A 47,569-nucleotide genomic window follows, 5' to 3' on the forward strand; every position below is an offset into this window, starting at 1 on the left:
CAGCCGAAGCCGCCTTTCAATCAAGAGCCATGCAGCTCTTGATATTATCCGGTATTAGCCCCGGTTTCCCGGAGTTATCCCAGTCTTACAGGCAGGTTACCCACGTGTTACTCACCCGTCCGCCGCTAACTTGAACAGAGCAAGCTCCATCAAGTCCGCTCGACTTGCATGTATTAGGCACGCCGCCAGCGTTCGTCCTGAGCCAGGATCAAACTCTCCAAAAAGTGTTTGATTGCTCATTTGTTTCCATTAAAACACGGGGTGTTTTAATGGAAGATAAAAATTTAAAACGTTGACGTTTTTATTGATTTTGTTCAGTTTTCAATGTTCAATGTGTCATTTGCGACTTTAATATCTTAACATTTCCCTCAAGTGATGTCAATCACTTTTTTGAAATATTTTTTAAGTTTGTTGTTCTATGTTGCTGACAACGAATATAAATATACCACCGTGATTCATCCGACGCAAGCTTTTTTTAAAAGTTTTTTTCAAAATAAAATCTCCGGTGTTTTCACCGGAGATTTGTTTATTAATCTTTATGTCTCATATGCGGGAATAGAAGAACGTCACGAATAGATGGAGCGTTCGTTAAAAGCATAACCAAACGGTCGATACCGATACCTAAACCGCCTGTTGGAGGCATACCGTATTCCAGTGCTTCGATGAAATCATCATCCATTTCATGCGCTTCATCATTTCCTTGCTCACGCTCTTTTAATTGCGCTTCAAACCGTTCACGCTGATCAATCGGATCATTGAGCTCTGTGAAAGCATTAGCGTGTTCACGACGAACGATAAACAGCTCAAAACGATCCGTGAAACGAGGATCTTCCGGATTCTTTTTCGCCAGTGGTGAAATCTCAACCGGATGTCCATAAATGAACGTAGGCTGAACAAGCTCTTCTTCTACTTTCTGCTCAAAGAACTCGTTGACAATATGTCCATATTGCATCGTTTCTTTGTAATCAATGCCGTGTTCTTTCGCAAGTGCCCGTGCTTCTTCATCGCTCATTTCTTTCCAGAAATCAACGCCTGTATATTCTTTTACTGCATCCACCATATGAAGACGGCGCCATTCTGGTTTTAATTCTACCGTATCTTCTCCATATTGAATCGTTGTCGTACCGAGTACTTCCTGCGCCACATGAGCAATTAAATTCTCAGTTAAGCTCATGATATCTTTATAATCTGCATATGCTTCATACAGCTCAATCATTGTAAATTCAGGATTGTGGCGTGTCGATACACCTTCGTTACGGAATACGCGGCCAATTTCATACACTTTTTCCATACCGCCTACGATTAGACGCTTTAAGTGCAGCTCAATCGCAATCCGCATATATAGTTCCATATCAAGTGCATTATGATGAGTGACGAACGGACGAGCTGCAGCTCCACCAGCAATCGCATGCATCATTGGTGTTTCCACTTCTAAATAACCGTTGTTATCAAGATAGCGGCGCATTGACTGAATAATACGGCTGCGTGTGATAAACGTTTTTTGGCTTTCTTGATTAGTGATCAAGTCCAAATAACGCTGACGGTAACGCTGTTCAACATCCTTCAGCCCATGGTGCTTGTCTGGAAGCGGACGAAGCGCTTTTGTTAAAAACACATATTCTGTTGCTTTAACAGACAGCTCACCTACGTTTGTTTTAAACACTTTCCCTCTCACGCCCACAATGTCGCCAAGGTCTGTTGAAGTAAACAAATCGTATTGTTCTTCACCTACTGCATCTTTTCGTACATAAATTTGAATTTGTCCAGTTAAGTCCTGTACGTGAGCGAATCCAGCTTTTCCTTTACCGCGTTTTGTCATAATACGGCCGGCAACGACTACTTCCGCCCCTTTTTCTTCAAGCTCTTCCTTCGAAAACGATTCGAATTCAGCAGCAACGCTTTCCGCTGTGTGGCTCCGCTCAAAACGGCCGCCAAACGGATCTAAGCCTTTTTCCTGCAATGCCCGCATTTTCTCTCTTCTTACTAACAACTGGTCGTTTAATTCTTCACTCATTCCGTTCACTCCTAATTAAACCGCCTGATTGGACGCTTCTTTTTCTTCTACTTCATTTACAAATGTGGTCAGCAGTGTTGCAAGCTGGTCACGTGTTTCACATTCATTAACTTCTTTACGCACTTTACCGTTTCCACGGATTCCTTTTAAGTACCAAGCCGCATGCTTTCTCATTTCACGTACAGCTACATTTTCATTTTTCAAGCCGATCAGGCGATCTAAATGAAGCAGGCATACGTCAATTTTTTCACGAGGTGTTGGTTCCCCAATTAGTTCACCTGTTTCAAGGTAATGAACTGTTTGATAAATCATCCATGGGTTTCCAAGCGCTGCCCGGCCGATCATAACGCCATCACAGCCTGTCTCCTCCAGCATACGTTTAGCATCCTGTGGCGTTTGAACATCACCATTTCCGATTAGCGGAATATTAATGGCCTGTTTTACTTCTTTAATAATATCCCAGTTCGCATGGCCTTCATACATTTGTACACGCGTACGACCATGAAGCGCAACAGCCTGGCCGCCGGCACGCTCTACTGCACGGGCATTTTCAACTGCATAAATATGATCTTCATCCCAGCCCATACGCATTTTTACTGTAACTGGCTTGTCTACCGCATCTACGACTGCAGAAACCATTTCGTAAATTTTATTTGGATCAAGCAGCCATTTAGCTCCAGCATCACATTTTGTGATTTTTGGAACTGGGCAGCCCATATTGATATCGATAATATCTGCGTTTGTATTTTTATCAACAAAGCTTGCCGCTTGAACGAGCGATTCTTTTTCGCCGCCAAAAATCTGCAGGCTAAGCGGGTTTTCACGCTCATCGATATAAAGCATATTCATTGTTTTCTCGTTTTGAAAAATAATCCCTTTGTCACTAACCATTTCAGCGCACACCATGCCGGCGCCAAATTCCTTAACTGTAAGACGGAAAGCAGAGTTACATATGCCAGCCATCGGCGCAAGCACTACCCGGTTTTGGATTTCAACCGGTCCGATATTGAACATGTACAATCACCTTTCTATTTTCACAAGCGGTAAAAGGCGTCTGCTGTTTTCCATAGCTTGACGCCTTCTTTCCCTTGCACATTTTTTACGTAATGCTCCAGCGGCAAACTTGTACCAGGAAGCGTTATTGCTGTATCTATTTCTGCCAGCGGAATGAGCACAAAAGCACGTTCTGTCATTCGCGGGTGAGGAATAATAAGACTATCTGATTTAATATTGTCGTGATTATACAGTAAAATGTCAAGGTCTATTGTACGTGGACCCCATCGAACGATCCGCTCACGACCTAGTTTATTTTCGATTTCCTGGCAGGCTGCAAGCAGTTCATCCGGTGTCATGGATGTTTTCAGCTTAACTACGATATTAAAAAAAGACGGCTGGTCCGTAAAGCCGACAGGATCTGTTTCATAAATGGAAGAGACCGCCATAAGCTGCAGGCTTTTTTGCTCCTCCAGCTGACGAACAGCTTCTCTCAACTGTTCTTCCCTGTTTCCCATATTGGTTCCGAGTGATAAATAGGCTTCGTGGATCATTCTTCGCGCCCCCGTGTAATTTCAACAGCAACAAAGTCGTAATGACCTGGAATAGGAGGATCCGGCTTTATAATTTTCACCGTGCAGGACTTCACCGCTGAAAAACCTCCTAAAATGCTGGAAGCGATTCGTTCCGCCAATGTTTCAACAAGTTTGACTGGCTCGCCTTCAATAACTTTTTTACATGCATGGTAGACGTCTGCATAATTAACGGAATACTCCAGGTTATCGGTTTGACCCGCTTTCTTTAAAGAAACGTGCAGGGTTACATCAGCCCTAAACCGCTGGCCAAGCTTGTTTTCTTCCGGGAATACACCGTGATAGCCCCAAAACTCCATTCCTGTAACGTATATCTTATCCACGATCCGGCTCCTTTCCGATTAAAGCATCCATCATCTTCATCATTCTGGCAATTGGCTTAACGTCATGTACCCGCATAATGCGGCAGCCTTTTTGCGCTCCAAAGCAGCAGGTAGCACCCGTTCCTTCCATCCGTTCTTCTACAGGCACATTCAAAACATAGTCGATTACCCGTTTACGCGAGGTGCCGAGCAAAACAGGATAACCAAGAGCAGCAATCTGATCAAGGTTTTGCATCATTTCAATGTTTTGCTCCATTGTTTTGGCAAACCCAATGCCCGGATCGACGATAATTTGGTCATCGGCTACTCCCGCTTTTTTGGCAATTGTAATACTTTCATCCAGGTCGTTTAAGCAGTCCTTCATAAAGCTGTTGTAATTCTTTTCTTCACGATTGTGCATTAAAATAATCGGCACCTGCTTTTGGGCCGCCACCGCGGCAATGTCCGGCTCCTTTTTCGCTCCCCAAATGTCATTAATAATGGACGCACCTGCTTCTACTGCTTTTTCGGCTGTACGCGCTTTAAATGTATCTATAGAAATAGGGACGTCCACTTCCCGAGATACAGCTTCAATAACAGGGACCGTTCTGCTGATTTCTTCTTCAACAGAAACCGGTGTATAGCCCGGACGTGTAGATTCACCGCCGATATCGATGATGTGTGCACCGTCTGCAACCATTTGTACGGCACGTTGTACGGCTGCTTCCTTCTCGTTGTAACGGCCGCCATCCGAAAACGAATCAGGTGTAATATTTAAAATTCCCATTACGTGAATCGCTTCTTCAAAATTAAGAATGAATTTTCCTGCCTTCATTTTTGCACCGCTCCTTTTCCATTTCTTATTTTAACACGAAAAAAAGCCAGACTGCGTTTAGCAGTCTGGCCGAAGTTCGATTAATCGAATTGATAAAGCGGTGTGCTCAAGTAGCGCTCTCCGTTTGATGGAAGAATCGCCAATACTTTTTTGCCTTTGCCAAGCTTTTCAGCGACTTGAATCGCAGCTGCAATAGCGGCACCAGATGAAATCCCGCCAAGAATTCCTTCTTCGCGCGCAACACGGCGCGCTGCTTCAAATGCTGTGTCGTTATCAATTTGAATGACTTCATCATAAATTTGTGTATCAAGGATCGCTGGTACAAAGCCTGCACCGATTCCTTGAATTTTATGAGGACCTGGTTTTCCGCCTGAAAGAACCGGTGAATCTTTCGGCTCTACTGCAAAAACCTTGGCATTTCCCCATTTTTCTTTGATCACTTGTCCTGCTCCTGTAATGGTACCGCCTGTACCGATACCCGCTACAAACGCATCAAGCTGATCAAATTGCTCTGTGATTTCTTTTCCTGTTGTTAAGCGGTGAACCTCAGGATTTGCTTCGTTTTCAAATTGCTGAGGCAGGAAGTAGCCGTGCTCTTCTGCAAGCTCTTTTGCTTTGCGGATCGCACCTCCCATGCCTTCAGGACCTGGTGTAAGCACAAGCTCTGCACCGTAAGCGCGAAGAAGGTTGCGGCGCTCCATGCTCATTGTTTCAGGCATAACTAAAATCGCTTTATAGCCCTTTGCAGCTGCGATCATTGCAAGACCGATTCCTGTGTTTCCGCTTGTCGGTTCAATAAGTGTACCGCCTGGCTGCAGGCTGCCTTTTTTCTCAGCTGATTCGATCATCGCAAGCGCGATACGATCTTTTACACTGCTGCCCGGGTTCATATATTCAAGTTTTACGTAAACATCTGCACTGTTTTCGCCCACCACATTGTTTAGTTTTACAACAGGTGTTTGACCAACTAAATCTGCTACTGAATTCGCCACACGTACCATGAATTTGTTACCTCCAGTTAAATGCCGAGTATTTTTATTGGTTATATAGAATTTACCAGCTTTTTAGCGAAAAGTCAATTACTTTAATTTAAGTTCGGGGCAGCTATAAAAAAACCTGCCTTTGCAGGCAGGTTTTTTTACTTTTATGCTTCTTGCTTTAATTGCTCCAGTTCTTCTTCAGAGAATTGGTATTTCTCATTACAGAAATGGCATTGCGCTTCTGCTCCATGGTCTTCATTGATCATTTCCTGGATTTCCTCGCGTCCCAGGCTGATGATTGCGTTTCCGAAGCGTTCTTTTGAACACTTGCAGTTAAACTGGACTGGCATCGTTTCTAAAAACTTAACGTTTTCTTCACCGAGGATATAAATCAAAATTTGCTCGGGCGTTAATCCACGTTCGATCAGCTTTGAGATCGGCTCCATCGTTGTGATGCGCTCCTCTAAAATCGTAACCGTTGCATCATCGGTATTCGGCATCAGCTGCAGGATAAATCCGCCGGCAGCTAAAATTGTATTATCTGGATTCACAAGCACACCTACCCCCACAGAGGAAGGAACCTGTTCAGAAACAGCGAAATAGTACGTAAAATCTTCGCCCAATTCTCCAGAGACGATTGGCGTCTGGCCGCTGAAATTTTCACGCAGGCCCAAGTCTTTGACGACAGTCAACATTCCTTCTGTGCCGACCGCCCGGCGCACATCCAGCTTCCCTTGTTCATTTAAATCAAAATGCGTTTGCGGGCGCGTAATATAGCCGCGCACATTGCCTTTCGCATCGCTGTCTACAAGAATGGGGCCAGCTTCACCATTCCCTTCAACTTTTAAGGTGATTTTCTCTTCACCTTTCATCATCGCACCCATCATGACGCCTGCTGTCATTGTACGTCCAAGCGCTGCAGAAGCAGTCGGCCATGAACCATGTCTTCTCTGCGCTTCCCCGACCGTTTTCGTTGTATCCACTGCATACGCACGAACCTGTCCATTAAAAGCTAATGCTTTTACTAAATAATCGCTCACAGTCCTCTTCCTCTCTTATTGGGTATTTCGCTTATAAATTAACCGAAGGCCCTTTAACGTTAAATCAGGATCCACTACATCAATCATGCTGCATTCCTTTGCAATCAGCCCAGCAAGACCGCCTGTGGCAATAACAGTAGGGTCCGCGTTATATTCCTTTTTAATTCGGCTGACAATTCCTTCAACCTGACCTACATATCCGTATAAAATGCCGGCCTGCATAGCCGAAACCGTATTTTTCCCGACTACAGTTTCCGGACGGGCAATTTCAATACGCGGCAGCTTAGAAGCTCTTGTATAAAGGGCTTCTGTAGAAATGCCAATGCCCGGTGCAATCAAACCGCCCATATAATGGCTGCTTTCGTCGATATAACAATAGGTCGTCGCTGTTCCAAAATCAACAATAATGATCGGCGTGCCATATTCATGGATGCCGGCCACTGCGTTTACAATCCGGTCGGCTCCAACTTCACGTGGATTTTCATATTTAATATTCAAACCGGTCTTCACACCTGGTCCGACGACAAGCGGCTTTGTGTGGAAATACTTTTCACACATGCGCTCGAGTGCTGCCATAATTGGCGGAACAACAGAAGAAATAATCACGCCCTCAATTTGTTCAAACTGCAGGCCATCATGCTGAAACAGGCTTTTAATCATCATGCCGTATTCATCTTCGGTTTTATTCCGGTTCGTTTCAATGCGCCAGTGATGTTTTAACGTTTCCCCTTTGTATACACCGAGCACAGTATTGGTATTCCCTACATCCAGTACAAAAATCACCTTCACCACACCTGTCCGTCTAATTTTCGTGTTTTATCATAACATACACTTCTCGAAAAGAAGAGAAAAGACGCCTGAAAGAAATGCTTTTCAGGCGTCTTTATGATTATGCTTTCGGTCCACCATTGTTCGGTGGATTTTGAAGATCGTCGCGCACTTCTGGTTGATCAGCTGGCTCAGCCGGCAGATTGGTTGTTTCAGTTGCCGGTGTTTGCGCTGTTTGCGCTGTTTCACCCGCTTGACCTGCATTGTCTTTCACGGTTTTGCTTTGGTTATCGCTGTAATTGCGATCCGGCAGCGTTCCGTGATCTGATAAATGCTTAATTTGTGCTGCATCAAGCGTTTCAACTTCTAAAAGTGTATTCGCAATAAGTTCGAGCTTATCACGGTTCTCTGTTAGAATTTGTTTCGCTCTCTCATAACACTCTTTAATGATCGTCTGGATTTCCGTATCAATCTCATAGGCAATCCGATCAGAATAATTTTGCTCACTGTTAAAGTCACGGCCAAGGAACACCTGTCCCTGTGACTGTCCGAACTGAAGCGGTCCAAGCTTGTCACTCATACCAAATTCCGTCACCATACGGCGGGCAATGCCTGTCGCACGCTGGAAGTCGTTATGAGCTCCTGTTGACACTTCCCCGAAAATAATATCTTCGGCTACACGGCCGCCAAGAAGGCCCGTGATTTTATCCAAAAGTTCCGGCTTTGTCATAAAGTAGCGGTCTTCTCTTGGAAGCATTACGGCATAGCCGCCTGCCTGGCCACGAGGGACAATGGTTACTTTATGCACGATATCGGCATCATCAAGAACAAGTCCGATTACAGTATGACCAGCTTCGTGGAATGCCACGATTTTCCGTTCTTTCTTGGAAATCACACGGCTCTTTTTCGCTGGACCGGCAATTACACGATCCGTCGCTTCATCCACATCACTCATGTCAATTTTCTTTTTATCGGCACGGGCAGCCACAAGCGCTGCTTCGTTCAATAAGTTTTCAAGGTCCGCACCGGAGAATCCAGGCGTCCGCTGAGCAATCGCTTTTAAATCTACTGATTCGTGAAGCGGTTTGTTACGCGCATGTACACGCAGAACTGCTTCACGGCCGTTTACGTCTGGACGGTCAACCGTAATTTGACGGTCGAAACGGCCTGGACGAAGAAGGGCTGGATCCAAAATGTCTGCACGGTTTGTTGCGGCAATCATAATGATTCCTTCGTTGGCACTGAAGCCATCCATTTCTACAAGCAACTGGTTCAGCGTTTGTTCGCGCTCATCGTGACCGCCGCCAAGGCCAGCACCACGCTGACGTCCCACCGCATCAATCTCATCGATAAAGATGATACAAGGGGAATTCTTTTTCGCGTTTTCAAACAAATCACGAACACGAGAAGCCCCGACACCGACAAACATTTCAACGAAGTCGGAACCACTGATGGAGAAGAATGGTACGCCTGCTTCTCCGGCTACCGCTTTGGCAAGCAAAGTTTTACCGGTACCTGGAGGTCCAACTAATAGAACCCCTTTTGGAATACGGGCGCCAAGCTCAGAAAACTTACGCGGGTCTTTTAAAAATTCTACAACCTCGACAAGCTCCTGCTTTTCTTCATCTGCGCCGGCTACATCGTTAAACCGGACTTTTTTCTTTTCATCGTTGTAAAGACGAGCTTTACTTTTACCGAAGTTCATTACACGGCCGCCACCGCCGCCCTGCGCTTGGTTCAGTAAGAAGAAAAAGAAAATAAAAATGATAAGGAATGGGATGATGGTTGTGAAGAACTGCACCCATCCGCTTGTTTCTTTCGCTGGAAGAACTTCTGCCTGTGTGTTTTGAGACGCTTCATTAATGCGGTTTAAAGTAGAATCATTGCCTGTTGCATACGCAACAAACATTTCATTGTCCTCTGCCCCTTTTAATTGGCCGCGTATTTCATAAACACCGCGCTCAGGCTGAATGGTAAATTTCTCAACGTCATCCTGTTCAAGATATGTCAGGAATTCATTGTATGTGACATTGTTTGTTGGCGCGTTGTTGTTATTGAAATAACTCACAACGCCGATAATAACAAGAAAAACCAATAGGTAAAATATGGTGTAGCGAAAAATTCTGTTCATCCCTTACCTCCTCCCGAGAAAAACTGACTATATGCAATGTTATCATACAAAAAGTTGGCCTTACAACTATTTGAACCTTCTTTTAGCCTATTCATTCGGCTCCCTTATTCCTCTTCGGCTGCCGTGTAAACAGATGGCTTTAAAACACCGATATACGGCAGGTTCCGGTAGCGTTCAGCGTAATCAAGACCATAGCCGACAACGAATGCATCCGGCACCGTAAAGCCGATCATATCTGCTTTAATTTTCGCTTTTCGGCCGGTTGGTTTATCCAGAAGCGTGACAATCTTCACAGATTTTGCTTTCCGGTAATGAAACAGCTCCGCCAGATAGCTTAATGTTAATCCGCTGTCGATAATGTCTTCAATAATCAAGACATCACGGCCTTCTACGGAAGTGTTTAAATCTTTGACGATTTTCACTTCCCCAGACGATACGGTTGAAGCTCCGTAGCTTGAAACGTCCATAAAATCCATTTCAAGATGTGTATCCACCCGCTTAACCAAATCAGACATAAACGGCATAGCGCCTTTTAACACACAAACGAAAAGTGGAAAGCGGTCATTATACTCTTCAGTGAGCTGCGCTCCGAGCTCTTTCACTTTTTCTTGTATTTCTTCTTCCGAAATTAATATTTCTTCAATATCGTTACGTAGCAATAGATTTTCCTCCCAAAGTTGGTTCATTCCTTTTCATAAATCAACAGCAGCGGCCCGTCACCTTCATGAACCGACTTGCGGATTCCCGGTATCCAAAGAATCGTACCATCTGCATCCGTTACCACTGGAACGCGGTCGCGAAAGGCAAGGGGAATCTTTTCATCGATTAAAAGCCGTGCAAGCTTTTTCGAACCACTCATTCCTTTTAACTGAATTCGATCTCCATCCTGCCGCATCCGAATCGAAAGCGGAAGAGGCGTGTTGGGCTTCAAACGAAAACACTCTGCTCCGTCCGGGCACTCGCTGGCTTCCTTCAGCTTAAATGTGCCGGCATCCTGCCTGTACAGCCGATCTTCGGCAAATAACAAATCAGTTCTGTTACTCGGCCTGTCATCCGCTTCGTAAGCAAAGACACACTGTTCGTTTAGTTTGCGTACGGAAAGGCGTGATGGAAGGTTTAGTTTCCCTGATGGGGCAGTTGATTGAAGCAGTTGTAAAATATGGTGAATATGTAGGAAAGAAAACGCTGTTTTTCCATGATAAAGATAGTTTAATATTAGATGAATCGCCCTTCTTTGTAAAGGCAAAGGCACCTCGCGAAACGGTTCAATTTGCAGCGAAACCGATTCCTGTTTCCAGACCGCCATATTCTTTATTTTTTTCTTGGCCATCGCCTGTAAAAAAAGTTCGTCTTCCTGCTGATCTTGGGCAAAATAGCCAATGTGCACCGCAGCTTTTGGATTTTCATTTTTTAAAAACGAAAGAAGCTGATGACGATATCGATTTCTCGTATACGTACTTTTTGCGTTGCTCGGATCTTCCCTATATGAAATAGAATGCTTCGCCGCGTAGGCAGCAATTTCCTCCTTTTCCACACATAACAAAGGACGGATTAGCATGCCGCTCGCAAAAAGCCGCACAGCCGGCATGCCAGAGTGTGTGTGGCCGCCCCGCGACAGCTGCATAAGCACCGTTTCCGCTTGATCATCTGCGTGATGGGCCGTCGCCAGTTTATTCGCTCCAAGCTTCTCCATTCCTTCTCGAAAAAGGGCATAACGCACTTCTCTGGCTGCGACCTGAATACCCATACCGCTTTCACTCGCTTTCCGGCCGGCATCTGCCTGGCGGCCAAAAAAAGAAATAGCATGCTTCTGGCAAAAAGATTCTACAAAACGGAAATCCTCATACGATTCCTCCCCCCGAAGCATATGATCCACATGGATAGCACTCACCGTAATGCCAAGCCGGTTCCGCTGCTTATGCAAAACAGAAAGAAGCACCATCGAATCCACTCCGCCTGAAACGGCCACAGCTACATGATCTCCCTTTTTTATCATTTCTTTTTTCTCGATAAACCGCTTAATACTTTCTTCAAAAAAATGCACAGCTCCTGCGCCGCCTCTCTGCGTTTTCTTTTAGTGTAACAAAAACAGCATCAAGATGGCGGCCAAAGCGCCTGCCAGTACGAACCATTTTCCTGCCCAAAAGGTTTTTCTTTTTTGTCTTCCTGTTCTTGTCCTTGTTTTTGTTTTTGTTTTTGTTTTCGCAAAGCAGAGAAGCAATTCTCTTTTCATAGCGGAGGCATTCTCATATTTGCCTGCAAATGCATTGAATAAAACAGGCTCAATCAGCTGCAGGGCTGGAGACGATTGAACGATGCTTTTTAGATCGTCGATATGCCCGAGTGCCCTTTGCACAGCCTGTTTATGAAGGAGGGAAACCGTGAGCACTGCCGCTCCAAACAAGTCATACGCGGGTTCAGCTCTTCTTGTTCCGGCCTGCCATGCCGCCCGGTCATAAAGCGCTGTGTACTCTTTGATAGACCGCCCAAACTTTGTCATGCCTCCTACATCAACCGCCCGAATCGCTTTTTGGCTGACAACAATGAAATTTTCCGGCTTCAAATCACCCATTACATGCCCCAGCCGATGAAGGGACTCCAAAAAGGTAAGAAGCCAGATTAATAAAATAATGGCCCATTCTTCTTTTTTGCCTTTTATAAATGTATGAAGCATCGGTCCATCAATGAACTCCATTAAAAAAAATGGATACACAGCACCCTCTTTTTCCAGATCGTCCGCTTCAATGAAAAAAGGGCCGGGAGATGCTCCCCTGACCCGCTCAAGTGCTGTTAAAGCATTTGTCTCAGACGCAACAGAAGCGGAATCTGCAAATTTGAGTGCAGCTCGTCCAGCCGACCCTCTTACAAGATAAACAATTCCATTCGCTCCGCGGCCAATTTCCCGCTCGACTCGCCATACATGCCCCGTCCATTTTCCCTTAATCTGTTCACCGGGGCTTGCTTCATATCGATTTTTCATCGTATTCGCTCATTTCCATAAAGGAAGACAGCGCCTGGCGAATAGCCGGCCCAGTCGGTGTGATACCTCCAGACAGAAGCTGCGGAAATGACTCTGCTAATTTACCGGCATCGTTGGTCCAGCCAATCCGCTCTTCTGCTGCACTATATTTCCCTGGAAATGTCCAAAGCGAAAAAGAAGATGGACCGATACGTGACTGCATTGACATTGAAAGATCATACAGCGCTTCTTTTACTGCCGGCAGCTTTAACTTCATACTGGCACTCATATCTGTCAGAACGAGCAGCTCAAGCGCTGCTTCTTCGCTAATGTCCTCCACCTTTTCGGCAATCTCGCTTCTTGTAGCCGGCGGCAGAGACTCAACGTTCGCTTCTTTGTTTAAAATACCGCGCAGTTCTTCGTTAATAATGCTGTAAATAGTGCCTGTCATCGCCTGCCTTGTCACATTTACCACGGTCTCTGACAGGGCCGCTGCCTGCACAATCCGGCTTTCTCCCCCTCCCGCTTTAGCGATCGCTTCAATCTCAGCAAGTCCTGGATCCGTTCCGTTTCCATCGATAATCCCAATCACATTGACGGTAATACCACGCCGCCGGGCAAAAGCGGCCATCATTGCTGGATCTTCCCCTGTATTCGAACAGCCGTCCGTCAGTAAAAGCAATTGCCTCATCGTGCCCATTTTCATGATTACGCCCGCCTTTCACTCGTTTTCTTCATATTCGACTGAAAAGGGGAATTTTATACAGCCCGGCGTCTTGCAGACCGTTTTTTTGTTTTTGCAGACGGCTCAATGTCATAAATAGGAATGGCCGCCCATTCCGGTACATTGTGTTCAACACGTGCTACACAAAGCGTCATATCATCCCGGATTTCATTGGACTGCGCCCGCATCACTTCATCCATTAATAAATCAGCAAACGCCTGCGGATCATTGGTTTCAATTGATTTAATTTTTCTCTTCATCCATACGTCGGCGTTTTCGATAAATTCAGGTCCTTCAAACACACCATCACTCATCGTAATCAGTAAATCTCCCGACTTCAGCTGTTCATGAACCGTCTCCACTTCAAGCTGCTGTAAAATACCAATCGGCACATTGCCGGCTTCTACTTTGATGACCTGGCTGCCCCGTTTAATAAAGCTTGGTGAGGAACCGACTTTCAAGAAGACCGTGCGGGCATCCTGCAAATCAATAATCGCCAAATCAAGCGTAGAAAACACCTCATCATTCGTCCGAAGAGAAAGAATCGAATTAATCGACTTTACAGCTACTGTTTCTTCAATGCCTGACTGAAGAATTTGCTTCAGCAGGCTGATCGTTGCGCTGCTCTCGTCGTGGGCCCGTCCTCCATTTCCCATTCCATCACTGATCGCCAGAGCAAATTTTCCTGTCCCGATTTCAATAGCAGAAAAGGAGTCCCCTGAAATTAAGCCGCCGCCTTTTGCTGCATGGGCAAGGCCTGTTACAACGCGAAAAGCTTTAGCCGAACGAAACACGCTCCGAACACCGGAGCCATCCTGCTGCTCGTCCACCACAATGATGTATTCGTTCAGCAGGTCAGAAAGAATCGGTGCGATAATTTTCTCGCTCTCTCCGTGCACTTTTGAATGAGGAAGCGTCATCTCAATATCGATCGCACCTTTTTGAACACTAAAAACACTGATATCCGTGATTTCCATTCCAAACGATTCAATGGCTGTTGTGATTTTTTCTTCCTGGGAAATATGTGTTTCTTCCTCCCGTTTCATTTCAGCAGCAAAATCCTGCATCACTTTTGAAACGCCTTCAAGCTGATCAGCGACAATTGTCCGGCTCTCTCTCATTTGCTGCTTCAGCTTTTTGTTTGCCCGGTAATAGGTCAGCTGCGAGCGAATCTCCGCTTCAACCCTGGCTGGACGGAAACAGTATTGCTCCAGCTCTTTTGCTAAATGAGGAGAAAGCGCGTCAGCCCCTTGATCGGCGTCTTCCAATATATCTTTCATCAGCTTGTACGTTTCATCAAACTGATGGGCCCAGCACTGCTCTTTCTTAAAGCAGGTCTGACACGTTTTCTCTGTGATTCCGCTGAGGAACAGGTCCACTTCCCGTTCAGCGGTTTCATGAAAATGGCCCGACTGAGAAAAGCTTTTTGAAAGCGCATCAAATAAATCCGAAAACTGTTCCATCCGATTGGCTGTCACATCCCGTACTTTCCGCAGGTAGCGCTGCTGCTCAATCGAATGTTCGGTTGTGCCTGGTATTAATTTTGACAGGTGGTCTGTCCAGGCTTTTGGCGTTAAACATAACAGGACAGCCGCAATGGCTGATTCGTATAAGGCATCCATATTGGTCAGGCTGCCTTCTCCATAAAAACCAGCAAGGACAGTGGCTGTCATCAAGCCCGCAATCGCACCGCCCCTCCTCCACTCTTTAAATAGCCCCCCGAGCAGGCCCGCAAAAGCCAGGATGCTCATTTCATGAAAATCATTTACGCCCGAAAGGCTTAAGACCAGTCCGCTGACCACACCCGCTGCCGATCCAAATGCGGCACCAGATAAAAAAGAAACCACTGTAACTAAATAGCGGGCAGCAATATGATCAGCTTCCAGCCCCCCAACCACCCAGCCGGCCATACCGGTCGCGGCAGAAGCGAAAACAATTAACAAGCTGATCCATTCTTCCGTTTTCAATGTCCGAATTCGTCCGGAGAGGGATAAAAACGGCATACACTGCATAAAGATAAGCGACAGCACAAACGCAAGTGAGGCCTCTACAGCCGCCAGCACCAGATCATACGCAGGCACAAACTGGGATCCGTTTATAATATAAGAAAAAACACTTTTCACAGCGAGTGTTGTAAAAAAAACAAAGAATGGAACAGGCGTTATTTCTCCCTTATGAAGGGATCGAAACACCCGATGAACGATCAGAAAGCAAAATAATAAAGTGAAAGCCACTGATGCTTGAATAGGCGAAATCGTAAGCGCTCCGGCTAGTATAGCTAAAAATACCCGAGGGGCGACTTCTTTCTTCAACATAAAGACGGCCGCAAAAAAGGCAAGCGCGAATGGCGACAGCTGCGAAAGCAGCAGTGCCCGTCCAAACAAAAAGCCGGCCGGCACTAAAATCCATCCACGATCCAGCAAAACAAAGGCCGTTTTTCCTGCAAACCCTTTTCCCCATCCATGGCCTAGAACCGCTTCTCCTGTCATTCCCAGCTCCGCTCTTTGCACAATACCACTCCCTTTTAATCGTTATCGAGAAGTATAAAAGATTGATTGTTAAAACTTTGTCAAACGAAGGAAATAGGCAAGAAAAATCGTTCGACAAAATTAGAATGAAAAAATTTCGGAAATAGTGTTGACTTTTTTTCGCCCCGCCATTATTATAGATTTTGTGCTGTTACAGACAACCACAACTTGGCGGTGTAGCTCAGCTGGCTAGAGCGTACGGTTCATACCCGTGAGGTCGGGGGTTCGATCCCCTCCGCCGCTATAAAAAAGAGCTGAAACGATTGTCCAGCTCCAACAGACGTAAGACATCACTGCTTACAACTTGAGGAGCTGGCCGTTAAAGCCAGACACACTTTATTTCTATAATGGCCCCTTGGTCAAGCGGTTAAGACACCGCCCTTTCACGGCGGTAACACGGGTTCGAATCCCGTAGGGGTCATACAGCAAAAAGATTGGCAGGCAAAAGCTTGCCGGTCTTTTTTTTGCTTTTTTCGAATATTTAAAGAGGATACTATGTCCCCTTTTCTTTACCATCTTTTAAAAAGTGATAGCCAATGCCCGGCTGTTTACTCAGCATAATCGCCGGTCCGTTAAAAGGAAAATCTTTTACGCGGCTTTCCTCAAGCCACAGCGGCGCATCCAGATCGATTTTTTTAATATTTGGATGGGCAGCGGCCAAGTGAGCAGCAGCCATCACGCTAATACTGCTTTCCATCATGCTTCCGATCATACAGGGAACTCCGCCTGCCTGTGCAATGTCTGCGATTTGCAAAGCTCTCACAATACCTCCTGTTTTCATCAGCTTAATATTCAGCCAATCTACCGCTTTTCTTTGCACGAGCTCCATTGCCTGCTCAGGCGAAAAAACACTTTCATCTGCCATAATCGGCGTTTCAACACGGTCTGTTACATATTTCAAAGCCTCCAGATCTCCCGCTGCTACGGGCTGCTCAACCACTGCAATATTCAGTCCCTCATGCTGCCATCGGTGAATGATGCGCACGGCTTCTTTTTTTGTCCATCCTTGATTGGCATCCACGCGGATTTCAATGGCTTCTCCAACGGCTTCACGAATAGCCGCAATCCTTTTAAGATCTTCGTCTGCATTCAGCCCGGCTTTTACTTTCAATGCAGTAAACCCGTTTTGAACAGCATCGACTGCATCCTTCACCATCATGCTGGTTTGATTGATGCTGATGGTCAGATCGTTTTGAAGGACGTTGGTTTTACCGCCAAACACTTGATAAAGCGGTATGTTCATTCCTTTAGCGTAAGCATCAAACAAAGCGATTTCTACAGCTGCTTTGGCACTCGTGTTTCCTACACAGGATTGCTGAACCGCTTGTGAGAGCGCCCTGATATCATTCACTTCTTTGCCTATCAGGAGGGGAGAGATGATCGTTTGAACAGCCGCTTCCATACTTTGAATTGAGTCTCCCGTAATCACCATCGTTGGTGCAGCAGACCCAATGCCTTCTGTCCCATCCTCCAGCAAAAGTCGAACTACTATAAACTCAATGGACGTAACCGTTCTTAATGCCGTAATAAACGGTTTTATTAATGCCGCAGAACGACGCTCAACGTATAGATGTTGAATAAGCAAAACGCAATCCCTCTTTTCCCCAATAAAAAATAAAAAAGCCCCGAATTATAGTATTCGGGACTTTAAAAATAAGTGCTTATGCTTAGTACACATTTATTGAGATCGACAGGGAGCAAGCGTTATCCGCGTCTTCCGCCTCTTCCGCCTCGGCGTGAGTCTGTTTGACGCTTCAACGTTGAAATGCGTTCTTCGCTATCTTTCAAGAAACGGGCCATTTTCGATTCAAAGTTCTCGACAGGCGGCTGGCCGCCGCGCGGTCCTTTTTGACGGAAATCACCCTGGCGTTGTGGACGCGGACGATATTGCGTTTGCGGTGGCGGGTTATCTTTTGCTTTACGAATCGATAAGCCGATCTTACCGTCTTTCTCCACATTCAAAACTTTTACTTCCACTTCATCGCCAACAGTTAGATGGTCGTTGATGTCCTTGACGTAATTATCCGCCACTTCACTAATATGAACAAGACCCGTCGAACCTTCCGGCAATTGTACGAATGCGCCAAATTTTGTAATGCCGGTTACTTTACCCTGTAACTTGCTGCCCACTTCGATTGACATAAAAAAATTGTTCCTCCTTAAAATTGTTCGAACTTTACTTATTATTATAGTACGTAAAAAAAGCGTGTCAACATGACATGCTTTCTTTACTATTCTGTATCTTTGGCTTTTTCCTCATCTTCCGGAATATTAAAGAGAATTTCTCCATCTTCTGAATAAAAATATTCTTTCCGAGCAAGCTTCGCAATATACTCATCATCCTGCAGCCGGACCAGCTCTTCCTCCGACTCTTTTTGCTGCTGCTTTAGTTCAGCCAGTGACTGTTTTGCTTTTGCCAGCTCTTCCTTCTTCTCATTTAAATTGCCCATTTGTGAAAACAAAGCAGATGACACCGTACCTAAAATGATCAATGCCACTACACCAAAAGCTGCCAGTCTGCGCATTAATTTCTGTTTATGCTTCATCTTAAACATTGATTTTCTTTCTTCACTTAGGACAAAGGCGTTTTTTAAGGAAGCTACTTTTTCTTTATTGAATCCGCGCATCAATGTTCCTCCGCTTTTATTTTTTCGGACGGCGTATAGCCGTCCATGGCCGCACAATCACTACCTTTACCAACCATGATAATAGAAACTTACTCATTCTGGCAAGAGAAAGGATACATTTTACGGCAAAAAGAAGCGGAGCAACAAGAAAGATACGGATGATTCCTGAAATCATTCGATACAAAAAACGAATCGAGAAAAAAAGACCATCTACGAGCGGAAGAAAAAAACGTCGCAGGAATGTGCCATACATTAGGCAGCCGGCCGTCCAAAAAAGGAAAAAAGACGGCCGAACAATACCATCATTTACTTTGTACAGGGAAGTGAACAGCAAGATCGCATACAAAATCCAAAACAATACATCTGTTACAAATACCAGACCGGTTTTTTTGGGACGAATACGGCGGTAGCATTCAAGCAGCAGCCCAAAACAAATGCCCATGCTGACCATCGCGAGAGCTGTATCAAATTGTACGTGAATATTCATGTCGACCGTCTAAAAAATGATTTGCCCATACCGCCTTCCACATACATAAAAGCAGTAATGCGCCCTTCAATGGCTGCTGATTTATTCACTGTGTCAAAATATTTCATTTTTAAACCAGTGCCGCGGATCTTCAGCTTTCCCATAATGGTCTCAAGTAGAAATTCTGTGCTGTCAAATCGCTCCACCTGAATGACGCCTGTCATCTCAATCATTTTACGCCCGTCCATTTTTACGGTATGGCCTTGTTTCATATCCATTGCATCCATCCCCTTTATGGACATCCTATGCACAGCAAGGGGCTTTCATGAAAAAAACACCCGCCTGAAACGGGTGCTTTTTCTTATTCGCCAATGTGTTCTTCTTTTAATACGGTGTACATGCCGGCTGCTTCTTCTTTTTTCGTTGTATCGAGCAGCTTTTCGATTTTTACAGTCATGACACGGCGGCCGAGCCGGACCGTCAGCTCATCTCCCACTTTTACGTTGGAACTTGCTTTTCCTTCCGTGCCGTTAATGAGAATGCGCCCCTGGTCAGCTACTTCTTTTGCCAGTGTGCGCCGTTTAATAATGCGGGATACTTTTAAAAATTTATCAAGTCTCATGCTCGTTCCTCTCCTTTGGCCAAATCCCAAAATTCATCTAATTCTTTTAAGGTAAAATCAGAAAATGGACGTCCGCTTTCTTTCACCCTGTCTTCCACAAACCCGAAGCGGCGCCGGAATTTACGGTTAACCCCTTGAAGGGCTTCTTCCGGATGAATATCCCAAAACCGCGCTGCGTTGATCAACGTGAATAAAACATCGCCAAATTCTTCCCGAAGCCGGTCTGACTGACCTGTTTCGGTTTCTGCTAAAAATTCAGCCCATTCTTCTTTCACTTTTTCAATGACGCCTTCTGCGTCCGGCCAGTCAAAGCCTGTTTTCGCCGCTTTTTTCTGAAGATCATATGCTTCCATCAACGCCGGCTGCCCTTTTGGAATGCCGTCCAGGATGCGTTCTTCTTTGTTCCCTTTTTCAGCGGCTTTGATTTCCTGCCAGTTTACTTTGACTTCTTCAGCCGTTTCAGCTGTTGCATCACCAAACACGTGAGGGTGCCGGCGAATCATTTTGGCAGATGTGGATGCAATCACGTCTTCAATCGTAAACATGCCTTCGTCTTCCCCGATTTGTGCATGAAGAAGCACTTGAAGCAGAACATCACCGAGCTCAGCTGCCATTTCTTCATCATCTTCGTTGTCGATTGCCTCAAACAATTCATATGTTTCCTCAAGCAGGTACTTTTTCAGCGAAGCGTGTGTCTGTTTGATATCCCAAGGGCATCCGCCTTCTGGGTCCCGGAGGCGCGCAATAATCCCGCGCAGGACAGAAAATTCCCGGTATGTATCTTCTTCTCTTTGGACAGGCGGCACATAAACGCTCGTCAGGTTATTTAGTTCCATACCGTGATCCAGCTCATAAAGCGGCACCTTGCGTACCGTTTCCTGCTCGCTTCCCGCCGCTGTCACGACGGTTACTTCATGCTCATCCGGATACTTCTCCATCAGTGTCAGCTTCACATCAGAGGCAACAAAAGCGTCGTATACCTGGGCAATAATCAAGTGGCCGGCAATTCGGATGTCGTCACGGTTTAGAGCCGTCCCATCGAGCAGCTGAAAGCCGTCTGCTGGATCGATTCCAACGCTTGTAAATAAAGCATCGAGAAAGCTCTGTCCTCCCCCAATCACGACCTCTGCTTCACCTTTCTGCTTTCGTTCTAATAAAAGCTGCACCGTTCTTTCCGCGGCCATTGGGTGACCCGGAACTGCATAAAGGACGGGTCCCTGCTCTGATTTTTGAAGCAGTGCTGCTACGATTTCATCGTATACTTCTTCAAACTGGCCGTGCTTTTCATAAATGGCATCAAAGCTTCCAAAGCGGACTCCTTCTTTCTCTAACGCTGCTACAGCCGGGTGCTCCTTCGTTCGCAGCCAAACGACCTCTGCTTCTTTAAGAAGCCGGTAAACGCCAAGCGGCATCTGGTTCAAATCTGCCGCGCCAAGACCGACAATCGTAATTTGGTTCGTCACTGTCTATCACTTCCTTCTTATCCGCATTCCTGCTCGTTTGATCCATTTTTCGCCGAACGGCAGGATACGCAAATCGTCATCATTCCATATTCTCCATTTTACCATGAAAACCAAAAACAAACAGGCGCCGAGCAGTGCTCCGCTTACAGCCGCCACGCCACTCCAGAGTCTTCCCGATTCGGGCGTAACCATGCCATATACAAAAAGAAAAACAAGACCTGCCATTAAAGAAGCCGCTGCTGTGGTTTTCCACATAAATACGAAAGGTAAAAACGGCTCACGCTTTCTTTTCCACATGATGATTAAAAAGCAAACACCGGCTAAAAGAGAGCCTGCTGTCGCAAGGGCTGCACCGTGAAGGCCACAGAGCGGAATCAACAGCGCATTGCCCCCCCACTTTACAACAACAGTTAACACCGTTCCAGCGGCTGGCACCCAGTCATTTCCCTTCCCTTGGAAAACGGCGTTCATCGTTGCCATGATCGAATAAAAAAAGATCGATAAACCGAAAACGGCCAAAAAGCCTGATCCATCAGCCGTTTTAAACAGCATCACATTAAGAGGAACCATAACAGCCGCTAAGCCAGCTGAAGCAGCCAGCCCCAGCGCAAAACTCACCCGAAGTGCCAGCTGGCTGAAAGAAGCCTCCGCTTGTTTGTTTCGCTCCTTACGCGCTCTTGAAATAAGCGGCACAATTGTAAGAGAAATAGAAACGGCTGCGGTTACACCGAGCTGAAGCAGAGGCTGGCCGCGGTCAAAAATACCTTTCCACGCTTTAGCGCTTGTTTCTGTCATGTCAGCAGCAAGAAGACCGCTGTATACTTGAAACGAGTCGGCCAGCTGAAGCAGAACGAGCGTTAGGGCAGACACACAAACAGCCGTCCCATGCAGTGCCACTTGAACAGCCGTCCGGCGGTCAAACAAAAATAAAATCGCCTGCCGGCCCTTTCTGCTGTGTTTCCACAATATAATGGCAGAAGCGGTCATTCCCAGCAGCGATGCAAAAACGGCACCAAGACCCGCATCATAAAGCGACCTGCCTGAAAAAACGATAAAAAAAGAAAAGAACAAAATTCCTGCAACCCGCACCGACTGTTCAATCATTTGAGAAGAAGCGGTCGGCACCATGTTTCCCGCTCCCTGGAATGCACCCCGCCGAACCGCAATATACGGAACAACTAAAAAAAACAGGGCGCTGCACTGGATAAGCGGCTTCAACGTTTCATCTGCCATCGCTTGGGCGATCCAGCCGGCACCCAAAAAAAGCAGCAGAAAAGCAGCGAAGCCCATCGCTCCAATCGTTATAAAGGCCGTATGGACGATGACCCGCTCTCTTCGTTCATCCGTACTTGATGTCAGCCGGGAAAGTACCACTGGAAATCCAGATACCGCAAGCCCCGCTGCAATCCCATAAAACGGATACACCTGCTGGTAAATATAAAAGCCGGTGTCTCCAACGATATTTTGAAAAGGAACCCGGTATACCGCGCTTAATACTTTCACAAACAATGCGGCAGCTGTTAATAAAAAAGCCCCTTTTAAAAATGATTTTTCCCAATTCACGCAACCACCTCAGTGACTACTTTACTGATTTTTTTCCGCTTTGAAAAGAAAAACCCGGCCTCCCAAGGCGGGAGTCCGGGTTAATGTTCCATTTGTTTCCCAAAAAAAGAAGCTGCGACAAAAGCGGCTTTTTGTTCCGCTTCACCTGCCGTGCGGTCTTCTGAAAACAGGGCAACTGCTCCGATCGTATCACCAGCCGCAATAATCGGCGTAATAAAATACGATTGAGCTTCTACCGTGCGGCCATCCGCGAATTCTACGCTGCGCTGCTCACTGCTCTCAGCTGAGCGTCTTTCCTGAATAACCGATTCGACTACCGGGCCGATTTTCCGTTCTACGAAGTCTTTCTTTTTAACACCGGCAGCCGAAATGACTGTATCACGGTCACAGATCAGCACTGAATAGTTTAAACTGTCATGCAGTGCTTCTGCATACTCCTGGGAAAAGTCACCAAGCTCTGTGAAAGGTGAATATTTTTTCAAAATCACTTCGCCATCACGATCCACAAATATTTCAAGCGGGTCTCCTTCGCGAATACGAAGGGTACGGCGAATTTCTTTCGGAATGACCACACGGCCAAGATCATCAATGCGTCGAACAATACCTGTAGCTTTCATCATCGAATGCCTCTCTTTCACCATCAAAATATCGAAACCATTTCTTGGCGTTATTATCTTTCAAGAGGAAACATTCTATACATGAAATTACATTTGTTTTTTTGCGCCTTCAAGTTCTTTTATTAATTCAAATACAGCTGCAAACCAGCCTTGCTTCGGTGCTTTTCTTTGGTCAATTGTGATCTTCAGCCGCTGCTCTTCCATACCGATTCCACACATATTGCCAAATTTGTTGCAAACCGCAAATACTTTGGACCCATCTATTTCTTTTGTACCTTCTTCGCTCATTAACAAAGTAATAACGTCCTTCGACTGCTTCATCGACTCCAGCTTTGTCCGGGCTGCGTAAATTTTCATTTCTGCTACCCGGAACAAGTCGGCCACTTCCTGTGGATAGTCGCCAAAGCGGTCTGTCATTTCTTCTTTCAGCTCGTCAATTTCCTCAAATGAATCTGCTGAGCGGAACCGTTTGTACATATCAATTTTCTGAGCGCTGTCTGTAATATACGCATCCGGAATGTACGCATCAATCGTAATATCCACTTCAAAGGCCGGCGCTTTTTCTTCCTTGTCGCCGCCTTGTTTTTGTTCGATCGCTTCTTTCAGCATTTGTGAATACAAGTCGAAGCCAACCGAATCAATGAATCCGTGCTGCTGGGAGCCGAGCAGATTTCCTGCTCCACGGATTGACAAGTCGCGCATCGCAATTTTAAATCCGGAACCCAGTTCGGTAAATTCTTTAATCGCCTGCAGGCGCTTTTCCGCCGGTTCAGACAGCACTTTGTCTTTTCGGTACATAAAGTAAGAATATGCCACCCGGTTTGAACGGCCGACGCGTCCGCGGATTTGGTAGAGCTGTGACAGCCCCATGCGGTCCGCATCGTGCACGATCAGCGTATTCACATTTGGAATATCAACGCCGGTTTCAATAATGGTCGTTGTAACCAGCACATCAGATTCTCCTTCTAAAAAGCTAAGAATCACTGCCTCAAGTTCTGTTTCCGTCATTTGGCCATGAGCATAAGCAACCTTGGCATCCGGCACAAGCATCGAAATTTCCTCAGCTCGCCGCTCGATATCTTCCACCCGGTTATACAAATAGAATACCTGCCCGTCGCGGGCAATTTCCCGCTCGACTGCTTCACGGACAAGACCAAGGTTATGTTCCACTACATAGGTCTGTACCGGAAAACGGTTTTCCGGCGGTGTTTCAATAACAGACAAATCCCGTACACCAAGCATAGACATATGAAGAGTCCGCGGAATAGGTGTTGCCGTCAGCGTCAGCACATCCACGTTTGTTTTTAGCTGTTTGATTTTTTCTTTATGGGTGACCCCGAAGCGCTGCTCTTCATCGACAATCAAAAGGCCTAAATCCTGATATTGTACATCTTTAGAGAGGAGACGGTGTGTACCGATAACAATATCAACGGTGCCGGCCTTGACGCCTTTTAATGTTTCCGTTTGCTGCTTGCGCGTGCGGAAACGGCTGAGCAGGCCGACGTTTACCGGAAAGTCCTGAAGTCTTTCTTTCAGTGTTTCGTAGTGCTGCTGGGCAAGAATTGTCGTAGGAACGAGGATCGCGACCTGCTTGCCGTCCGCGGTTGCTTTAAACGCTGCACGAATGGCCACTTCTGTTTTGCCGTAGCCAACGTCGCCGCAAAGCAGGCGGTCCATCGGCTGCTCCCTCTCCATGTCCCGTTTAATTTCTTGAATCGAACGCAGCTGATCTTCTGTTTCTTCATAAGAAAAAGCGGCTTCAAATTCCCGCTGCATATCTCCGTCCGGTGAAAAAGCGTAACCACGCGCCGCTTCCCTTTCGGCATACAGCTTAATTAAATCATCGGCGATATCTTGTACAGACGATTCAACTTTTCGCTTCACCCGTTTCCAGTCGCTGCCGCCAAGCTTGTAAATTTTCGGCTCTTTTCCTTCCGAACCTACGTATTTTTGAACAAGCTCAATTTGATCGACCGGTACAAACAGTTCATCTGTGCCCTGATATTTGATTTTTAAATAGTCTTTATGAATCCCATTAATTTGGAGTGTCTCAATCCCGAGATACTTACCGATTCCGTGGTTTACGTGAACAACGTAGTCCCCGGCCTTCAGCTCGGAATAGCTCTTAATCCGCTCTGCATTCGAAAGCTTCTGGCGCCGCTTGCTTTTTGGCGCTTTCTTATTGAAGAGCTCCTGCTCAGTCACAACGGCGATTTTCAGCAATGGAAACTCAAACCCGGCCGTCAGGGTACCTGGACCCGTTTGAACAACTCCTTCGATCACTTCATTTTGATCTTTGAGCATCGTAATTTCCATGCCGTAGTCATTTAGGGTCGTTTTGATTTTCTCGACCCGCTCGGCTGTTTCACCTAAGAACAGTACTGTCGTTCCAGACTTTTTCCACCGCTCCATTTCGCCTTCGAGCACATTCATCTGCCCGTGAAAACTCTGCATAGGACGGGCAGAAAAGTTCACGATGTTTTCCGGCTTTCCGCCTGCCGTCTGACGCATAAACAGCGACAAATAAACGGACGGCTGCACGGTCGCCTGCATCGCTTCCTGAAGCGTGTGAGCAAGCATTAAACCGTGAACAGCTTTGCCTTCTTCAATAAGAGCGGTATACCATTCTGCTTCTTCTTTCTCAAGCGATTCGCTAATTTCTTTGATCCGGCTCATTTCATCCCAAAAAACAAGTCCGCCCTCCGACAAATACGAGGTTACGGCCGACGTTTGATCGTAAAGAAGCGATGTGTATTTACCCAATTCATCAATCCGAATGCCCTGCTTCAGCTTTTCAATATCTCCTCCTACATAAGAAGACAGCTGCTGCTTTACTTCTGCACTGCCGATTTTTTTAATTGTAGCATCCAGCGCTTCCTGCAGACGGCCGGCAAGCGCAGCCAGGTCTTCTGTTGAAGCAGGCATTTCCGCTGCCGGGCCTACTAAGATGGAGGTCATATTTTCAATGGAACGCTGTGTATCGGGCGCAAATGTCCGAATAGAATCAATCTCTGTATCAAACAGCTCAATCCGAACCGGATGCTCGGAGGTCAGCGGATACAGGTCGACAATGCCGCCGCGGATGCTGAATTCTCCTGGTGCATATACCATATCAGCCCGCTCATAACCCATTTCCACCAGCTCATGCTTCAAGCTCTCCAGCTCGACTTCTTCTCCCGTTGTAAATGTTTTTTGAAGTCGCTTCCATATTTCTTTAGAAGGCAGTAATTTTTTCAGTCCCGCTACAGGAACGATGTAAACCCCTGTCCCCTTCAGCGCAAGGTGATTCAGCATTTCAATACGCTGTGCGCGCAGCTCTGGGCTGGCTACGCTGATTTCTGCTGCAATCAGCTCGTTAGCCGCATACAAATACACTTCATCTTCCGGCACAAACTGTACCATATCATCGTACAGCTTTTGAGCCTGCAGCATATTGTAGGTGACGATCATAACCGGCTTTTGAAGCTTTCGATGGGCTGCAGCAGCAAAAACAGCCCGCAATGAGCCGGACAGGCCTGCAGCCAGCTGTTCTTTCATTCCCGCTTCCATTCCATCGATAATCGATTTTGCCTCGTCATTTTTTAAAAACAAATCAAGTAAATGGTTCATCCCTGCTGTTCCCCCTTTTCCAAAACAGAAAAACGCTTTGGGGCATACACCCAAAGCTTTTTATGCTGATTCTTATTGGTTAAATTCGTTCATAACTTCAATAAATGAATGATCTATTGCATACAAGCACGCATCTGCGCTTTTTTGAACGGCTTCATTCATCGCGATTTGTTCCTCGCTGCTAAATTTGCCCAGCACATAGTCAACGGTTTTAATTGGTCCGTCCGGCCGGCCAATGCCTACCCGCACCCGTTTAAATTGATCGGTGCCTAAATGAGCAATCGTTGATTTGATTCCATTATGACCGCCTGCACTGCCTCTTTGGCGCAGCCTTATTTTTCCCTGCGGCAAGTCAAGATCATCGTACACGACGATCACATCGTCTGTTTCAATATTATAATAACGCATCACTTCGCCAATGCTTTCACCCGACAAATTCATGTAAGTGAGCGGCTTTAGCAAAATGACTTTTTCTAATCCTTTACGGGCAACGCCATACAGCCCTTTATGCTTTGCTTCAGTTAATTCTGCGCCGAGCTGCTTTGCTAGTTCATCAATCACATCGAAACCGACATTATGCCGCGTCCCAGCATACTTCGCACCTGGATTGCCAAGGCCTACGATTAATTTCATTCTTCTTGCACCTCAATTTTCACAGTTATTCTTAGTATACATGACTGCATGCAAAAAAAACAGGCAGATCGCTCTGCCTGTTTTTGTTTGTCCGAAAAATTACGCCTCTTTTGTTTCCTCTTCAGCAGGTACGTCTGTTTCTTCTGCTTCTGCAGCTTCATCCGCACCTTCTTCTGTTTCTTCTTCAATTTTTTGTGGAGGAAGAACGGAAACGATCGTTTCTTCATCTTCGTTTTCGATGACGAAGGCGTACTTATTGCGAATGTCGCCAACCGAGATCGAATCGCCGATTGAAAGTTCTGATACGTCCACTGTTACGTTCTCAGGGAATTCGGATACTTTTGCCGTCACGTTTAATTCGAACAACGGCTGCTGAATGACGCCGCCTTCTTTCGCTCCGGCCGCTTCCCCTTCAAGGTCAACACGTACTTGTGATGTAATTTCGGAAGAACGGTCAACTGCAAGAAAATCGGCATGGACGATAAATCCTTTGATTGGATCCTGCTGATATTCCTGCAGAATTACGTCATGCTGACTTCCATCTACTTGCAATGAAATCAATCCGTTTCTTCCCACTTCACGGATCGTTTTAATAAATTCAGCTTCCTCTACAGAAACCGGTTTTGATTCTACTCCTTTTCCGTATACAACAGCGGGAAAAGAACCGGATGTACGAATCTCCGTTAGTGCTGCTCTTGTAAATCCTTCACGTTTTTTGGCTTGTAATGTAGTCATAAACTCCTTCACCCTCCTGTTTATAAATCGAACGCTTTTATCTGTACATCACTGTTTATTCCCTAAATCGCTGACTTATAAACATGGCGACAAAAAAGAAAACCGGCGCTTTAAAAAAGCACCGGCCTTCGAGCAGTTATTAATCAAATAATGTGCTGACAGATTGTTCTTCATGAACGCGGATAATCGCTTCACCGAGAAGCGGCGCCACCGATAATTCAACAACCTTGTCTGTTTTCTTTTCAGAAGCAAGTGCAATGGAGTTTGTCACAACGAGCTCTTTAATATTTGAGTTCTCAATACGTTCCATTGCCGGACCTGAAAGCACTGGATGTGTACAGCACGCATATACTTCTTTCGCTCCGCTTTCTGAAATAGCGTTTGCTGCAAGTGTAATCGTACCTGCTGTATCGATAATATCATCAATTAAAATCGCAATTTTTCCTTCGACGTTTCCGACAATGTTCATTACTTCAGCAACGTTCGGGCGAGGACGGCGTTTGTCAATAATGGCAATTGGTGCTTTTAGACGGTCTGCCAGCTTACGCGCACGTGTTACACCGCCGTGATCTGGCGACACAATGACCACTTCGTCTTTGTTGAATTCTTTTTTCTTAAAATAATCACCTAAAATCGGCACACCCATTAAGTGATCGATTGGTACATCGAAGAAGCCTTGAATTTGAGGCGCATGAAGATCCAATGTGATTAAACGGGTTGTTCCTGCTGTCTCAAGAAGATTTGCCACAAGCTTGGCTGTAATCGGCTCACGGGCACGTGCTTTACGATCCTGGCGTGCATAGCCGTAGTACGGAAGTACAACATTGATTGTTTTGGCAGACGCTCTTTTTAATGCATCAATCATAATGAGCAATTCCATCAAATGTTCATTGACGGGACCGCTTGTTGATTGAACGATATAAACGTCGCAGCCGCGAATGCTTTCTTCAATGTTAATTTGTACTTCACCATCACTGAAACGGGTAACGGAACATTTTCCAAGTTCAACTCCGATAAATTCTGCAATCTCCTGAGCAAGTGCCGGATTTGAATTTAACGAAAAGATTTTCAAGTTTGGATCTAAATACTGATTGCTCATGATGACCTCCACAGTCCTGATTTACTCATTATTTTGGAAATATTTTTGAAACGTAATTTTCTTTATTCACTTGACGGGCCCGTGCAATTGCCATCGCTTCTTCTGGTACTTCACTTGTGATCGTAGATCCAGCTGCTACATAAGCGCCTTTTCTTACCGTAACCGGCGCAATTAAATTCGAATTGCAGCCAATGAACACACCATCTTCAATCGTTGTTAAAAATTTGTTTTTCCCATCGTAGTTTACCGTAATGGTTCCGCAGCCAATGTTTACATCACTACCAACATTCGCATCGCCAATATAACTTAAATGAGAAGCTTTGCTTCCTTCGCCAAACGATGCTTTCTTTATTTCGACGAAGTTTCCAATTTTCACGTGATCAGCAAGTGCCGAGCTTGGACGGATGTGTGCGAATGGCCCAATCGCTACATCTGAACCAATTTGGCTTTCAAAAGCCGCTGACTGACGAATAACAGTCCGGTCCCCCACTTGGCACGCTGCTATTTCGCTGTTTGGTCCAATAACGCAATCTTCCCCGATAGACGTATCGCCGGAAAGAACCGTGCCAGGGTGAATTACCGTATCTGAGCCAATTACAACATCCGGCCCGATATAAGTATTCTGCGGATCAATGAGTGTCACACCTGCACGCATATGCTTTTCATTGATACGTGCACGCATAATTCGCTCTGCTTCGCTAAGGGCTACACGATCATTTACACCTAGTGTTTCATCAAAGCTTTCAGTTTGATACGCTGAAATCGTTTCGCCTGCTTCTTTTAAGATTTCAATCACGTCTGGTAAGTAGTATTCACCTTGTACGTTATCATTTGATACATTTTTCAACGCATGAAACAGCGATTCGTTATCAAAGCAGTACGTACCTGTATTAATTTCTTTTACCGCCCGTTCTTCTGCCGATGCATCTTTATGTTCCACAATCCGGCTGACAGAACCATCCGCACCGCGAATAATACGGCCATATCCATCCGGCTTTTCAGCGTGAGCCGTTAAAATCGTGGCTTTTGCACCTGTTTCTTCATGATGCTTCACGAGCGCTTCCATTGTCGATGTTTGAATAAGTGGTGTATCTCCACATACAACAAGCGTGCAGCCTTTTTTGTCTCCTAAAATCGATTCCGCCTGGATCACAGCATGTGCTGTTCCAAGCTGTTCTGCCTGTAGTGCGTACGCAGAACGTTCGCCCAGCTGCGCTTTTACCATCTCAGCCCCATGGCCTACAATGGTTACAATCTGCTCTGTATGTAAATCTGAAATTTGATCGATAACATGTTCTACCATTGGCTTTCCACAGACTGGATGCAGTACTTTGTACAACTTCGATTTCATGCGAGTTCCCTGTCCTGCAGCCAGAATGACAGCGTAAATATTCGTCATAAAAGGCCTCCTCACCTAATTATCCACTATTGAATATATCTTAAATAGCAGCTGATTTCAATGCTAGACCGAAATTGACACATTTTTCACAACGCAAAAAAAGAGCCTGTCGGATTCCCTAGGCTCTTGTGGAAAAAGGCGGAGACCACCTCTCAGATAAAACATATTGTATTTATGCTTCTTCAAGCACAACCAGTTCTTCCTGCTCTAATTTGCAGATACGGTGGTATTCACCAAGAACGGTATCTTGAATTTTTCCGCGGGTTCCGGAATTGATGGGGTGCGCAATATCGCGGAATTCTCCCTCCGGCGTTCGTTTACTTGGCATAGCCACAAACAGGCCGTTGTTGCCATCAATCACGCGAATGTCATGAATAACAAACTCCCCGTCAAATGTGATTGATGCGATCGCTCTCATTCGTCCATCCGTTTGAACACGTCGTAATCTTATATCTGTTATTTCCACGCATATTCACCCCCTTTTCCCATATTTAAAAAAGCTTAAACTACTAATTCCATAATCGTTGCAATATTCCCTCTTTTTTCTTGAAAAAAAATAAAATAGAAAAACCGGCACGAGGCCGGTTTATGCTCTTACAAGTGCAATTACTTCAATTTCTACTTTCACGTCTTTCGGAAGACGAGCGACTTCTACGCATGAACGGGCTGGTTTATGCGCCGAGAAATATTCGCCATATACTTCATTGAATGGAACGAACTCGTTCATATCCGATAAGAAAACAGTCGCTTTCACAACCGTTTCAAGAGAAGCGCCTGCTTCTTCCAGAACGGCTTTTAAATTGGCAAACACTTGATGTGTCTGTTCTTCAATCGTTCCTTCCACAAGTGTTCCTTCAGCTGTTAAAGGGATTTGGCCGGAGCTGTAAAACAAGTTGTTAACCACAACGCCTTGTACGTACGGACCGATAGCAGCCGGTGCTTTTTTTGTGTTTACAATGTTCATTCTGATTCCCCCTGTAAAAATTCAGTATTTTTTTCAAAATAGTTGCCTTCTACTATAGAGATCGCTGCGCTTTTTTCATCTACATCCTTCAGCTTCACGAGTGAAATATAATCCTCAATCAAGCAATCCGGATATTCTGCTTCCACTAAAACGGCAATACCTGCGACAGAAGCGTTAAACTCAGCCAGCAGGCTGATCATCCCATTGATGGTGCCGCCACCTTTCATAAAGTCGTCGACCAAAAGCACTTTTGATCCTTCTTTTAGACTGCGCTTAGAAAGCACCATCGCCTGAATACGTTTTGTAGAGCCAGAGACATAATTGATGCTGACCGTCGGCCCTTCCGTTACTTTACTGTCACGGCGCACGACAACAACCGGCACATTTAAATGGGCCGCAATGGCATGTGCAATCGGGATCCCTTTTGTAGCGACCGTCATGACCGCATCAATTTTTTTGTCTGCATAAGCGGAAGCAAGAAGCTTGCCGATCTTATTCATCACAGCTGGATTTCCAAGCAGATCCATGATGTACAGATAGCCGCCTGGCAGAAGGCGGTCCGGGTTTTCAATCTGCCGGCACAAATCGGTAATAAATTCCTTTGCGCTTTCCCTGTCAACACGGGCATAGAACTTTACACCGCCTGCTGCTCCCGGAACCGTTTGCAGTGTACCAATACCGCGTTTTTCAAACGTTTCTTTAATAATGGCCAAGTCTTCACTGATCGAAGACTTGGCAGAACCAAACCGATTGGCAAAAAGAGTCAGTGACACAAGCTGGTGCGGATGTTCGAGCAAATAATGTGTCATATCAATAATACGTTCACTTCGACGAAACTTCATCGTTCTATTTAAACCTCCTGGGGAGTAAAACCGAATATTTTAATTACAATATATCTTAATATACGGTTTTAATCAACCAGGTCGGTATCCCCAAGCATACGCACTGCGTATACCTGGTCACAAAATCCACGCAGGCAGTTGTACACTCGATGCATGCGGGAATCATGACGGATCAAGCCAAACACCGTCGGACCGCTGCCGCTCATCAGTACAGCATCCGCTCCGAAACGAATCATCTGCTCTTTAATCAGAGCGACTTCGGGATGAGCATGAAGGGTCACAGATTCCAGAACGTTACCCATATTCCGGCACATTTTCTCATAATTACTTTCTTTGATGGCTTCGATCATCGCCCGTGTGTCCGGCCGCTTCATGCGGTCCAATTTTAAATTCTTGTACACTTCACCGGTTGAAACACCAATCGTCGGCTTGGCTAAAACAACCCAGCAGTTGGGCGGAGCCGGCAGATGTTCAATTTTTTCACCGCGCCCTGTCGCAAGCGCTGTGCCTCCATAGACGCAAAATGAAACATCCGAACCGATCTCTGCTCCAATCTCCGCAAGCTCATCGAGTGACAGACCAAGGTCCCACAGCTGGTTCAATCCCTTGAGTGCCGCTGCCGCATCACTGCTGCCGCCTGCCAGCCCTGCGGCAACCGGAATGATTTTGTCGATTTGAATAGATACACCTTTTTTAATGCCGTATCGATCCTTTAACAGCCTGGCTGCCTGATAAGCGAGATTTCGGCTGTCATCCGGCACAAACCGATTGTGGGAAATGATTCGGATTTCATTTTTATTTAAGCTTTCCAGCTCAAGCCGGTCCGCTAAATCAACTGTCGTCATAATCATTTCTACTTCGTGGTAACCGTCCGGCCGTTTATGCAGCACATCGAGCGTTAAATTAATTTTCGCCGGCGCTTTAATCATTAATTTCATTTCAATCCACCTACTTTGCGTTATACACAATAAATTATTGTCTTATTTTATCACAAAAGAAAAAGAGCAGGCTCAAAAGATTCGAATTGAATCTTTTGAGCCTGCTCTCTGATGTGCTGTTTTACGAGAAGCACGTCATTTATACTGCGCTGCCTGCCGCTGTATCTTCAAATGTTAGTTCCACTGTCTCAGTGAGTATATCCGCGTAACTGTAAGAAACGCGTTCAAATGAATTCTCGTCCTGATCAAGTTCTACAACAAAAACAGCAGGATACGTCTCCGTTAAAATACCAGAACGCTCAACGGTCTTCCGACGTCCACCATTTGCTTTTAGCAATAATCTTTTACCCAAATGACAATCAAGCGTTTTTTTAATGTCAGCTAATGTTTTCGGCATCTGCATCCACCTCACTGTGTTTAGTATAGCACAAACTTTCGTTTTAGTCAAATAAACAAAATATTTTATCAGCGTGTCCATCTAATGTCAATATTTTTTATTCGGCAAATAACGATTTTTTTCGCTAACGCTAGTATTTCCCAACCTCTTAAAAAAAACCGCTCTTTTTGAAAGAGCGGTTTTTTTATTGGCTTATTCCTTTGTCTGCTAATGCCTTAGCCAATGCAGCAAATTCAGCCAGTGACAGCGTTTCACCGCGTCTCGATGACTCAATGCCTGCTTCCTCAAGTGCTTCGGTAATCACTTCTTTTTTCTCTTTCCCTCCCGGAAGACCATTGACAAGATTGTTTAAAATCGTTTTCCGACGCTGGGCAAACGATGTCCGCGTCACAAGGAAAAAGAAGTCTTCGTCTTCTACAGAGACGGCCGGCTTGCTGCGCACATCAAGTTTAATAATGGCAGAATCCACATTTGGAGGCGGCATAAACACCGTTTTTGGGACAATGAACGCAATAGAGGCTTCTGTATAATATTGGACAGCAATCGAAAGCGATCCATATTCTTTTGAAGACGGCCGGGCTGAAATACGGTCGCCTACTTCTTTTTGCAGCATCACCACAAATCCGTTTACCGGTATTTTATCTTCAAGCAGCTTCATAATAATCGGTGTTGTCACGTAATAAGGAAGGTTCGCGACAACCATTAAGCGGTCAAATCCGGCAAACTCCCGCTCTACTACTCCTTTTACATCTGCTTTTAACACATCTTCATTAATAACTGTGACATTATCGTACGGTGCTAACGTTTCATCCAAAATAGGCAGCAGGCGCTGGTCAATTTCAAATGCGACCACTTTTCCAGCAGAACGGGCTAAATGCTCTGTGAGGGCCCCAATTCCCGGTCCAATTTCAATTACACCGGTTTCTTTTGTCAGCTCGGCTGTTTCTGTGATTCGCTGTAATATGTTCGGGTCAATCAAGAAATTTTGACCAAGGCTTTTCTTAAATGAAAAACCATGACGGGCCAGAATGTCCTTTGTCCGCGAGGGTGTTGCAATATCCTTCATGATTGTTCCTCCTCCAGCACTTCCGCTAATGCTTTAGCGAAATGCTCGCCTGTGATCTGAAACATCATCAGCCGCTTGTGCAGCTGTTTTCCGTTTACGTAACCAATTTTAAGTTTTTGTCCAATAGCTTCACGGCGTGATTTTGCCGTTGGACCACCAATAAGGCCGGCTGTGACCAGATCCTCTCTCGTTATTTCTTCCACTGCTTCTTCATCTGTATACTGTGCATGACGAAGCGCTCTGCGAATTGATTCAACCGACGCATGCTCAATCCCTACACCGCGTCCGTGCTTTTCAATGGCTTCATTTTTAGGCAGAAAAGCATGACGGCAGCCCGGTACCTTTTCATCGATTAAACTGCGAATGCGCTGTCCGGGATAATCCGGGTCTGTTAAAATAATAACACCACGCGTTTCCTGGGCATGCCGAATTTGCTCGATCACACTGTCATCCACAGCCGATCCGCGCGTTTCAATCGTATCGGCATCTACCGCCAGTTTAATTTTAACGGTATCGTCTTTTCCTTCTACTACAATAATTTCTTTTATTTTCATTTTCCCTCCATGATAACAAAAACCTGTAAATCGTTTTTTGCTGCAGCCCTTTTATCACTATATCCTGTATATCGAAACGCATTATCCCATTCTTCCATTTAGTCCATGCTGCCCGGACATGTAAAAAAGCGGAGGCTGTGTGAGCCCCCTGCTTATTTAAGTTGAAACAATGTATTGGCGTTTTGAGTGGTTGCAGCTGCTACTTCCTCGTACGTAATTCCCTTTAGTGCAGCGATCTCCTGGGCTACGAGCTTGACGTAAGCAGGTTCATTTCGTTTTCCGCGGTAAGGGTGCGGCGCTAAGTACGGGCAGTCCGTTTCAATAAGCAGCTTCTCAAGCGGCACGGCTTCGGCTACTTCTTTCGGCTTTTTTGCATTTTTAAACGTAACCGGACCGCCAAGAGAAATGTAAAAATTCATTTTAACACATTCAAGGGCTGTCTCCGCACTGCCGCTGAAACAATGCATAATGCCGCCCACTTCTTCCGCGCCTTCTTCTTTTAAGATATCAACAATGTCCTGTGTTGCTTCCCGGTTATGAATGACAATCGGCAGCTTCACTCGTTTTGCCAGAGCGATCTGGCGGCGAAACACATCCTTCTGTATGTCTTTCGGTGACTTATCCCAATGATAATCGAGACCCATTTCTCCTATCGCGACAACTTTTGGATGAGCTGCCAGCTCTTCAATCCAAGCCAGGTCTTCATCGGTCATATCGATCGCATCAACCGGATGCCAGCCCACTGCAGCATAAAGAAAGTCATACTTTTCAATAAGCTCCATAGCCCGCTCGATCGTCAGCCTGTCAAACCCGACAACAACCATTCGATGGACGCCCGCTTCCTGCGCGCGCCCGATTACTTCTTCTATATCTTCTTGAAACTGATCTGCATTTAAATGAACGTGTGTATCAAACAGCATGTTATCACCCGTCTTTTGTTTCACGTGAAACAATTATTTGATTTTTGCGCCATTTGGCAAGTTTTCCGGCACCTCGGCCAAGGTTAAAATGCCATCTTTTGATCCGGCCAAAATCATTCCCTGTGACAGTTCTCCGCGCAGTTTTACCGGCTTTAAGTTAGCGACAACGACAACCTTGCGGCCAACAAGCTCCTCCGGTTTATAGTACTGGGCGATCCCGGAAACAACCTGGCGTTTTTCAAAACCGAGATCCAGCTGCAATTTTAACAGCTTATCCGCTTTTTTAACAGGAGAAGCCTCAAGGACTGTTGCAGCCCGAAGATCTACTTTCATAAAATCATCGATGCTGATTTCATCACCAACAGGAGCATAGTCTTCCGCCGCTGGTTTTTCTTCCTCAACCGGAGCAGGCCCCTGCATTTTTTCTTTGATAAAGTTCACTTCTTCTTCTATATCAAGGCGAGGAAAAATCGGCTCTCCTTTTTTCACTACTTTAACGCCGGCTTGAATGGCTCCAAATGTTTGAAGACTTTTCCACTCTTGAAGGCTTTCATCCGCTAGCCCCAGCTGTTCGAAAATCTTTTCCGGTGTTCCGGTTAAAAATGGCGTTAACAGGACAGCAGCACGGCGCAGTGATTCCGCTAAGTGATACATTACTGTACCGAGTTCACCTTTTTTCTCTTCTTTCGCCAGTACCCACGGCTGTGTTTCGTCAATATATTTGTTTGTCCGGCTGATAAGCTGCCACAGGGATGTCAGCGCAACGGAGAACTCCATGTTTTCCATCGCTTCTTCGTACTCGCGGACCGTTTTTTCGTTTGCATCCATAAGCGCTTTTTCAAACTCACCTTCTGAGCCGCTGTATGCCGGGATCTCTCCGCCAAAGTATTTGTTGATCATCGCTACAGTCCGGTTCAGCAGATTGCCTAGGTCATTGGCAAGGTCGTAATTGATCCGCTCAACAAACCCTTCCGGTGTAAATACGCCATCAGAGCCAAATGGCACTTCGCGCAGCAAATAGTAACGAAGCGCATCCAGGCCATAACGGTCGATAAGCGTAACAGGATCCACAACATTGCCTTTTGATTTAGACATTTTGCCGTCTTTCATCAGCAGCCAGCCGTGAGCAAAGACTTTCTTTGGCAGCGGCAGGTCAAGTGCCATCAGCATAATTGGCCAATAAATAGTATGGAAGCGGACAATTTCTTTTCCGACTAAATGAACATCAGCCGGCCAGTACTGTTTGTATTTCGTATCGTTTTCTGTTCCATAGCCAAGTGCGGTAATATAATTTGAAAGGGCGTCAATCCATACATATACAACATGCTTTGGATTACCCGGTACTTTTACGCCCCAGTCAAACGTTGTCCGGGATACTGCCAGATCTTCAAGACCTGGTTTGATGAAGTTATTGATCATTTCATTTTTGCGTGATTCCGGCTGAATAAACGTCGGGTTTTCCTCATAATATTTCAACAAACGGTCCGCATATTTGCTCATCCGGAAAAAGTAAGACTCTTCCCGTACTTTTTCGACCGGGTGACCGCTGTCCGGGCTTTTCCCGCCGATGACTTCTCCCTGATCATTCAGTTCTTTGTCAACAAGCTGTGTTTCTGTATAAAAAGTTTCATCTGGAACAGAATACCAGCCTTCATATTCACCAAGGTAAATATCTCCCTGATCAAGCAGGCGCTGAAAGATCTTTTCGACCACTTTTTTGTGGCGTTCTTCTGTCGTACGGATAAAATCATCGTTTGAGATATGCATCGTTTTCCAAAGCTTTTGAATGCCGGATACAATTTCATCGACATACTCCTGTGGTGTAACGCCTTTTTCATCTGCTTTTTCCTGGATTTTTTGACCGTGTTCGTCTGTTCCCGTTAAATACATAACATCGAATCCACGCAGACGCTTGTAGCGTGCCATGGCATCTCCTGCTACTGTTGTATACGCATGCCCGATATGCAAATTGCCGCTCGGGTAGTAAATAGGTGTTGTTAAATAAAACGTTTTTTTATGTTCACTCACTCGAAAATCCTCCTTAAAAAGCGTCTGCTTATATGGCGCAAGCTTTTTTAGTCACTTCTTTTATTGTCCCCCATATAAGAATAAATGTAAATATGAACCCTTTTTTTTCTGATGATTTATTTGTCGAATGTTCTTCCTTATTCGACACCCTTCGACAAATTTAGAAAATATTTTTCCAGCTCTTTTACAGAGTATCGATTAAAACGTTGATATACCAACGTTTTCTCTTCTTACAGTTAATTGAAAAATTACATTTTATTGTTGACGTCTATGGGAACTCTTGGTACAATTACGTCAAGCAGTAAGTTTTTGTCGAATATTGACGAATTAAATTTATATGAAGCTATTTAAAATAAATGTATCCATTTGGGAGGAGTTTTAACATGAAATCAACAGGAATTGTACGTAAAGTTGACGAACTCGGTCGAGTTGTTATTCCAATTGAATTGCGCCGCACATTGGGCATCGCTGAAAAAGATGCACTTGAAATTTACGTGGATGACGATAAAATCATCCTTAAAAAGTACAAGCCAAGCATGACTTGCCAGGTAACAGGCGAAGTATCTGATGACAACATCAAGCTTGCTGACGGCAAATTGATCCTTAGCCATGAAGGCGCTGAAATTCTTATGAAAGAAATTCAGGAAGCATTCAAAAGCGGCAAGTAATCCGCTGTTATTGCAAAAACAAACACCCGGGCTTCACATTAGATAAAAAATCTAATGAAAAGTCCGGGTGTTTTTGTATACGGGTATTTTTATAAGCCATTTTCCCCCACGCATATGACCGGCAGAAACACAGGTCTCTTATGCCGCCATGGTGTATCGTCAAAAATGTATGGTTCTTACCTCTTCCGCACAATAAATGTATCCCCAAGAAGTTCCCAGTTTTGGGGAAATGGATAACCAAGCACCCAATAACTGAGTCCTCTAAGGTTATACGTGTTGACCAGATCGAATTTTGCTTTTGCACTGCGTGCGTCTTCAAACCAAACCTCATGAGACCGTCCATTATTGTCTACGTAACGGTAATAAGGTGACTGACTCACCTGATCATATTTTATCTCTGCTCCATATCGAATCGCACGCCTGATGGCTTCCTGCATATCGAATGTTTCCGCTTCCTGTCCTTGTCTGTGAGGCAAAAGCCAATCCCGGGCGTAGATTTGAAAACCGAGCAGGATTTTATTTCTTGGAATAACCGTTACCGCATAATCGAGAACACGCTTCATTTGGTTAATAGGTGAAATAGCCTGCGGAGGCCCTTTGCGATATCCCCACTCATATGTCATCAACACAACAAAATCAAGAATGCGCCCGTGTGCCGGGTAATCCTGTGCTTCAACTAACAATCCCCTCTGTTCGCCGCTCGTTTTTGGAGCGAGAGAAGAAGAAACAAAATAATCTTCAGCATGCAGCCGTTCTGCCGCTCTTTCAAGAAATCGGTTATAAAACTGGCGGTCCTCCGGTGCTACGTTTTCAAAGTCGATATTCACACCGCTGTATCCTTTTTCTCTCATCATCTCTATTACATTCGTTAACAGTGTTTCAACTAAAGCCGGACTTGAAAGGATCGTGTGGGCAAGTTCGGTTCCTGCTTCTGTACTTGAAAAATTTGTAATAGCCATCATAGGAACAACGCCATTTGAGCGGGCAGCTTCTATAGCAGGAGTATCATCAATTGGTTCGAGACCGCCGTCTTCCTGCATCCTATACGCAAACGGACTGATATACGTTAAATCATAAGCGACTTCACGTACTTCTCTGGCTCCTGTCTGCCCAAATGCATATGTAAAAGCATTTACATCAATGACGGGCTTTGTTGGGGCTGGAATTCTTAAAACCTGGCCGATATAAAGACGTGACGGTGCTGTTAATCGATTGACCTGAACGATTGATTGAACGGTTGTTCCATAGCGGCTAGCGATAACAGAAAGACTCTCCCCGGCCATCACGGTATGATAAATCACTGGAATTGTAAGTATTTGTCCTGGATAAATAGCAGAAGGATTGTTGAGTCGGTTTAGCTGCAGTATTTCTTGAACCGTTACGCCGTACGTACTCCCAATGTTTCCAAGCGTATCCCCAGGCTGAACAAGGTACTGAAAATAAGGTTCGGGAATCACCAGTGCCTGGCCAATCACCAGCCGATCCGGCTGTTCAAGATCATTAGCCCGAACGATAAGGGCAGGATCTATTCGGTATTGCCGGGCAATACGCCAGAGTAAATCTCCGCTTCTCACTACATGGATTCTCATCTTTACAGCCCCGCTTTCCAACACAATGTCCATTCATCTTATTACCTAAAGCCTCCCAATATGATTATAAGGGCTGGATCGAACGCATTGTACAGGGTGTTAAACAAAATAAAAAAACTGGCGCCTATTGCATCTGGCAGCCAGCTTACGTTTTAAATGAATAAAGAGACTTTATGTATGATAGGCAGTGTACACATCCCGCTTCGGCAGGCCACGCTCTTTTGCCACCTGCTTTACCGCTTCTTTTGGCGTCATTTTCTGCTCTGTTACATACTGTTCAACATGCGCTTCAATGGACAAGTCACTCCACCATGCTGTTTCTTCCAAAGAGTCTGATGCCTCTGAATTTCCTTCTATGATGAGACAAAATTCACCCATTATTTTGGACTCCTCAGCCCACACACGTGCTTCACTGATCGTGCCGCGCAAAAATTCTTCAAACTTTTTTGTCAGCTCCCGGCATAAAACGATCTGTCGTTCCGCTCCTAAAAACTCTTCCATCAGCGTCAGCGTTTCTTTTAAACGGTGAGGGGATTCATATAAGATAAATGTTTCACGACAAGCGGACAATTTATCAAGCTCTTTCTTTTTTTCTTTTTTCCCCCGATTTAAAAAACCGTAAAAATAAAAAGGCTGCGGCGCAATACCTGATGCAATCAGTGCCGTTATGGCAGCATTTGCTCCTGGGAGCGGCACCACATTCACCTCATTTTGGAGGGCCAGCAGCACAAGCTCGTGTCCTGGATCTGAAATACAAGGTGTACCGGCATCACTCACAAGCGCAACGGTTTCACCGGATTGCACGCGTTCAATGAGTTTGCGGCCGGCTGCTTCACTGCTGTGTTCATGGTAGCTGACAACAGGTGTCGCGATCTCGAAATAATTGCACAGCTTTTTCGTATTCCGGGTATCTTCTGCTGCAATAACATCAGCTTCCTTCAAGATACGCAGAGCCCGTATTGTCATGTCTTCTAAATTGCCAATGGGAACCGGAACAAGGTAAAGAAGCCCTTCTTCACGGTCAAAACTTTTCTGTGATTTCATCCTTTGCACCTCTTTTCCGCAAATAATTCATTTTTTGGGGACGCGACAGCTGCTTAAACGCATATTCTGCCCGCATCGCTTCTTGTTTTGTTTCAAACGATTCACTGTGAATAAGGGTAACAGGCCGGCGGGCTCGTGTATACTTTGCACCTTTTCCTGCGTTATGAACGCTTATCCGCCTGTTTAGATCATTTGTATATCCTGCATACAGAGAATCATCTTTGCATTTAACGACGTAAAAATGGTGGCTCGTCTCCATATAGAAGAGTCCTCACTTCATCTGTATATTTGCCTTTATCATCATACACAAAAAGCGGCGGCAAAATCTTTAAGTCCGGTGCTCCATCTTTTATCCCTTCCACAAGAACGGTGTTGGCTTCTTTGTTTCCTGCTTTCGGGTACACAAAGCGAATCCGCTTCGGCTCAAGCCGGTATGTTCTCATCAGCGTGACAATATCAAGCAGACGGCCGGGCCGGTGCACAAAAGCGGCTTTTCCTCCCTGCTTTAAAAGCTGGGAAGCCGATACGATACAATCTTCGAGCGTGCACATAATTTCATGACGGGCAATAGCAAAATGCTCATTTGCATTCATTTCATTTTGAGACGGTGTTAAAAAATAAGGCGGGTTACATGTCACCAGCGTGTACTTTTCTTTTCCAAGCTGCTGTGGTGATTGCTTTAAATCACCGTGCACCATCCTGATTTGCTCATCCAAGCCATTATACGCTATGCTGCGGACCGCCATATCATACAGGCGTTCCTGTATTTCCACACCGATGATCGGCACATTCGTTCTGGCTGACATCAAAAGCGGCACAACACCGTTGCCGGAACAAAGATCTACAATAGCACCACGTGTTTTAGGTACGGAAGCAAACCGTGCCAGCAGGACGGCATCCAGCGAAAACGAAAAAACAGACGGGCTTTGGATAATCCGCAGCTCTTCCGCCAGCAGATAATCAAGCCGCTCATCTTGTTTTAATTCAACCATACTTGTTTCTCCTTTTGCACAAAAGAACCTTCCTTTGAAAAGGAAGGCTTCGATCACATTATTTTTTATTTAAAAAAGACAAGCAAAACAGACAGTCTTCATCTTTACGCGGGCTTCCGAAATGCACACTGCAAATATGAAAGCCTTCTTGGTACAAGCGGGCCAGATTATCATATCCTTCACCGATATCCGCTCCGCGTGCTTGCACGCTGACAGGTCCTGACACTTTTTGCTCCTGCTGGTCTAGCTCTTCAAGACGGCGGCGCAAGTGATCATTTTCAATCAGTAATGAATTATTTTCTTCTAGTATTTCCGCAAGCTGTACCTTTACTTCACCGAGCTGCTGATATAATTCACCAATTTGCAGCTCCATATGGATGACAGAATCAAAAATACCTTTTTTATCCAACTTTTCCACCGTCTCAATCACCTGCTTTCACAGAAACGGCTCCCTCTCTTCCGATCTCATCAGATGAGAATTCAAGCGTCCGTTCCAGTTCCGGAAGATGCACCTGTACGAGCCGTTCTAAAATATTTAAGCCCGTCACACGCCCGTTCCCGCTTGGCGTTGTTACTTTTTGGCCCACATCCGGCAATTCACGGCGCGCATCCTCATACTCATCGTTTTCGTATTTTAAGCAGCACATTAATCGGCCGCATAAACCGGAAATTTTAGCTGGATTCAGGGAGAGGTTTTGATCTTTTGCCATCTTGATTGAGACCGGCTCAAAATCACCAAGGAATGTTGAACAGCAAAGCATCCGTCCACATGGCCCGATACCGCCGAGCATTTTTGCTTCATCCCGAACGCCAATTTGGCGCAGCTCAATGCGCGTTCGGAAAATCGAAGCCAAATCTTTTACGAGCTCTCGGAAATCCACCCGCCCATCCGCTGTGAAATAGAAAATCACTTTATTGCGGTCAAAGGTGTATTCTACATCAACAAGCTTCATATCTAGATTATGCTCGGTAATTTTACTCGTACAAGTCTCAAATGCCTGTATAGCTGCTTCACTGTTTTCCTGTACAGCCAAACGATCTTTCTGATCCGCCGTCCGGATCACTTTTTTCAATGGCAGAACAACATCATCTTCATCGACTTCTTTTGGCCCGACAACAACATGTCCATATTCAACCCCGCGTACCGTTTCTACAATAACGTAGTCTTCCTTTTGGATCCCGAGGTCACCTGGATCAAAATAATATATTTTACCCGCTTGTTTAAAGCGTACACCTACTACATTACACAAAGGCGTGTCCCCCCTGTAACTTTAACAAAAGCTGCTCCATTAGCAGCTGCTGGTTCATATTGCGGCTGAGCTTTCGTTTTGCCTCTAAAATGAATGCCATCCGGTCTGCCAGCGCTTCTGCTGACAAATGCAGGGCATCCTGCTGAAAAGAAGCAAGACGGTCGGGAAATGCAAGACCTTTTTCTTCCCCGGTCATAATGGAAAGCAAATCCCTGTGAATTAGAACAAAAAGATCAAGGGCAAGACTGACCTGCTGTTTCTCTTTAAAATGAGAGTGAAATTCTTCTGAAAGCGAAACAATAGCCGAGAGCCTGCCGCCTTTCAGACCTTCGTATAATTTTAACACTACTAGTCGTGCCTGTGCAAACCACTCATCGTGTGCAAGCTGGATCGCTTCATCCAAATGATTGGTTAATTTGGAGACAATGGAAGCCATCGGCACATTAATTTCTTCTTCGATCAAGCGCTGCTTAAGCTCGCTTGAATCAATAGGACGAAACGTCAGCTGCTGGCAGCGCGACAAAATGGTCGGCAGCACAAGACTGCTTTGCTCTGTTAATAAAAAGGCGGCGGTGCGGGCGGAAGGCTCTTCTAAAAACTTGAGCAGGCTGTTCGCCGCACTTGCCGTCATTTTGTCTGCCTGATTGATAATATATACTTTCCAGCCGGATTCAACCGCAGTTTTTTTGAATTCCTGCTGTAAAAATTGAATTTGCTCTTTTTTAATCGACAAGCCATCCGGCTCAATCACATGAAGGTCGGGATGATTCCCATTTTGGATGCGGCGGCAGTTAATACATGCCCCACACGGCTGATACCCATCCAGTGGTTCCCGGCAAAACAAACTTTTTGCAAACAGCAGGGCTGTTTCTTTTTTACCGGTTCCCGGATCGCCTTCAAACAAATAAGCATGCGCTACACGGTCACGAAGTAAACTGTTTTCAATCATCCTCATGACGATCGGCTGGCGCCCTTCTGCTTCCTTCCACGGGTTAGACACGAACTTCACGCCCTTTAAAATTGATGAAACTGTTCAACCGGCAGAACAAAAACGGTTGCACCGCCTACTGGCACCTCTACCGGATACGGTACATACGCATCCACATTGCCGCCCATCGGCGATACGGGAGGAGCAACCTGTTCACGAGACTGGCAATTTTTTTTGATAAGCTCTAGTGCTTCCTGCACACGGTCATCTTCTACGCCGATCATGAATGTTGTATTGCCTGCTCTTAAAAAGCCACCAGTTGAAGCAAGCTTCGTTGCGCGGAATTGATGTTTAATCAGCGCCTGTGATAATTTATTGCTGTCCTGGTCCTGTACGACTGCGGTAATCAATTTCATATTTTTTCCCCCTTACAGGATTTCTTCTATTATACCAAATCTTTTAGCCAAGCACTTTTTCAATTTCAGAAAGTGCAGCCCGGTACACGAGCTCCTGCTCCTGCTCGGCATCAATCACCACGATGCGTTCCCGGTTGGTCTCGGCCAATTTCAAATATCCTTCCCGTACTTTCTGGTGAAAAGAAAGGTCCTCCAGATCAAGCCGGTTGACTTCTCGTCCATCATGGCGATGAATACGGGCAAGCCCGACTTCAGGCTGCACATCAAATAATAACGTCAAGGCAGGCATCATGCCATCAATCGCAAAAGCATTAATAGAGGCCACTTCCTCCATGCCAAGCCCTCTTGCATAGCCTTGGTACGCAAGTGAGCTGTCGACAAACCGGTCACAAAGGACAATAAAGTCTTTTTGAAGGGCCGGCATAACTTTTTCCGCCAAATGCTGGCGGCGGGCTGCTGCATAAAGAAGTGCTTCTGTGCGTGCATCCATCTTTGTGTTGTCTTTATTTAAAATAACCGAGCGTATTTGCTCCGCAATGGCTATGCCGCCCGGTTCTCTCGTTTGAATAATCGGATACCCCTTTTTTTCAAGCTCTTCAACAATCCGCTGGAGCACGGTCGTTTTCCCTGCTCCTTCTGGTCCTTCTATTGTAATAAATAATCCTGGCACATTAGTTCTCCTTCCGAAACACCACAAGCTTCCGTTCGTTCAATCTTTCTCCCCCATGAAAGCGGGCTCCTTGACTGACCAGCCACTCAATCTGCTCTACGTGAGCCTTTAAAATCCGTTCCCCCTCCATCACAAGCGGTATACCAGGCGGGTATGGAATAATCATTTCAGCTGCCACTTCGCCGGCTGCGTCTTTCAAGGAAACAGCTTCTTTTTGGAAGCAACTATGCTCATTATAAGGCAAGTCGAGAGTGGATACATGAGCAGACGGCAAATTTCCTGAAAAAGAAGGAGATGTTTTTCCTGTTTTAAACGACAAGCTGCCCAGTTTCTGCATGGCCTGTGCTTCAAAGAGATTCTCTCCTGCTTCTAAAAGAGGAAAAACGAGCAGTATCTGATAAGGGTCGGCGAGTTCAATATAAATGCCTGCTTCTTCAAACAAAGCCTGTAATTCATATCCTGTCAGCCCTTCAGCCCTTACAAGCAGTTTGTACGGATCATCTGTAGATATACAAGCGAACCCCTTTAATTGGAGAAACTGAATTACTCTGTTTTTTACAGCCATAGAGTAAGTATGATCTTTTCTCGTATAGGAAGCGGCATAAGAACGGGCATAATCCAAGGAAGCCATAATTGGATAAGACGGGCTACTTGACTGCAGAGCCTGCAGATAAAATTGAAGGCGCGTGCGATCGATTTGGGAAGAATTAATATGAAGGTAAGCACCCATCGTCATAGCAGGCAGCATTTTATGTGCAGACTGTACAACGATATCTCCTCCCAGCTGCAGGGCGCTCATGGGCACTTCCCCTTCCACAGCCCCAAAGTGGGCTCCATGCGCCTCATCCACAAGCACCAAGGAACCGTGAGACCTGGCAATAGCCGCCAATTCCTGAAAAGAACCGGTTATTCCATAATACGTCGGATACGTAAAAATGACCGCTTTACTTTCAGGATATGTTTTGTATGCCTCCATTAATGTTTGCTTTGATACTTGAGCTGCTGTCTGTGTGTGTTCATCAAAATCAGGTGTTAAAAAAACGGGGAAGACTTGAGCCATTTTTAAGGCGTTTAACACAGACTTATGGCAATTGCGCTGAACAAACACAATATCGCCTTTGGAAAGGGTGCCAAGAATCATGGCAAGGTTGCCGACTGTACTTCCATTCACAAGAAACTTGCTTTCCACTGTATTATGTAAATCCGAAAGCAGGTCTTCTGCTTCTTTAATACATTCTTCTGGAGCATGAAGGTCATCCAAGCCCGTTAATTCGGTTACATCCAGTGAAAGCTCCATCCAAGAAGCAAGCAAGCCATTTTTGTGGCCGGGTACGTGAAAAGAAAGAGGCTTTTTCTGCTGATGTTTTTTTAAAGCTTCAAGCAGAGGCATACGGGAATGATTCATTTACGAATTCTCCTTTATCGAATAAACAATATAAAAAAAAGAGACGACACGAGGTCATCTCTTTTTCACTATTGCCAGGCGGCGTCCTGCTCTCACAGGGGGAAACCCCCAACTACCATCGGCGCTGAAGAGCTTAACGGCCGTGTTCGGGATGGGAACGGGTGTGACCTCTTCGCTATTGCCACCTGACTATGAAGT

47 protein-coding genes, 2 tRNA genes, 2 rRNA genes and 1 pseudogene are annotated in these 47,569 nt (G+C 45.5%); 3 read left to right on the forward strand and 49 right to left on the reverse strand.

Annotated elements, in window-relative coordinates; translation table 11 throughout:
• The 15 genes from M3221_RS22540 to spoIIE all read right to left on the reverse strand — a co-directional run.
• Positions 1–224, reverse strand: a 16S ribosomal RNA gene (locus tag M3221_RS22540); the annotation flags it as partial.
• Between the two features lie 305 nt (positions 225–529).
• The gene (gene lysS / locus M3221_RS22545) at positions 530–2,014 is read right to left on the reverse strand and encodes a lysine--tRNA ligase (RefSeq protein ID WP_251273999.1); all 1,485 of its coding nucleotides are present in this window, start codon (positions 2,012–2,014) and stop codon (positions 530–532) included.
• Positions 2,015–2,029: 15 nt separating this feature from the next.
• Complete coding sequence (gene dusB, locus M3221_RS22550) at positions 2,030–3,028, reverse strand: tRNA dihydrouridine synthase DusB (RefSeq protein ID WP_251274001.1); 999 nt, start codon at positions 3,026–3,028, stop codon at positions 2,030–2,032.
• Positions 3,029–3,048: 20 nt separating this feature from the next.
• Positions 3,049–3,561, reverse strand: coding sequence for a 2-amino-4-hydroxy-6-hydroxymethyldihydropteridine diphosphokinase (gene folK, locus M3221_RS22555; RefSeq protein WP_251274003.1), 513 nt, complete (start codon positions 3,559–3,561; stop codon positions 3,049–3,051).
• On the reverse strand, positions 3,558–3,923 hold the full coding sequence (folB, locus tag M3221_RS22560; RefSeq protein ID WP_251274005.1) for a dihydroneopterin aldolase: 366 nt from the start codon (positions 3,921–3,923) through the stop codon (positions 3,558–3,560). Before folB ends, folK begins: the two co-directional genes overlap by 4 nt.
• Positions 3,916–4,737, reverse strand: coding sequence for a dihydropteroate synthase (gene folP / locus M3221_RS22565; protein ID WP_251274013.1), 822 nt, complete (start codon positions 4,735–4,737; stop codon positions 3,916–3,918). Before folP ends, folB begins: the two co-directional genes overlap by 8 nt.
• An 80-nt stretch (positions 4,738–4,817) precedes the next feature.
• A complete protein-coding gene (gene cysK, locus M3221_RS22570) occupies positions 4,818–5,738 on the reverse strand; it encodes a cysteine synthase A (protein WP_251274014.1) in 921 nt (306 codons plus the stop codon).
• Positions 5,739–5,881: 143 nt separating this feature from the next.
• The gene (hslO, locus tag M3221_RS22575) at positions 5,882–6,757 is read right to left on the reverse strand and encodes an Hsp33 family molecular chaperone HslO (RefSeq protein ID WP_251274017.1); all 876 of its coding nucleotides are present in this window, start codon (positions 6,755–6,757) and stop codon (positions 5,882–5,884) included.
• Between the two features lie 15 nt (positions 6,758–6,772).
• Complete coding sequence (locus M3221_RS22580) at positions 6,773–7,540, reverse strand: type III pantothenate kinase (protein WP_251274019.1); 768 nt, start codon at positions 7,538–7,540, stop codon at positions 6,773–6,775.
• A gap of 106 nt (positions 7,541–7,646) precedes the next feature.
• On the reverse strand, positions 7,647–9,656 hold the full coding sequence (ftsH, locus tag M3221_RS22585) for an ATP-dependent zinc metalloprotease FtsH (RefSeq protein WP_251274021.1): 2,010 nt from the start codon (positions 9,654–9,656) through the stop codon (positions 7,647–7,649).
• Positions 9,657–9,760: 104 nt separating this feature from the next.
• Positions 9,761–10,315, reverse strand: coding sequence for a hypoxanthine phosphoribosyltransferase (gene hpt, locus M3221_RS22590; protein ID WP_251274027.1), 555 nt, complete (start codon positions 10,313–10,315; stop codon positions 9,761–9,763).
• A gap of 23 nt (positions 10,316–10,338) precedes the next feature.
• Positions 10,339–11,700 (reverse strand): tRNA lysidine(34) synthetase TilS, encoded by a 1,362-nt coding sequence (gene tilS, locus M3221_RS22595; protein ID WP_251274029.1) that lies wholly within the window; start codon positions 11,698–11,700, stop codon positions 10,339–10,341.
• A gap of 30 nt (positions 11,701–11,730) precedes the next feature.
• Complete coding sequence (locus tag M3221_RS22600; RefSeq protein WP_251274031.1) at positions 11,731–12,636, reverse strand: protein kinase domain-containing protein; 906 nt, start codon at positions 12,634–12,636, stop codon at positions 11,731–11,733.
• Positions 12,620–13,321 carry a vWA domain-containing protein gene (locus M3221_RS22605; RefSeq protein WP_251274033.1) on the reverse strand — a complete coding sequence of 234 codons (702 nt, stop codon included), beginning with the start codon at positions 13,319–13,321 and terminating at the stop codon, positions 12,620–12,622. The genes M3221_RS22600 and M3221_RS22605 overlap by 17 nt, the downstream gene beginning before the upstream one ends.
• 53 nt (positions 13,322–13,374) lie before the next feature.
• Positions 13,375–15,849, reverse strand: coding sequence for a stage II sporulation protein E (spoIIE, locus tag M3221_RS22610; protein ID WP_251274035.1), 2,475 nt, complete (start codon positions 15,847–15,849; stop codon positions 13,375–13,377).
• 188 nt (positions 15,850–16,037) lie between these two features.
• Between spoIIE and M3221_RS22615 the strand changes: the two genes are divergently transcribed.
• Together M3221_RS22615 and M3221_RS22620 are read left to right on the forward strand one after the other, a co-directional pair.
• Positions 16,038–16,111, forward strand: a tRNA-Met gene (locus tag M3221_RS22615).
• A 105-nt stretch (positions 16,112–16,216) separates the two neighbouring features.
• A tRNA-Glu gene (locus M3221_RS22620) sits at positions 16,217–16,288 on the forward strand.
• Positions 16,289–16,360: 72 nt separating this feature from the next.
• Here the strand turns inward: M3221_RS22620 and M3221_RS22625 are convergent.
• From M3221_RS22625 to metG, 23 genes and pseudogenes are all read right to left on the reverse strand, one after another.
• On the reverse strand, positions 16,361–17,452 hold the full coding sequence (locus tag M3221_RS22625; protein ID WP_251274037.1) for a dipeptide epimerase: 1,092 nt from the start codon (positions 17,450–17,452) through the stop codon (positions 16,361–16,363).
• A gap of 119 nt (positions 17,453–17,571) precedes the next feature.
• The gene (locus tag M3221_RS22630; protein WP_050183679.1) at positions 17,572–18,009 is read right to left on the reverse strand and encodes a S1 domain-containing RNA-binding protein; all 438 of its coding nucleotides are present in this window, start codon (positions 18,007–18,009) and stop codon (positions 17,572–17,574) included.
• A gap of 89 nt (positions 18,010–18,098) precedes the next feature.
• Positions 18,099–18,494 (reverse strand): FtsB family cell division protein, encoded by a 396-nt coding sequence (locus M3221_RS22635; protein WP_242237034.1) that lies wholly within the window; start codon positions 18,492–18,494, stop codon positions 18,099–18,101.
• A gap of 16 nt (positions 18,495–18,510) precedes the next feature.
• Positions 18,511–18,981, reverse strand: coding sequence for a spore cortex biosynthesis protein YabQ (yabQ, locus tag M3221_RS22640; RefSeq protein WP_251274039.1), 471 nt, complete (start codon positions 18,979–18,981; stop codon positions 18,511–18,513).
• On the reverse strand, positions 18,978–19,238 hold the full coding sequence (locus M3221_RS22645) for a YabP/YqfC family sporulation protein (RefSeq protein WP_251274047.1): 261 nt from the start codon (positions 19,236–19,238) through the stop codon (positions 18,978–18,980). The genes yabQ and M3221_RS22645 overlap by 4 nt, the downstream gene beginning before the upstream one ends.
• An 83-nt stretch (positions 19,239–19,321) precedes the next feature.
• Entirely contained in the window at positions 19,322–19,582 is a 261-nt protein-coding gene (locus M3221_RS22650; protein ID WP_242237027.1) for an RNA-binding S4 domain-containing protein, read from the reverse strand.
• Positions 19,579–21,045: a bifunctional methyltransferase/pyrophosphohydrolase YabN gene (gene yabN / locus M3221_RS22655; protein WP_311316164.1), complete on the reverse strand. Its 1,467-nt coding sequence runs from the start codon at positions 21,043–21,045 to the stop codon at positions 19,579–19,581. The genes M3221_RS22650 and yabN overlap by 4 nt, the downstream gene beginning before the upstream one ends.
• 6 nt (positions 21,046–21,051) lie before the next feature.
• Positions 21,052–22,608, reverse strand: a complete 1,557-nt coding sequence (locus M3221_RS22660) for a putative polysaccharide biosynthesis protein (protein ID WP_251274049.1) — start codon at positions 22,606–22,608, stop codon at positions 21,052–21,054.
• An 80-nt stretch (positions 22,609–22,688) separates the two neighbouring features.
• Positions 22,689–23,225, reverse strand: coding sequence for a stage V sporulation protein T (spoVT, locus tag M3221_RS22665; protein WP_242237073.1), 537 nt, complete (start codon positions 23,223–23,225; stop codon positions 22,689–22,691).
• A gap of 87 nt (positions 23,226–23,312) precedes the next feature.
• Positions 23,313–26,834: a transcription-repair coupling factor gene (gene mfd, locus M3221_RS22670; RefSeq protein WP_251274051.1), complete on the reverse strand. Its 3,522-nt coding sequence runs from the start codon at positions 26,832–26,834 to the stop codon at positions 23,313–23,315.
• A 72-nt stretch (positions 26,835–26,906) separates the two neighbouring features.
• Complete coding sequence (gene pth, locus M3221_RS22675; protein ID WP_251274059.1) at positions 26,907–27,467, reverse strand: aminoacyl-tRNA hydrolase; 561 nt, start codon at positions 27,465–27,467, stop codon at positions 26,907–26,909.
• A 99-nt stretch (positions 27,468–27,566) separates the two neighbouring features.
• Positions 27,567–28,202: a 50S ribosomal protein L25/general stress protein Ctc gene (locus M3221_RS22680; RefSeq protein ID WP_251274062.1), complete on the reverse strand. Its 636-nt coding sequence runs from the start codon at positions 28,200–28,202 to the stop codon at positions 27,567–27,569.
• 139 nt (positions 28,203–28,341) lie between these two features.
• On the reverse strand, positions 28,342–29,301 hold the full coding sequence (locus M3221_RS22685) for a ribose-phosphate diphosphokinase (RefSeq protein ID WP_251274064.1): 960 nt from the start codon (positions 29,299–29,301) through the stop codon (positions 28,342–28,344).
• 28 nt (positions 29,302–29,329) lie between these two features.
• Positions 29,330–30,700 (reverse strand): bifunctional UDP-N-acetylglucosamine diphosphorylase/glucosamine-1-phosphate N-acetyltransferase GlmU, encoded by a 1,371-nt coding sequence (gene glmU, locus M3221_RS22690; protein ID WP_251274066.1) that lies wholly within the window; start codon positions 30,698–30,700, stop codon positions 29,330–29,332.
• A gap of 172 nt (positions 30,701–30,872) precedes the next feature.
• Positions 30,873–31,166: a septation regulator SpoVG gene (gene spoVG, locus M3221_RS22695; protein WP_242237009.1), complete on the reverse strand. Its 294-nt coding sequence runs from the start codon at positions 31,164–31,166 to the stop codon at positions 30,873–30,875.
• A gap of 120 nt (positions 31,167–31,286) precedes the next feature.
• Positions 31,287–31,664: a RidA family protein gene (locus tag M3221_RS22700; protein WP_242237007.1), complete on the reverse strand. Its 378-nt coding sequence runs from the start codon at positions 31,662–31,664 to the stop codon at positions 31,287–31,289.
• A complete protein-coding gene (purR, locus tag M3221_RS22705; RefSeq protein WP_251274067.1) occupies positions 31,661–32,506 on the reverse strand; it encodes a pur operon repressor in 846 nt (281 codons plus the stop codon). The genes M3221_RS22700 and purR overlap by 4 nt, the downstream gene beginning before the upstream one ends.
• Before the next feature lie 68 nt (positions 32,507–32,574).
• Entirely contained in the window at positions 32,575–33,444 is an 870-nt protein-coding gene (gene ispE / locus M3221_RS22710; RefSeq protein ID WP_251274070.1) for a 4-(cytidine 5'-diphospho)-2-C-methyl-D-erythritol kinase, read from the reverse strand.
• 139 nt (positions 33,445–33,583) lie between these two features.
• On the reverse strand, positions 33,584–33,841 hold the full coding sequence (veg, locus tag M3221_RS22715; protein WP_242237000.1) for a biofilm formation stimulator Veg: 258 nt from the start codon (positions 33,839–33,841) through the stop codon (positions 33,584–33,586).
• A 184-nt stretch (positions 33,842–34,025) separates the two neighbouring features.
• On the reverse strand, positions 34,026–34,910 hold the full coding sequence (gene rsmA, locus M3221_RS22720; RefSeq protein WP_311316165.1) for a 16S rRNA (adenine(1518)-N(6)/adenine(1519)-N(6))-dimethyltransferase RsmA: 885 nt from the start codon (positions 34,908–34,910) through the stop codon (positions 34,026–34,028).
• Positions 34,904–35,461 carry a ribonuclease M5 gene (rnmV, locus tag M3221_RS22725; RefSeq protein WP_242236996.1) on the reverse strand — a complete coding sequence of 186 codons (558 nt, stop codon included), beginning with the start codon at positions 35,459–35,461 and terminating at the stop codon, positions 34,904–34,906. The genes rsmA and rnmV overlap by 7 nt, the downstream gene beginning before the upstream one ends.
• A gap of 152 nt (positions 35,462–35,613) precedes the next feature.
• The gene (locus tag M3221_RS22730; RefSeq protein ID WP_251274074.1) at positions 35,614–36,381 is read right to left on the reverse strand and encodes a TatD family hydrolase; all 768 of its coding nucleotides are present in this window, start codon (positions 36,379–36,381) and stop codon (positions 35,614–35,616) included.
• Between the two features lie 33 nt (positions 36,382–36,414).
• Positions 36,415–38,427, reverse strand: a pseudogene (gene metG / locus M3221_RS22735) (methionine--tRNA ligase); the annotation flags it as partial.
• Between the two features lie 365 nt (positions 38,428–38,792).
• Here metG and M3221_RS22740 point away from each other — a divergent pair.
• Positions 38,793–39,077: an AbrB/MazE/SpoVT family DNA-binding domain-containing protein gene (locus M3221_RS22740; RefSeq protein ID WP_242236988.1), complete on the forward strand. Its 285-nt coding sequence runs from the start codon at positions 38,793–38,795 to the stop codon at positions 39,075–39,077.
• 176 nt (positions 39,078–39,253) lie between these two features.
• Here M3221_RS22740 and M3221_RS22745 read toward each other — a convergent pair whose 3' ends face one another.
• The 11 genes from M3221_RS22745 to rrf all read right to left on the reverse strand — a co-directional run bounded on the left by M3221_RS22745 (position 39,254) and on the right by rrf (position 47,560).
• Positions 39,254–40,666 carry a glycoside hydrolase family 18 protein gene (locus M3221_RS22745; RefSeq protein WP_251274112.1) on the reverse strand — a complete coding sequence of 471 codons (1,413 nt, stop codon included), beginning with the start codon at positions 40,664–40,666 and terminating at the stop codon, positions 39,254–39,256.
• A 171-nt stretch (positions 40,667–40,837) separates the two neighbouring features.
• Positions 40,838–41,710: a 16S rRNA (cytidine(1402)-2'-O)-methyltransferase gene (gene rsmI / locus M3221_RS22750; RefSeq protein ID WP_251274086.1), complete on the reverse strand. Its 873-nt coding sequence runs from the start codon at positions 41,708–41,710 to the stop codon at positions 40,838–40,840.
• Positions 41,688–41,969 (reverse strand): GIY-YIG nuclease family protein, encoded by a 282-nt coding sequence (locus M3221_RS22755; RefSeq protein ID WP_251274088.1) that lies wholly within the window; start codon positions 41,967–41,969, stop codon positions 41,688–41,690. The genes rsmI and M3221_RS22755 overlap by 23 nt, the downstream gene beginning before the upstream one ends.
• Positions 41,938–42,702 (reverse strand): tRNA1(Val) (adenine(37)-N6)-methyltransferase, encoded by a 765-nt coding sequence (locus M3221_RS22760; RefSeq protein WP_251274089.1) that lies wholly within the window; start codon positions 42,700–42,702, stop codon positions 41,938–41,940. Before M3221_RS22760 ends, M3221_RS22755 begins: the two co-directional genes overlap by 32 nt.
• 58 nt (positions 42,703–42,760) lie before the next feature.
• Positions 42,761–43,111, reverse strand: a complete 351-nt coding sequence (yabA, locus tag M3221_RS22765) for a DNA replication initiation control protein YabA (RefSeq protein WP_251274121.1) — start codon at positions 43,109–43,111, stop codon at positions 42,761–42,763.
• A gap of 13 nt (positions 43,112–43,124) precedes the next feature.
• Complete coding sequence (locus tag M3221_RS22770; RefSeq protein WP_251274095.1) at positions 43,125–43,952, reverse strand: PSP1 domain-containing protein; 828 nt, start codon at positions 43,950–43,952, stop codon at positions 43,125–43,127.
• Positions 43,945–44,952 (reverse strand): DNA polymerase III subunit delta', encoded by a 1,008-nt coding sequence (holB, locus tag M3221_RS22775; RefSeq protein WP_251274097.1) that lies wholly within the window; start codon positions 44,950–44,952, stop codon positions 43,945–43,947. Before holB ends, M3221_RS22770 begins: the two co-directional genes overlap by 8 nt.
• A 14-nt stretch (positions 44,953–44,966) precedes the next feature.
• Positions 44,967–45,296: a cyclic-di-AMP receptor gene (locus M3221_RS22780; protein ID WP_251274099.1), complete on the reverse strand. Its 330-nt coding sequence runs from the start codon at positions 45,294–45,296 to the stop codon at positions 44,967–44,969.
• 43 nt (positions 45,297–45,339) lie between these two features.
• On the reverse strand, positions 45,340–45,966 hold the full coding sequence (gene tmk / locus M3221_RS22785; protein ID WP_251274101.1) for a dTMP kinase: 627 nt from the start codon (positions 45,964–45,966) through the stop codon (positions 45,340–45,342).
• A gap of 1 nt (position 45,967) precedes the next feature.
• Positions 45,968–47,371 (reverse strand): aminotransferase class I/II-fold pyridoxal phosphate-dependent enzyme, encoded by a 1,404-nt coding sequence (locus M3221_RS22790; RefSeq protein ID WP_251274109.1) that lies wholly within the window; start codon positions 47,369–47,371, stop codon positions 45,968–45,970.
• 73 nt (positions 47,372–47,444) lie between these two features.
• Positions 47,445–47,560 (reverse strand): 5S ribosomal RNA (rrf, locus tag M3221_RS22795).
• Positions 47,561–47,569 lie beyond the last annotated feature (9 nt).

This window comes from Domibacillus indicus (assembly GCF_023715895.1).
Classification (GTDB): domain Bacteria; phylum Bacillota; class Bacilli; order Bacillales; family Domibacillaceae; genus Domibacillus; species Domibacillus indicus_A.

Bases quoted from the DNA above. Each gene is read 5' to 3' on its own strand.
- lysS (WP_251273999.1), bottom strand. From the start codon at position 2,014: ATGAGTGAAGAATTAAACGACCAGTTGTTAGTAAGAAGAGAGAAAATG.
- dusB (WP_251274001.1), bottom strand. From the start codon at position 3,028: ATGTTCAATATCGGACCGGTTGAAATCCAAAACCGGGTAGTGCTTGCG.
- folK (WP_251274003.1), bottom strand. From the start codon at position 3,561: ATGATCCACGAAGCCTATTTATCACTCGGAACCAATATGGGAAACAGG.
- folP (WP_251274013.1), bottom strand. From the start codon at position 4,737: ATGAAGGCAGGAAAATTCATTCTTAATTTTGAAGAAGCGATTCACGTA.
- cysK (WP_251274014.1), bottom strand. From the start codon at position 5,738: ATGGTACGTGTGGCGAATTCAGTAGCAGATTTAGTTGGTCAAACACCT.
- ftsH (WP_251274021.1), bottom strand. From the start codon at position 9,656: ATGAACAGAATTTTTCGCTACACCATATTTTACCTATTGGTTTTTCTT.
- M3221_RS22600 (WP_251274031.1), bottom strand. From the start codon at position 12,636: ATGAAAAATCGATATGAAGCAAGCCCCGGTGAACAGATTAAGGGAAAA.
- M3221_RS22605 (WP_251274033.1), bottom strand. From the start codon at position 13,321: ATGAAAATGGGCACGATGAGGCAATTGCTTTTACTGACGGACGGCTGT.
- M3221_RS22630 (WP_050183679.1), bottom strand. From the start codon at position 18,009: ATGTCAATCGAAGTGGGCAGCAAGTTACAGGGTAAAGTAACCGGCATT.
- M3221_RS22635 (WP_242237034.1), bottom strand. From the start codon at position 18,494: ATGCGCGGATTCAATAAAGAAAAAGTAGCTTCCTTAAAAAACGCCTTT.
- yabQ (WP_251274039.1), bottom strand. From the start codon at position 18,981: ATGAATATTCACGTACAATTTGATACAGCTCTCGCGATGGTCAGCATG.
- M3221_RS22645 (WP_251274047.1), bottom strand. From the start codon at position 19,238: ATGGATATGAAACAAGGCCATACCGTAAAAATGGACGGGCGTAAAATG.
- M3221_RS22650 (WP_242237027.1), bottom strand. From the start codon at position 19,582: ATGAGACTTGATAAATTTTTAAAAGTATCCCGCATTATTAAACGGCGC.
- spoVT (WP_242237073.1), bottom strand. From the start codon at position 23,225: ATGAAAGCTACAGGTATTGTTCGACGCATTGATGATCTTGGCCGTGTG.
- mfd (WP_251274051.1), bottom strand. From the start codon at position 26,834: ATGAACCATTTACTTGATTTGTTTTTAAAAAATGACGAGGCAAAATCG.
- pth (WP_251274059.1), bottom strand. From the start codon at position 27,467: ATGAAATTAATCGTAGGCCTTGGCAATCCAGGTGCGAAGTATGCTGGG.
- M3221_RS22680 (WP_251274062.1), bottom strand. From the start codon at position 28,202: ATGACTACATTACAAGCCAAAAAACGTGAAGGATTTACAAGAGCAGCA.
- M3221_RS22685 (WP_251274064.1), bottom strand. From the start codon at position 29,301: ATGAGCAATCAGTATTTAGATCCAAACTTGAAAATCTTTTCGTTAAAT.
- glmU (WP_251274066.1), bottom strand. From the start codon at position 30,700: ATGACGAATATTTACGCTGTCATTCTGGCTGCAGGACAGGGAACTCGC.
- M3221_RS22700 (WP_242237007.1), bottom strand. From the start codon at position 31,664: ATGAACATTGTAAACACAAAAAAAGCACCGGCTGCTATCGGTCCGTAC.
- purR (WP_251274067.1), bottom strand. From the start codon at position 32,506: ATGAAGTTTCGTCGAAGTGAACGTATTATTGATATGACACATTATTTG.
- ispE (WP_251274070.1), bottom strand. From the start codon at position 33,444: ATGAAATTAATGATTAAAGCGCCGGCGAAAATTAATTTAACGCTCGAT.
- veg (WP_242237000.1), bottom strand. From the start codon at position 33,841: ATGCCGAAAACATTAGCTGACATTAAAAAAACGCTTGATTGTCATTTG.
- rnmV (WP_242236996.1), bottom strand. From the start codon at position 35,461: ATGAAAATAAAAGAAATTATTGTAGTAGAAGGAAAAGACGATACCGTT.
- M3221_RS22730 (WP_251274074.1), bottom strand. From the start codon at position 36,381: ATGCTGTTTGATACACACGTTCATTTAAATGCAGATCAGTTTCAAGAA.
- M3221_RS22740 (WP_242236988.1), top strand. From the start codon at position 38,793: ATGAAATCAACAGGAATTGTACGTAAAGTTGACGAACTCGGTCGAGTT.
- M3221_RS22745 (WP_251274112.1), bottom strand. From the start codon at position 40,666: ATGAGAATCCATGTAGTGAGAAGCGGAGATTTACTCTGGCGTATTGCC.
- rsmI (WP_251274086.1), bottom strand. From the start codon at position 41,710: ATGAAATCACAGAAAAGTTTTGACCGTGAAGAAGGGCTTCTTTACCTT.
- M3221_RS22755 (WP_251274088.1), bottom strand. From the start codon at position 41,969: ATGGAGACGAGCCACCATTTTTACGTCGTTAAATGCAAAGATGATTCT.
- M3221_RS22760 (WP_251274089.1), bottom strand. From the start codon at position 42,702: ATGGTTGAATTAAAACAAGATGAGCGGCTTGATTATCTGCTGGCGGAA.
- M3221_RS22780 (WP_251274099.1), bottom strand. From the start codon at position 45,296: ATGAAATTGATTACCGCAGTCGTACAGGACCAGGACAGCAATAAATTA.
- M3221_RS22790 (WP_251274109.1), bottom strand. From the start codon at position 47,371: ATGAATCATTCCCGTATGCCTCTGCTTGAAGCTTTAAAAAAACATCAG.